Annotated in this window: 50 protein-coding genes (2 of these 50 running past the window's edge); 24 read left to right on the top strand and 26 right to left on the bottom strand. The window is 59.9% G+C overall.

Annotation, left to right across the window (positions count from 1 at the left end):
• A protein-coding gene (locus tag H1B37_RS11675) for a CAP domain-containing protein (RefSeq protein WP_182866833.1) crosses the window boundary here: on the top strand, window positions 1–410 show its 3' portion. Its footprint begins 142 nt before the window's first position; only the last 410 of its 552 coding nucleotides appear in the window; its start codon lies off the left edge, out of view; it ends in the stop codon at window positions 408–410.
• 143 nt (window positions 411–553) lie between these two features.
• Window positions 554–802 carry a hypothetical protein gene (locus H1B37_RS11680; RefSeq protein WP_182866834.1) on the top strand — a complete coding sequence of 83 codons (249 nt, stop codon included), beginning with the start codon at window positions 554–556 and terminating at the stop codon, window positions 800–802.
• Window positions 803–864: 62 nt separating this feature from the next.
• Here the strand turns inward: H1B37_RS11680 and H1B37_RS11685 are convergent, their stop codons facing one another.
• From H1B37_RS11685 to H1B37_RS11695, 3 genes are all read right to left on the bottom strand, one after another.
• Window positions 865–2,130 carry a DUF11 domain-containing protein gene (locus tag H1B37_RS11685; RefSeq protein ID WP_286177645.1) on the bottom strand — a complete coding sequence of 422 codons (1,266 nt, stop codon included), beginning with the start codon at window positions 2,128–2,130 and terminating at the stop codon, window positions 865–867.
• A 119-nt stretch (window positions 2,131–2,249) separates the two neighbouring features.
• On the bottom strand, window positions 2,250–3,041 hold the full coding sequence (locus H1B37_RS11690; protein WP_286177647.1) for a hypothetical protein: 792 nt from the start codon (window positions 3,039–3,041) through the stop codon (window positions 2,250–2,252).
• A gap of 106 nt (window positions 3,042–3,147) precedes the next feature.
• A complete protein-coding gene (locus H1B37_RS11695) occupies window positions 3,148–4,458 on the bottom strand; it encodes a hypothetical protein (RefSeq protein WP_182866836.1) in 1,311 nt (436 codons plus the stop codon).
• Window positions 4,459–4,679: 221 nt separating this feature from the next.
• On the opposite strand from H1B37_RS11695, the gene H1B37_RS11700 reads away from it, so the two are divergent.
• From H1B37_RS11700 to H1B37_RS11740, 9 genes are all read left to right on the top strand, one after another.
• Window positions 4,680–5,771, top strand: a complete 1,092-nt coding sequence (locus H1B37_RS11700; RefSeq protein ID WP_182866837.1) for a hypothetical protein — start codon at window positions 4,680–4,682, stop codon at window positions 5,769–5,771.
• A gap of 121 nt (window positions 5,772–5,892) precedes the next feature.
• Entirely contained in the window at window positions 5,893–6,321 is a 429-nt protein-coding gene (locus H1B37_RS11705; RefSeq protein ID WP_182866838.1) for a hypothetical protein, read from the top strand.
• 197 nt (window positions 6,322–6,518) lie between these two features.
• Window positions 6,519–7,763 (top strand): DUF1559 domain-containing protein, encoded by a 1,245-nt coding sequence (locus tag H1B37_RS11710; RefSeq protein WP_182866839.1) that lies wholly within the window; start codon window positions 6,519–6,521, stop codon window positions 7,761–7,763.
• A 103-nt stretch (window positions 7,764–7,866) separates the two neighbouring features.
• Window positions 7,867–8,568 (top strand): GntR family transcriptional regulator, encoded by a 702-nt coding sequence (locus tag H1B37_RS11715; RefSeq protein WP_182866840.1) that lies wholly within the window; start codon window positions 7,867–7,869, stop codon window positions 8,566–8,568.
• Window positions 8,553–9,518, top strand: a complete 966-nt coding sequence (locus H1B37_RS11720; protein ID WP_182866841.1) for a dihydrodipicolinate synthase family protein — start codon at window positions 8,553–8,555, stop codon at window positions 9,516–9,518. Before H1B37_RS11715 ends, H1B37_RS11720 begins: the two co-directional genes overlap by 16 nt.
• 195 nt (window positions 9,519–9,713) lie before the next feature.
• Complete coding sequence (locus H1B37_RS11725; RefSeq protein ID WP_182866842.1) at window positions 9,714–11,144, top strand: sulfatase; 1,431 nt, start codon at window positions 9,714–9,716, stop codon at window positions 11,142–11,144.
• Complete coding sequence (locus tag H1B37_RS11730) at window positions 11,144–12,739, top strand: sodium:solute symporter family protein (protein WP_182866843.1); 1,596 nt, start codon at window positions 11,144–11,146, stop codon at window positions 12,737–12,739. Before H1B37_RS11725 ends, H1B37_RS11730 begins: the two co-directional genes overlap by 1 nt.
• 11 nt (window positions 12,740–12,750) lie before the next feature.
• Window positions 12,751–14,199 (top strand): sulfatase, encoded by a 1,449-nt coding sequence (locus H1B37_RS11735; protein ID WP_182866844.1) that lies wholly within the window; start codon window positions 12,751–12,753, stop codon window positions 14,197–14,199.
• Between the two features lie 196 nt (window positions 14,200–14,395).
• Complete coding sequence (locus H1B37_RS11740) at window positions 14,396–17,377, top strand: exo-alpha-sialidase (protein ID WP_182866845.1); 2,982 nt, start codon at window positions 14,396–14,398, stop codon at window positions 17,375–17,377.
• A gap of 233 nt (window positions 17,378–17,610) precedes the next feature.
• Here the strand turns inward: H1B37_RS11740 and H1B37_RS11745 are convergent, their stop codons facing one another.
• From H1B37_RS11745 to H1B37_RS11755, 3 genes are all read right to left on the bottom strand, one after another.
• Window positions 17,611–19,452, bottom strand: coding sequence for an arylsulfatase (locus H1B37_RS11745; RefSeq protein ID WP_182866846.1), 1,842 nt, complete (start codon window positions 19,450–19,452; stop codon window positions 17,611–17,613).
• A gap of 167 nt (window positions 19,453–19,619) precedes the next feature.
• A complete protein-coding gene (locus H1B37_RS11750; protein ID WP_182866847.1) occupies window positions 19,620–19,823 on the bottom strand; it encodes a hypothetical protein in 204 nt (67 codons plus the stop codon).
• A 128-nt stretch (window positions 19,824–19,951) separates the two neighbouring features.
• Entirely contained in the window at window positions 19,952–21,199 is a 1,248-nt protein-coding gene (locus H1B37_RS11755) for a DUF1559 domain-containing protein (protein WP_182866848.1), read from the bottom strand.
• A 442-nt stretch (window positions 21,200–21,641) separates the two neighbouring features.
• Here H1B37_RS11755 and H1B37_RS11760 point away from each other — a divergent pair, with 442 nt between their 5' ends.
• Window positions 21,642–22,157, top strand: coding sequence for a carboxymuconolactone decarboxylase family protein (locus H1B37_RS11760; protein WP_182866849.1), 516 nt, complete (start codon window positions 21,642–21,644; stop codon window positions 22,155–22,157).
• Here H1B37_RS11760 and H1B37_RS11765 read toward each other — a convergent pair.
• From H1B37_RS11765 to coxB, 6 genes are all read right to left on the bottom strand, one after another.
• Entirely contained in the window at window positions 22,130–22,411 is a 282-nt protein-coding gene (locus tag H1B37_RS11765) for a calcium:cation antiporter family protein (protein ID WP_182866850.1), read from the bottom strand. The genes H1B37_RS11760 and H1B37_RS11765 overlap by 28 nt on opposite strands.
• A gap of 245 nt (window positions 22,412–22,656) precedes the next feature.
• A complete protein-coding gene (locus tag H1B37_RS11770) occupies window positions 22,657–23,727 on the bottom strand; it encodes a c-type cytochrome (protein ID WP_182866851.1) in 1,071 nt (356 codons plus the stop codon).
• Window positions 23,724–24,398: a cytochrome c oxidase assembly protein gene (locus H1B37_RS11775; RefSeq protein WP_182866852.1), complete on the bottom strand. Its 675-nt coding sequence runs from the start codon at window positions 24,396–24,398 to the stop codon at window positions 23,724–23,726. The genes H1B37_RS11770 and H1B37_RS11775 overlap by 4 nt, the downstream gene beginning before the upstream one ends.
• Window positions 24,398–24,784 (bottom strand): hypothetical protein, encoded by a 387-nt coding sequence (locus H1B37_RS11780; protein ID WP_182866853.1) that lies wholly within the window; start codon window positions 24,782–24,784, stop codon window positions 24,398–24,400. The genes H1B37_RS11775 and H1B37_RS11780 overlap by 1 nt, the downstream gene beginning before the upstream one ends.
• Window positions 24,785–24,789: 5 nt before the next feature.
• Entirely contained in the window at window positions 24,790–27,306 is a 2,517-nt protein-coding gene (gene ctaD, locus H1B37_RS11785; protein WP_182866854.1) for a cytochrome c oxidase subunit I, read from the bottom strand.
• A complete protein-coding gene (coxB, locus tag H1B37_RS11790) occupies window positions 27,303–28,250 on the bottom strand; it encodes a cytochrome c oxidase subunit II (protein ID WP_182866855.1) in 948 nt (315 codons plus the stop codon). Before coxB ends, ctaD begins: the two co-directional genes overlap by 4 nt.
• 173 nt (window positions 28,251–28,423) lie before the next feature.
• Here coxB and H1B37_RS11795 point away from each other — a divergent pair, with 173 nt between their 5' ends.
• On the top strand, window positions 28,424–29,479 hold the full coding sequence (locus H1B37_RS11795; RefSeq protein WP_182866856.1) for a sodium:calcium antiporter: 1,056 nt from the start codon (window positions 28,424–28,426) through the stop codon (window positions 29,477–29,479).
• 44 nt (window positions 29,480–29,523) lie between these two features.
• On the opposite strand, the gene H1B37_RS11800 is transcribed toward H1B37_RS11795, so the two are convergent.
• Window positions 29,524–30,093, bottom strand: a complete 570-nt coding sequence (locus H1B37_RS11800; protein ID WP_286177649.1) for a c-type heme family protein — start codon at window positions 30,091–30,093, stop codon at window positions 29,524–29,526.
• Window positions 30,094–30,462: 369 nt separating this feature from the next.
• Between H1B37_RS11800 and H1B37_RS11805 the strand changes: the two genes are divergently transcribed.
• Window positions 30,463–30,882 (top strand): RrF2 family transcriptional regulator, encoded by a 420-nt coding sequence (locus H1B37_RS11805; RefSeq protein ID WP_182866857.1) that lies wholly within the window; start codon window positions 30,463–30,465, stop codon window positions 30,880–30,882.
• A gap of 60 nt (window positions 30,883–30,942) precedes the next feature.
• Here H1B37_RS11805 and H1B37_RS11810 read toward each other — a convergent pair whose 3' ends face one another.
• From H1B37_RS11810 to H1B37_RS11820, 3 genes are all read right to left on the bottom strand, one after another.
• Window positions 30,943–31,497 (bottom strand): c-type heme family protein, encoded by a 555-nt coding sequence (locus H1B37_RS11810; protein ID WP_182866858.1) that lies wholly within the window; start codon window positions 31,495–31,497, stop codon window positions 30,943–30,945.
• Between the two features lie 91 nt (window positions 31,498–31,588).
• On the bottom strand, window positions 31,589–32,038 hold the full coding sequence (locus H1B37_RS11815; RefSeq protein ID WP_182866859.1) for a GyrI-like domain-containing protein: 450 nt from the start codon (window positions 32,036–32,038) through the stop codon (window positions 31,589–31,591).
• Window positions 32,039–32,097: 59 nt separating this feature from the next.
• Window positions 32,098–33,879, bottom strand: a complete 1,782-nt coding sequence (locus tag H1B37_RS11820) for an NADPH-dependent assimilatory sulfite reductase hemoprotein subunit (RefSeq protein ID WP_182866860.1) — start codon at window positions 33,877–33,879, stop codon at window positions 32,098–32,100.
• Window positions 33,880–34,188: 309 nt separating this feature from the next.
• On the opposite strand from H1B37_RS11820, the gene hmpA reads away from it, so the two are divergent.
• Window positions 34,189–35,424, top strand: coding sequence for an NO-inducible flavohemoprotein (gene hmpA / locus H1B37_RS11825; RefSeq protein ID WP_182866861.1), 1,236 nt, complete (start codon window positions 34,189–34,191; stop codon window positions 35,422–35,424).
• 118 nt (window positions 35,425–35,542) lie between these two features.
• On the opposite strand, the gene H1B37_RS11830 is transcribed toward hmpA, so the two are convergent.
• The 3 genes from H1B37_RS11830 to H1B37_RS11840 are packed head-to-tail and all read right to left on the bottom strand — an operon-like array spanning window position 35,543 to window position 39,222.
• On the bottom strand, window positions 35,543–37,474 hold the full coding sequence (locus H1B37_RS11830) for an aconitate hydratase (RefSeq protein WP_182866862.1): 1,932 nt from the start codon (window positions 37,472–37,474) through the stop codon (window positions 35,543–35,545).
• A 28-nt stretch (window positions 37,475–37,502) separates the two neighbouring features.
• On the bottom strand, window positions 37,503–39,029 hold the full coding sequence (locus tag H1B37_RS11835; RefSeq protein WP_182866863.1) for a bifunctional aminoglycoside phosphotransferase/ATP-binding protein: 1,527 nt from the start codon (window positions 39,027–39,029) through the stop codon (window positions 37,503–37,505).
• Window positions 39,019–39,222: a hypothetical protein gene (locus H1B37_RS11840; protein WP_182866864.1), complete on the bottom strand. Its 204-nt coding sequence runs from the start codon at window positions 39,220–39,222 to the stop codon at window positions 39,019–39,021. The genes H1B37_RS11835 and H1B37_RS11840 overlap by 11 nt, the downstream gene beginning before the upstream one ends.
• A 512-nt stretch (window positions 39,223–39,734) precedes the next feature.
• On the opposite strand from H1B37_RS11840, the gene H1B37_RS11845 reads away from it, so the two are divergent.
• The 5 genes from H1B37_RS11845 to H1B37_RS11865 all read left to right on the top strand — a co-directional run bounded on the left by H1B37_RS11845 (window position 39,735) and on the right by H1B37_RS11865 (window position 44,432).
• Complete coding sequence (locus H1B37_RS11845; protein ID WP_286177651.1) at window positions 39,735–40,799, top strand: DUF1593 domain-containing protein; 1,065 nt, start codon at window positions 39,735–39,737, stop codon at window positions 40,797–40,799.
• A 564-nt stretch (window positions 40,800–41,363) separates the two neighbouring features.
• A complete protein-coding gene (locus tag H1B37_RS11850; protein ID WP_436298271.1) occupies window positions 41,364–42,422 on the top strand; it encodes a DUF1559 family PulG-like putative transporter in 1,059 nt (352 codons plus the stop codon).
• Window positions 42,419–43,063, top strand: coding sequence for a PepSY-associated TM helix domain-containing protein (locus H1B37_RS11855; RefSeq protein WP_182866867.1), 645 nt, complete (start codon window positions 42,419–42,421; stop codon window positions 43,061–43,063). Before H1B37_RS11850 ends, H1B37_RS11855 begins: the two co-directional genes overlap by 4 nt.
• Before the next feature lie 8 nt (window positions 43,064–43,071).
• Window positions 43,072–43,596: a DUF2271 domain-containing protein gene (locus H1B37_RS11860; RefSeq protein WP_182866868.1), complete on the top strand. Its 525-nt coding sequence runs from the start codon at window positions 43,072–43,074 to the stop codon at window positions 43,594–43,596.
• 32 nt (window positions 43,597–43,628) lie between these two features.
• Complete coding sequence (locus H1B37_RS11865) at window positions 43,629–44,432, top strand: DUF4198 domain-containing protein (protein ID WP_182866869.1); 804 nt, start codon at window positions 43,629–43,631, stop codon at window positions 44,430–44,432.
• A 20-nt stretch (window positions 44,433–44,452) separates the two neighbouring features.
• On the opposite strand, the gene H1B37_RS11870 is transcribed toward H1B37_RS11865, so the two are convergent.
• Together H1B37_RS11870 and H1B37_RS11875 are read right to left on the bottom strand one after the other, a co-directional pair.
• A complete protein-coding gene (locus H1B37_RS11870; RefSeq protein WP_182866870.1) occupies window positions 44,453–45,721 on the bottom strand; it encodes a PQQ-binding-like beta-propeller repeat protein in 1,269 nt (422 codons plus the stop codon).
• A gap of 78 nt (window positions 45,722–45,799) precedes the next feature.
• A complete protein-coding gene (locus H1B37_RS11875; RefSeq protein WP_182866871.1) occupies window positions 45,800–46,471 on the bottom strand; it encodes an RNA polymerase sigma factor in 672 nt (223 codons plus the stop codon).
• Window positions 46,472–46,875: 404 nt separating this feature from the next.
• On the opposite strand from H1B37_RS11875, the gene H1B37_RS11880 reads away from it, so the two are divergent.
• Window positions 46,876–50,547: a 3-keto-alpha-glucoside-1,2-lyase-like domain-containing protein gene (locus tag H1B37_RS11880; protein WP_353620822.1), complete on the top strand. Its 3,672-nt coding sequence runs from the start codon at window positions 46,876–46,878 to the stop codon at window positions 50,545–50,547.
• Window positions 50,548–50,599: 52 nt separating this feature from the next.
• Window positions 50,600–51,223: a Uma2 family endonuclease gene (locus H1B37_RS11885; RefSeq protein ID WP_182866873.1), complete on the top strand. Its 624-nt coding sequence runs from the start codon at window positions 50,600–50,602 to the stop codon at window positions 51,221–51,223.
• On the opposite strand, the gene H1B37_RS11890 is transcribed toward H1B37_RS11885, so the two are convergent.
• The 5 genes from H1B37_RS11890 to H1B37_RS11910 form a co-directional block, all read right to left on the bottom strand.
• On the bottom strand, window positions 51,183–51,485 hold the full coding sequence (locus H1B37_RS11890; RefSeq protein WP_182866874.1) for a hypothetical protein: 303 nt from the start codon (window positions 51,483–51,485) through the stop codon (window positions 51,183–51,185). The two genes, H1B37_RS11885 and H1B37_RS11890, sit on opposite strands and share 41 nt — an antisense overlap.
• Window positions 51,482–52,210 carry a 4Fe-4S dicluster domain-containing protein gene (locus H1B37_RS11895; protein ID WP_182866875.1) on the bottom strand — a complete coding sequence of 243 codons (729 nt, stop codon included), beginning with the start codon at window positions 52,208–52,210 and terminating at the stop codon, window positions 51,482–51,484. Before H1B37_RS11895 ends, H1B37_RS11890 begins: the two co-directional genes overlap by 4 nt.
• Before the next feature lie 202 nt (window positions 52,211–52,412).
• A complete protein-coding gene (locus tag H1B37_RS11900) occupies window positions 52,413–53,234 on the bottom strand; it encodes a diheme cytochrome c precursor (RefSeq protein ID WP_182866876.1) in 822 nt (273 codons plus the stop codon).
• Complete coding sequence (locus tag H1B37_RS11905; protein WP_182866877.1) at window positions 53,231–55,648, bottom strand: molybdopterin-dependent oxidoreductase; 2,418 nt, start codon at window positions 55,646–55,648, stop codon at window positions 53,231–53,233. Before H1B37_RS11905 ends, H1B37_RS11900 begins: the two co-directional genes overlap by 4 nt.
• A 23-nt stretch (window positions 55,649–55,671) precedes the next feature.
• On the bottom strand, window positions 55,672–55,944 hold the full coding sequence (locus tag H1B37_RS11910; RefSeq protein ID WP_220498165.1) for a chaperone NapD: 273 nt from the start codon (window positions 55,942–55,944) through the stop codon (window positions 55,672–55,674).
• A gap of 94 nt (window positions 55,945–56,038) precedes the next feature.
• On the opposite strand from H1B37_RS11910, the gene H1B37_RS11915 reads away from it, so the two are divergent.
• Together H1B37_RS11915 and H1B37_RS11920 are read left to right on the top strand one after the other, a co-directional pair.
• Entirely contained in the window at window positions 56,039–56,737 is a 699-nt protein-coding gene (locus H1B37_RS11915; RefSeq protein WP_182866879.1) for a hypothetical protein, read from the top strand.
• Window positions 56,721–57,671, top strand: partial view of a 4Fe-4S dicluster domain-containing protein gene (locus tag H1B37_RS11920; RefSeq protein ID WP_182866880.1) — the 5' portion only. It continues 30 nt past the right edge of the window; the window shows 951 of its 981 coding nt (coding positions 1–951); its start codon is at window positions 56,721–56,723; its stop codon lies beyond the right edge, outside the window. Before H1B37_RS11915 ends, H1B37_RS11920 begins: the two co-directional genes overlap by 17 nt.

A 57,671-nucleotide genomic window follows, 5' to 3' on the forward strand; every position in this document is an offset into this window, starting at 1 on the left:
TCGCGCAGCGAAAGGCGGAGTACCGAGCCGCCCGCGGGTTGAAGAACGGGCACCAAGGGCCTTCGGTACCGGGCGGTTGGACCGAGGGTTGCGGCGAAGCGACGGCAACCTGGGGATGGTTGACCTGTGCGACGGAGTGTGATTTCCGATACGCCGGTGCGGGGATCGCAACCGGGGCTGATGGAGAGCGGTACATGGTGTTCGTCGGTCGCGGCGGCAGCGGACGGGCGTTGATCAATCCCAACAGTTACCCGATCATCAAGACCGCGCACCTGACGCCCAAACCGATCCGTGGGTTGGTGAAGGCCGCTGCGTCGGCAAAGAATGTCGTCTCAACGAAAGCCACCGCCTCGGCAAAGGTCAGCGCCGCGGCTGCCCAGCGCTGTCCCAAGTGCGGCCGAATTCACTAACCGCAGCGTAGCAGCGGCTCAAGCCTGAACACCAGCGCCGTTGGTGTCTAGCCTTTGGGCGACTCCTCTCCCTGCGAAGCAGCGACCGTTGGCGGCTAAAGCCTGGGCACCAACATTGATGCCCAAGCCACTTGGGGAGGAAGATGAATTGGGGAGCTATTTCCCGGATTATTTTCTTCGCCGCGCAGGATCGGTGCCGGACCGGGTTAGTTGTTGCGGCGGACTGGATTTCAGCCGCCAAACGCTACTCGATCCCGGTACGGGTGCAGAACGATGTTCCATTCGAAACGGAGGCGCTACTGCCGCCGAAAACGTTAACTCACGCTCGAATCACTCCAGGCACGTCAGTTGATGGCGGATCCGGGGCTGACGAAATCATCGACCTGCGGTGACGCATTCCTCTATCCGGTCGGAGGTCAATTGGATTTCCCCCAGGTCGCAACCTCGCGTTGCCCTACCGCACCCGGCACTTGAACTCGATCTTGGCGGTCTCGCCGACGGCCAGCGGCTCGGCGAGTGTCCACTTCATCCTTACCGAACCGGCGGCGTTTCCGGTGGTGGTGAATTCAGCCGTGCGATCGCATTGCTGCGAGTCTTCGAGATACTCCAGTCGCCCGTTCAGGCTGTCGGCGATTTCGATGTTGCTGACCGGCGAGTCGCCGACGTTTTGCACGTGAATCGCGAACGACACTTCGTCACCCTGTTGGGCATGTTGCTTGTCGGCGACCTTGATGATTTGCAATCGTCCGGCATCGGGGAAATCGTATTCGACGAACCCTTCGACTTTGGCGTCACGCGTCAGCACCGGCGGTGTCAGGCTCTCGATCATGACTTCGACCGCATCGCGGACCATCCAGGATTGGGCGGCCACGGCGCCTTGCTGCAAGATGGCGATTTGGGATTCGTCCAAACGATTGGGCGAAATCGCGTCCAGCGTCGCCAGGATTTCCAACGCGTCTTCGGCCAGCAGCGGTTGCACGATGCCTTCGACCGGCACGCCGCGGTTGCGATCACGCATCGCGTCGACGCGTCGAGCGACGTCCGCACGGGCCAGTTCCAGACTTTCGCCGACGACCAGGCTGGGCTGCGTCAACCCAATGCCGGTCGGGCCGACGGGCTGCGAAGTGCCGCGAAGTCCGATCGCCTTCTCTCCGGCCACCGCACCGCTGACTTGACGTACGGCGCCAAAGCGAGGCGAATACAGACAGACGGTGTTGCTTTGCTGGACCTCGATCTTGCCGGCTTCGGTGGTGTAGTGAACCACGGCATCTTGGGGCTCCAGCCCGCCGATCCGGTCGTCCACCATCACGCGTGCTTGCGGGGGAACGTCGCCGCCGTTGCACAAGAATTCTTGCGGATCCAGCGGCTGTCCCATCGCAAACGGCGACGTGGCAGGGGCACATGCTTGGCACGCGGCCCCCTCGGTGCTTTGAATGCACCCCTGGCAGGTTCCGGAGGGTTGGCCCGCCTGATCGCTCAAACGACCGAAATAGCCGACTTGGGCGACTTCACTTGTTGCAGCGGCCGGTTGCCCCGCGGACTGGACCGATGACGTGTCGGCGACGCCGGGGACCGCCGGTGTTTTCCCACCGGGAGTCAACTCGGGTGTCGGGGCCTGGTGGATGCCCGGCAGATGGGGTGTCCCCGGCAACCGCAATCCCTTGGTCGCCCCCGGTGACTGGCACCCGGCCAAGACCATCATCGATGCCAGCAATGGCATTGCGGCGTACGTGCCCCGACAGAAAAAGCCGCGAGATGCAAAGCAGTGGATCATGGTCGGATGATGTGAAAGGTGAGTCGGGAGCAAAGGGTGTGTTCAACCGGCGACGATTGAATCGATCACGGTTGCTGCGGCGCGGGATCGGGTTTGTAAATCGGTGCCCAGGCGGGAAAGCCGAAATAAAACTGTGATTCCAGTGCCGGATTGCGCGGCGGTGACTTGGAACCGAGACGCACGATGGCGATCGGTCGACCGAGTGAATCGGCGGTGGCAAGCGCGTCCTGGTCCAAGGGGATATCGATCGGCCGCGACTCGGTTCGTTGTTGGGCCAGCGGGATCGCCGTTTGGGGATCTTCCAGGTAGATCACCCGCGTGACCAAGTTGCCGTCGAGGGCCTCTTCCAAATCCGTCTCGCTCAGGTTGATCGGGATCGGATAAAGCGTTTCCAGTCCGGGTGGCGGATAGGTGCGGCCGATCAATTCGACGGTCGGATACAGTTCGGCGCCGATCGCCCCGGGGATGCCGGTGATTCGAAAACGGTACACCGCACCGACCATCAATCCGGCCATCAGGTTCGGCTCGCTTTCGGCGTGGCTGCCCGCTAGCGGCAGTGAGAACTCGGTTCCCTCGGGTCCCGAGAACGCGACCGGTTGAAACGCGCCTTGGTGCATGGTCACCGCCGCGGGGCTTTGCCAAATCGCTCCCGGAGGCAGTGCTTTGTGATACAGCGGATGTCGGCCACCGGTGGGCAGTGGTTCGGCTGCGCCGGCGACGCTGCTGAACAGCCCGGCGACGCTGCTGGACAGGATGATCAGTAGCAGAAAGGCGAACATGCAAACCATTGCACCAGCACGGTGACTCGATTCGGGCATGTCGATCGCGATGGCGATGGTTTTCGGCCTGGTTTGCATAGTGGTTCACTCAAACGTGGGCGTCGGTCATCCGAGAATCAGATGCCGACGCCGCGTGCTTTCAACAGTTACCTCGATCAGCCCTCCGAATTGCTACGCCCTGGGATCAGGGTTGGCAATTCGGATCGACTGACTGGCTGCCCTCAAAGAGGGGGCGTCCGGCAGGAGCACCCGGATGGATGTTCTGCTCGGTGATCCGCACCCGGCTGACCGGGTTGGGATAGCTGTACCCGGGCTGGTGTCGCACGGTCGTTTTCATGGTCCCGACCGGTCGTGGCAGATTCATCGGCGTGCGATTTTTCATCACGTGCTTTTTCAATCCGGCGGGCGATCCCAACGGGATGTGCGGCGGTCCGGGCAACCCGATCGGAGTGCCGCTGATCGGCATGCCGTATTGGGGTGCATTGACGCCGGCGATCATGCCGGGCAATTGCGGCGGAGCGGTTGCACAGACGCCACCTTCGGGGCAGCAGCCTTCGGTCGACGCCGGGGCGAACGGAGCCGGCAGTCCGGCGATCGGCGGAGCCATTCCCAGACCCATGCCGCCCGAGCCGGGCATTTCGATGTCCTTGTCACCCAATCGGATGATTGCCAGGATCGAACCACGACGGTCGGCTTCGACGATCGGGTCCACCCCCGGATCCAGCCGGGTGCTGACCAGGGTATCAATCCCTGCCAGGGCCGGGCCTTGGAAATCGGGATCGGGCAAGTACAGCACCTTGGTGACAAAGTTACCGGTGACGACCTGATCGAAATCCTCTTCGTCAAACTGAAGCGGGATCGAATTGTGGGCCAGGTAGGCGCCGGTACGCGGATTGGCGTAAGCCAACTCGATCGTCGGATACAGTTCCACGCCTTCGCGCCCCGGGATGTTGGTCAGCTTGATGCGGAACAAGCCACCCTGGGGAAAGTTTTGGCGGGCGGGGACGATCAATGGTTCGCTGTCGAACATGCCGCTGCCGCTTTGATCATAGCGGACTTGCATGCCTTCGGGGCGACCGAAGGTGACTTGAACGGCTTGGTTGACCGGTGCGGCGACCATCATGCCGCCCATGCCGGAAACGGTTCCGCTGGAGCCGTTCATGCAGCCGCTGCAGGCGGCACCGCCGCCTTGCATCCGCTGGACGAATCCGACCTGCTGGATCTCGCTTTGGCTCGCCTCTCCGCCGGCGGCGGCAATTTCCGAGGCGACGTCCGAGGGCAGCTCGTTGGCTGCCACCCCGCCGGGGCCGGCCGGAGCCGCCATGGCACCTGCGTACGGCGGCGGTCCCAGAACACCGGGGCCGGGGCCTCCGACTCCGGGGCCAGGTTCCATCAGTTGCTGTGCCGGCGGCAAATTGTGGCGAGTCGGTACGCATCCGGTCGCGACCATCGCACCAGCCGCAATCAGCGACAAGTGAGTGACGAATCGTTTCATCTTTTCCCCCATTCCTTGGGTAGCACCGCGCTCGAATGCGGTTTGCGGGTCGGTCCCGCCTGGGCTGAAAAATCAAAGGTAGTTCTTTGTGCTCGATCTGCCTGGACGTGCGACCCGAATCGCATCTACGATTCGCGCCACGCAGCAGACAGAACGGCCACGTGATGTACCCATCGGCACGTTGTGTCCCGATTCTTTGGAAAAATCGCCACAACCCGACCATGAAGATCGATCGACACGACCCCGATCCGCCGAATCGACGCGTGAAACGTTGTTTCACGGCGAAGGCGTGTCGACGGTTCATCGGAAGTGTGCTGGCAACGCTGCTGACGCTTTCATCTTTGACGACACCATTCAGCTTTGGCCAGCCGCCGCCGAGGGCGACCGAAGCACCGCCATCGCTGCACACCGACCACGGACCGCCCGGCGAAAACGCCGGCCCCGACCATCGATCCGAACAGCAACGCGTCAATGACCAACAACGCGCCGCCGCCTTGATCGATCAAGTCATCGACCGGCTGGCCAACGGTGCCGCGTTCGACTGCAAAGTCCGACAGCGCGTGCGGACGGCCGGACGTGAAGTGCTGGGCGTGGGAACCTACCTTCAAGTCGGCGGCGGCAGCGGACAGTTTTCCTTCCAAGTCGAAATGCACGACGGCGATGGAAAACATCGGCTGCAACAGATCAGCGACGGGCGTTTGACTTGGACCCGCACCCAGATCGCCGGCGTCGTGTCACTCAGCCGCGTCGACGTGGGCTGGTTGGATGAAGGCGCCCGGACCCTGCGTCGCAACGACCGCATCAAACCGAGCATGTTGGTGGGGGGCCCGAGTGAAATGCTCGACAGCATTCGGCGAGACTACGACTTGAAACTCGGCAAAAGCTCGCTGTCCGGACGACCGCTGTTGGTCGTCATCGGGACTTTGAAACAGACTCGCCGTGACCAGGTCGCGGCGTTCTCGCACGGCGGCGTCCTGCCGCCGCTGTTCCCCACGCGAGTCAACGTCGCGATCGCCCAAGACGACGATCCCGAAATCAAGTTTGGCAAAGGGTTGCCGGTGCGAATCGAGCACTTCAGCGATCCGATTGCCGAACCCGAGGACGCTCAACCAGAGGCCGCCGAGGTGCCCCTACAACGGCAGATGATCTCGCTGTTGGAATTCTATTCGATCCGCCCGGTTGCCCCGCCGCCGATCCAACGCTTTCGATTCGAGAATCAAGACACCGAAATCGACTTCGTCAACGAAACCGGCCGCTACGAAAATCGCTTCAACATCCGAGTCAGCGCCAAAGAACGCCAGCGGTATCGCTGAGTCGGGAACAGGAGGAATAGGCAAATACGGGGATTTCAACTTGACGAACCGGGCCCTTCACTGGAACGTATAGGCAGGCAACTCCTCCGATTGCGTTGATCAAGTCACTCCGAATACCTACATGAACTCGCTGGCCGGCAAGACGATTTCCGTGCTGCTGTGTGGTTTGGTCCTGCTGGGCCAATCTGCGGCGTGGGTGCACGTCGCCGCTTGCGAGGGGGTGTGGGCGACAACTCAGACGCGAGTGGAACGCACTGATCTGCGTTTCACCGAAAGCGATCACGGGCATTCCGGCTGTGGGCATCATCATGATCACCGGCTCCCATCGACTGCCCCGGACAATCACGAACCGCCATCGCCGGAACCCTCACACGACAGCGACCACTGTGCGGTCTGTCAGGCTTTGGCCTGGACCGGCGGTTCGGTTTTCAACGAGTCGCTTGCCGTATTCGGTGATGCGATTGTCGAACGTCAATCGGTAGTTGATACGCCGTTTGTCGAGTGCTTCGTCGTCTCCTGGCCGCGTCTCCGCGGCCCGCCGATCGCCTGAATGAAACCCTGGGGCTGTCTCTGGTCTGTCCAGCGGGCTTGTCGCTTCCCCATTCGCATATCGACCGCGATTCCGGCGGTGCAGCGCTGACAAATTGCTTTGCGATCGCCGAGCTTCTATCAGGTCGCCGCAACTGAATGTCGCAGAATCCATGCAAACGTTCGCTCGATCATTCTTCATTTAGCAATCACATGTCCATGCCTCACTCAAGTCGTGCGCGCCACCCGCGCCCGCAGCGAGCGTTCACGCTTGTCGAATTATTAGTCGTCATCGCCATCATCGGGATCCTTGTCGGCCTGTTGTTGCCGGCCGTTCAAGCGGCACGCGAAGCGGCACGGCGGATGAGTTGCAGCAACAACTTGAAACAACTCGGACTTTCGCTGCACAACTACCACGGAGCCTACAAACAGCTGCCCACTTACAAAGGCGGCACGTGGGTCAACGGCCTGGACGGATCGACCGACCAGGACAACCGCATGGATCTATCGATCTGGGTCGGGCTGATGCCCTACATGGAGCAGCAGGCGCTGTGGGGCCAGATCAGCAACCCCAATTCCGACCTGGCCAATTCGGACAATCGCCGCACGCCGCCCTGGCCGGCGATGGGACCGCGAACCTCGCAAGCCAACTACCCGCCATGGATGGTCGAGGTTCCGACGCTGCGTTGCCCCAGCGATCCGGGGACGGGATTGCCGGCGATGGGGCGTACGAACTACGCCGCGTGCCTGGGGGATTCTGTCGTGCTGATGGACCAAGGCCCGTGGCACCAAGTCAACAACGTCGTCACGTCACCGCCGATCGCGATCGCGGTCGAAGCGAACACATCGTGCCGCGGCGCGTTTGTCGCCCGCAAACAAATGCGTTTCCGCGACGTCTTGGACGGCTTGTCCAACACGATCTTTGCCGGCGAAATCACAACGGATCTGGGCGATCGCGACAAACGAACGATCGCCTCGATCCAGGGCGAAGACGATGAGATTCGTGACGAGCCGGATCACTGCGAGCACGAGGGCTACATCAGTCCCGAGCGCCCGCGGTTTTGGTCCGATGGGACCGACGGCGGCACCGCACCGACGCTGGCCGCCAGCAATCAAGGACGCGGCTTTCGCTGGGCCGCCGGTGGAACCGTCTACACGGCGATGAACACCATCCTGCCGCCCAACAAGGACCTGTGCCTGGGTGGCGATGCCGCCGGCGACGAAAACTCGATGGGGATCGCCCCGCCCAGCAGCCGTCACCAAGGCGGCGTTCACGTCTTGATGGGCGACGGCGCCGTGGTCTTCCTGACCGATTCGATCGAAGCCGGTGACGTGCACCACACCAACGTCTGGAGCGGTGGCACCGGCGCGTCGGTGCCCGGCGCGCAAAGCCCCTACGGATTGTGGGGAGCCCTGGGAACGCGCGCCTCTCGCGAAACCGTGCAAGAACAGCTCAATCAGTGAGCTGACTGACGCGCCGCTCGCTGACGCTTCCCGCTGGCAGGGTCTTGCACGCCGCTTGCGACCTGCTAAAGTCTATAGACCTCTATGAACTTGAGCGTCTTCCGTGACTTCCACCCACGCCCAATTGGCCTACCAACATCTCCGATCGCGGTTGATCGCCGGCGAGTTCCAGCCGGGGAGCCGGATTCGCTACGGCCCGATCGGCCAGCAGCTTGGCATCAGCGCCACGCCGGTCCGCGAGGCGATGGGCCTGCTGGCCAACGAAGGGTTCGTCGAACTGGTCCCCCAGCTCGGCGCGGTCGTGCGCACGATCGGACGCGACGAACTGGTCGAACTGTACGAGATGCGCGAAGCGATCGAGCCCTACGCGGCGGCCAAGGCGGCCGAGCGGGCCAGCCCCGCGCAACTCGATGCGATCCAGCGTGCCCTGGGACGGATGCGGTCGATCGCCGCCAAGGTCGCCAAGACAAAGAGCCGGACGGCGGGAAAATGCGACACCGCTGAGTTTGAAAAGGCGGACCTCGGGTTCCACATGCTGATCATCGATGCGACCGGCAATCAAACGATGGTCCGTTCCAGCGAAAGTTCCAATGCGCTGGTACGCGTGTTTTCGGCCGATCGACATGCCTACGACGCGACCATCATGGAAGCGACCTGTGACGATCATGCCTCGATCCTTGACGCAATCCGATCCGGGGACGCCGCGCGGGCGCGCGATGCGATGCAGCGTCACATCGCCTCGGGACTGCAACTGACGCTGCAAGAAATTGAATCCAGGGAAACCAATCGATGGGAAGTGCCGTGACGGACAATGCCGGTGGACAATCAGAAACACAATCAACCACGCTTTCGTTGCAAGGCATCGTGCCTCCGTTGGTGACGCCGTTGTCGGCCCGCGACCAATTGGACCATGACGGGCTGCAACGGTTGCTGGACCATGTCATCGGCGGCGGTGTTGCCGCCGTGTTTATCCTGGGGACCACCGGCGAAGCGCCCAGTTTGAGCTACCGTTTGCGTCGCGAGATGATCGAGCAATCGGTGCGGATCGTGGCCGGGCGTGTGCCGGTGTTGGTCGGGGTCACCGACACCGCGTTTGTCGAATCGGTGGCGCTGGCCGAGTACGCCGCCCAGTGCGGCGCGGATGCGGCCGTGCTGACAACGCCGTATTACTTTCCCGCCGGCCAAACCGAACTGACTCGCTACGTGCAAAGTATCGCGCCGAAGATCCCCTTGCCGCTGATGCTGTACAACATGCCGGGGCTGACCAAGGTCTGGTTCGAAATCGAAACGCTGATGCGGCTTGCCGAGATCCCCTCGATCATCGGCGTCAAGGACAGCAGCGGAGACCTGGAGTACTTCGGGAAAGTTTGCCAACTGAAATCGCAACGTCGTGATTGGCAGGTCTTGATCGGCCCCGAAGCGTTGTTGCCCCAGGCACTCGAACTCGGCGGCGATGGGGGCGTCAATGGAGGTGCCAACGTGATGCCGCGAGTCTTTGTCGATTGCTACCGGGCAATCAAAGCCGGCAACACCGAAGCGGCCGATGCCGCCTTGGCGACGATTTTGAAGTTCCAGGAAATCTACGAAATCGGAAAGTATGCCTCGCGGCACATCAAGGCGACCAAGTCGGCACTCTCCCTGATCGGAATTTGTGAAGACCTGCCCGCCGATCCCTTCAACCGGTTTTTAGAGCCGCAACGCGAACAGGTCGCCGAGGTGTTGCGCGAGATCGGGGTGTTGGGGAGAGCAGACTGAGGGAAGGCAGGATGATGCGGGGCAAAACGATGGGGGCAAAACGATGGGGGCAAAACGATGGGTGGCAGAATGATACGGGGCAGAATGATACGGGGCAGAATGATGAGGTACGAAACGATGGGGCGATGCGAGTCTCTGAGCAGTCGAACCTGAAACCTGAAACCTGAAACCTGAAACTCATTCCAGGCGGACTCAATGATGCGAATCCTTGTCACCCTTGCGTTGGCATTGGTAATCACGTCGCACGTGATGGCCAGCGATCGGCTGAACGTGTTGTTCATCGCGGCGGATGATTTACGTTGCGACTTGGGGTGTTATGGGCACGCGTTGGCCAAGACGCCGCATCTGGATCGATTGGCACAGCGCGGGATTACTTTCGATCGGGCCTACTGCGCCCAGGCGCTTTGCAATCCTGCCCGCAGCAGTCTTTTGACCGGTCGCCGACCGAACACGTTGACGCAGTACAATTTGACGAAGCATTTCCGCGACGCGATTCCCGACGTCGTGACGCTGCCGCAGCACTTCAAACAGAACGGTTACTTTTCCCAGAACGTCGGCAAGATCTTTCACAACTGGGCAACGGAGGTGAAAGGCGATCCGGCTTCCTGGAGCGTGCCGGCGGTGATGCATTTTGGGTCGCATCGGCACGACGATGCGAAAGTCGAAGGAGAGCTTCCGCCGAATCTTGCCACGGCGATTCGGTGTGAATGTCGTGACGTTCCCGACGACGCCTATTACGACGGGCGGATCACAAACCTCGCGGTCGATGCCTTGCGAGAGCGCGCTCAATCGGACCAGCCGTTTTTTTTGGCGGTCGGTTTTTGGAAACCCCATTTGCCCTTCAACGCGCCCAAGCGATATTGGGACTTGTACGATCGCGACGAAATCCCATTGCCACCGTGTCCGCAGTGGCCCGACGGAACACCCCGCATCGCCTGGCATAACAGTCAGGAGTTGTTGGGAAAGGCCAAGCCGGCGACGTTGTCGCCCGACGACGAACAGGAACTGCGTCACGGTTATCTGGCCGGCATCAGTTACATGGATGCACAAGTCGGGCGGCTGCTCGCTGAACTGGAGCGATTGAATCTGACCGAGCAGACGTTGATTGTGTTCTGGTCCGATCACGGTTTCCAGCTCGGCGACCACACACTGTGGTGCAAGACGTCTAACTTTGAGCTGGACGCCCGCGTTCCACTGATCATTGCACCGCCCGGTGGTGTCGCGGTCAAGCGGAGCGACGCCATCGTGGAGTTGCTGGACCTCTATCCGACGCTGGCGGATTTGTGTGGGTTGGAACGTCCCGATGGACTGGAGGGCGTCAGTTTAAAGCCGTTGATCGACGGCGTGGCGGACAAGGTCAAGGATGCCGCTCTGACACAGCACCCGCGACCGTCTTACTATCGGCATCCGATGGACGCGATGGGGCACAGCGTCCGCACGGATCGGTTTCGCTACACCGAGTGGCGTTCCCACGATGACGGCGCGTTGATCGGAGCGGAGTTGTATGACCACAACGTCGACCCGGCCGAGTCGGTCAATCGGGTCGATGAAGACGCCTACCAAGTTCACCTTGCCGGATTGCGCCGGGTTTTGAAGTCGTTGTCGGGAGAAAACAATCAACCGTGATGATCGCAGCGACATTTTTTACGGGCATCGACTGGTCGGTGCTGGTGGTCTACTTCGTCGGCATTCTGGCCATCGGGGTGGTGTTTTGGCGGCGCAACAAATCCGCCGACGACTTCACCGCCGGCGGTCGTTCGTTGCCGGGGTGGTTGTGCGGCATGTCGATCTTTGCGACCTACTTGAGCAGCATCAGCTACCTGGCGCTGCCGGGAAAAGCGTTCGTCGACAACTGGAACGCGTTTGCGTTTTCTCTCGCCCTGCCACCGGCCGCCTGGATCGCGGTTCGATTCTTCTTGCCGATGTACCGGGCGTCGGGTGAAGTCAGCGCGTATTCTTTGTTGGAGCATCGGTTCGGGTTGTGGGCGCGGCTGTTCGCCAGTTCGTTCTACCTGCTGTTTCAAGTCGCCCGCATCGGCGTGGTGATGTACTTGATGGCGTTGCCGATGGCGATTCTGTTCGGCTGGGACATCCGCACGTTGATCCTGGTGACCGGCGTGATCGTCACGGCGTATTCGTTCATCGGCGGCATCACGGCGGTCATTTGGGCCGATGCCATTCAAGCCTTCGTGCTGTTGGGCGGCGCCTTGTTGGCGCTGGTGATTTTGCTGATGGGCATGCCCGAAGGTCCGGCGCAGGTGTTTTCTGTCGCATCGGCCGAGGGGAAATTCTCGCTGGGCAGCCGATCGTTGACCGAGGTCGCCACGCCGACGCTGTGGATCGTGTTGGCCTATGGGCTGTTTGAAAACCTGAAAAACTTTGGGATCGATCAAAGCTACGTCCAACGCTACATCGCCTCGAGCAGCGATCGGGAAGCCCGCAAAAGCATCTGGCTGGGGGCGTTGTTGTACGTTCCCGTCAGTGCGTTGTTTCTGTTCATCGGGACGGCGCTCTACGCCTTCTATCAGAATCATCCCGAGGACATGGACGCGGTGCGGAACATTGTGGCAAGTCAAAAGTTGATGCAAGCGGGCGTGGATCCCGACGCGGCCGACTACGACGCCCAGCTGCAGATGACTGCGTCCGGGCTATCTGAAACTGACTTGGGTGACCGAGTCTTCCCGCACTTCATCGCCGCGCACTTGCCGGTCGGCGCTCGAGGACTATTGATCGCGGCGGTGTTTGCGGCGGCGATGAGTACGGTTTCGACGGGATTGAATTCATCGGCGACTTTGGTGATGAGCGATTTTTACAAGCGACTGCTGCGGCCCGATTCCAGTGACCAGGCCAGCGTGCTGGTGTTGCGCGCCGCGACGTTGGTCTGGGGAACACTCGGCACGATCGTGGCGTTGATCCTGGTGCGATTGACCCACAGCGTGCTGGACATCTGGTGGACGCTTTCCGGTGTGCTCGGTGCGGCCATCATCGGGTTGTTCCTCTTGGGAACGACATCGCCCAGACTACGAGAGCGGCCGGCGATTTTGATTCTGGCCGCGGGAGTCGCGTTGATCGCTTGGATGACGTTTTCAAAGACCGCTTACTGGCCGACGTCGCTGGAGTCGATCGCCAGTCCGTTCCATCCTTTCCTGGTGATCGTGTTCGGGCCGGCGGTGATGGTGATTTTGGGGTTGGTCGTTTCGCGTGGAAGGGCAGTGCAATGAAGCAAGGGCGAATGAGATTTCCGGCAACGTGCTGGTGGTTGTTGGCGATACTGATCGGCATGACCGCTGCCGCCAACCGTGGTGCCGTCCGGGCATCGGATCCGCCGAACATCCTGTTCATCCTGGCCGATGATCTGGCCTGGTCGGACCTGGCGTGCGACGGACATCCATGGCACCAGACCCCCAACATCGATCGCTTGGCCGCCGACGGCATGCGATTCAGTCACGCGTACGCTTCGGCGCCGATCTGCAGCGCCTCGCGGGCCAGCCTGATGACGGGTAAAACGACGGCTCGGCTGGGGTTCGAATTTGTCACCAAGGACAAGCCGGGGTTCCAGAAGATCGAGGGGACGACGTTGCTGCAGGCGCCGCCGTTGACATTGAATTTGCCGTTGGCGGAGTCAACCGTCGCCGAGCATTTGAGTGGACTGGGGTACCAGACGGCGTTCTTCGGCAAGTGGCATTTGAATCAACATCACGGCGGCTATCTGGGCTGGAGTCCGACGCACGGGCCGGCGGCGCAGGGTTTCGAAACCGCCGTCGAGGACTTCGGCGCACACCCGTATTCATGGAAACGCAATCCCGTGAAGACCATCGAACGTGCCGGAGAGTACGCGGCCGATTCGATGGTCGACCAGGTCTGTCAGTACCTGGGCAAAAAGCACCAGCGACCGTTCTTTGCGATGGCGTCGTCGTTCTATGTCCACACGCCGGTGAAGACTCCCTGCCAATGGCTGGTCGATCGATTCGACCAGGTCATTCCCCAAGACATCGCCAATCGAAAGCAACGTGTCGCCTATGCCGCGTTCTTGCAGACGTTGGACCATCATGTCGGCCGAATGCTGGATGCCCTGGACGCATCGGGACAAGCCGACAACACGCTGGTCGTGTTCATGTCCGACAACGGCGGGCACCCGGAATACGTTTCCAACGCGCCGCTGCGCGGTTCGAAATGGAACCTGTACGAAGGCGGAATTCGCGTGCCAATGATCGCCCGCTGGCCGGGCGAAATCGATGCCGCGAGTGAGTCCGATATGCCGGTGGTCGGCTATGACTTGTTGCCGACCTTTGTCGACGTCGCTGGCGGTGCGGTCGAGAACGTCGACGGTGTCTCGATCCGAGGTGTGTTGCACGGCGAATCCGTCGCCTCGGATCGCAGCCTGCTCTGGCACTTTCCCTACTACCATCCCGAACGCGGGTACAAGGACGCCAAGCGGACGATCGGGATCGACGATTTTCGCGTCAGCCAAACCCGTCCCCAGTCGGCCCTTCGTCGCGGCCGATACAAGTTGATTTGGTTCGCCGAAGACGACCGCGTCGAGCTATATGATTTAGAATCCGACCCTGGTGAACAGCACGACTTGTCGGCGACGTCCGCGGAGATCGCAGACACGTTGCGCCGGGAATTGCGATTAAAGTTGAAGTCGATGAATGCCCGGATGGCGACGCCCGTCGAATGAAAAGAGGCAGAATGATACGGGGCAGAATGATGTTTGTTACCGCTGAGCCTACGACCTGTCCTCCTCCAGCCTCCCCATCATTCTGCCTTCCCGCCCTATCGCCCGATCCTTGCGCCTTTCCATCGTTTTGCCCCCATCGTTTTGCCCCTGAATCATTCCGCTCCCTCTCCTTCCTGTCCCCTCCTACGACAAAACTATGAATCGCCCCACCCGCCACCTCCTGCTACTTTGCCTTGCCGTCGCGGCCGGTTTTTCGCACGCGGCCGATCCCGATTGGAAGCTGCAACCACTCCAGTACAACAACCCGGGCCTCGAAGTCGATCTCGGCGTCGGGCTTTGGGCCTGGCCGATGCCGATGGATTACGACGGCGATGGCGACTTGGATTTGCTGGTCGCTTGCCCCGACAAACCATCCGGCGGCGTCTATTACTTTGAAAACCCAACGCAGGACCCGAGCATCAAAATGCCCGTGTTCAAACCTGGCATTCGGCTCGGCAAGGCAGGTCACAATCTGCAGGTCAGCTATGTCGATGGGCAGCCGAGGATTCTGCAACCGGGGAGTGAATTTCCGCGTGACGCGTCAACGGGCAGGTTTAATTTTGACAAGCCCCAAAAGATCTATCCCAAGTCCAACGTTCACGCCAACAAGGTCCGCGGCAACATGTGGCGCTACGTCGACTTTGACGGCGACGGTGACCAGGACTTGGCGGTCGGAACGGGTGACTGGACCGATTATGGTTGGGACCATGCCTACGACGCCGCGGGGCGATGGCGGAACGGGCCGCTGCACGGAAACGTCTACATCATCCGCAACGAGGGAACCGACCAGCAACCGGAATACTCCGCGACGCCCGCGCGTTTAACCGCGGCCGGCGGCGACATTGATGTCTACGGTTGGCCCTCACCCAATTTCGCGGACTTCGACGGTGACGGAGATTTGGATCTACTGTGCGGCGAGTTCTTGGACGGATTCACCTACTTTGAAAACATCGGATCACGCACGGCGCCGGTCTACGCAGCCGGCATCAAGCTCAATGACAACTTGGGCGCCCCGTTGGTGATGCATCTGCAAATGATCACGCCGACCGCGATGGACTGGGACGGCGACGGCGACATCGATTTGATCGTCGGTGACGAAGATGGCCGGGTCGCGTTGATCGAGAACACCGGGCAACTGCGGGACCGCCAACCGGTTTTCTTGCCGCCGCAATACTTTCGCCAACAAGCCGACACGCTCAAGTTCGGTGCGCTGGCGACACCGTTTGCCTATGACTGGGACGGCGACGGCGACGAAGATATTCTTTGCGGCAACACCGCCGGGAACATCGCCTACTTTGAAAACCTGGGCGACGGCGGCAACGGGTTGCCCAAGTGGTCGGCACCTTCGCTGGTCGAAGTGCAATCGGCCGATGGGCGGACCAGTGCACCGTTTCGTGTGATGGCCGGACCGAGCGGTTCGATCCAGGGACCGTGCGAAGCGAAATGGGGCTACACGACGCTGTCGGTTGCCGATGTCGACCGCGACGGTGACCCGGACATCGTCTACAACTCCATCTTGTCCCGTGTCCAGTGGTTGCGAAACGACGGCGGCGTGCTGGTTCAGGCCGAGACCGCCGGGACGCCCACGGAGGAACCGCCGGCGTGGTATTGGTGGCGGACCAAGAGCCAATCGGCACTGACTCAGTGGCGGACCACACCGTTGGTGATCGATTTCGACGCCGACGAAAAACTGGATCTGGTGATGCTGGACCAACAAGGCTATCTGACGCTGCGAAAAGATGCCGGTGAAGCACAGCGTGTGTTCGTCGATGAGCAGTTGAACCCGATCCGTTTGAACTCGAAATCCTGTGGCGGATCCGGACGCTACAAACTGGCCGTCGTGGATTGGGACGGCGACGGGCGACTGGACGTGCTGGTCAATTCCGAGAATGCGATCTGGTATCGCAATTGTGATACCATCGAGGGCAAGATCGTGCTGAAGCGTGTCGGCAACCTTGCCCGCCGCAACGTTGCCGGGCACACGTCCAGCCCCTCGGCCTGTGACCTGGATCGCGACGGCAAACCGGATTTGATGGTCGGGGCGGAGAACGGACGGATCTACTACATCGCCCACGACGACTGCGTTCAGTTTTCTGAAGAGCAAACCACGGCCAAGGTCGACGGTAAAACGAAGCAGCCGAGGATGCCCGGTCTGGTCAGCGAAGAGTTCATTTCCAACAAGATGCCGACCAAAGAATGTCACGCGTCGACGATTTGTCAAACCAGCCGCGGCTTGGTCGCGGCCTGGTTCGGCGGGACGAAAGAAAAGCACAAGGATGTCGGGATCTGGACCAGCTATCACGACGGCAACCGTTGGTCATCGCCGTCGCAAGTCGCCACGGGAGTGCAACACGATGGATTGCGTTATCCGTGTTGGAATCCGGTGTTGTTTCAACCGCCGGGAGACGCCCCCACGTTGCTGTTTTTCAAAGTCGGCCCCGACCCGCAAAGCTGGTGGGGTGAGATGATGGTCAGCTATGACCGCGGACGAACCTTCCGCGACCGAGTCCGTTTGCCCGAAGGGATCGACGGCCCGGTGCGTTGCAAGCCGATTTTGACCGACGATGGGCGTTTATTGAGTGGTTCGTCGACCGAATACGACGGTTGGCGCGTGCATTTCGAGAAAGTCGATCTGGTCGGCGGTCAGCCCGCGGGAACGTGGACGCGGATCGGGCCGATCAATGACGCCTCAAAATTCAATGCGATCCAGCCGACGATTCTGCGGCACGGCGACGGCAGTTTGCAGGCCTTGTGCCGCAGCAAGGAGGGCGTGATCGTCAGCACCCGCTCGGCAGACGGCGGGAACACCTGGTCGGAACTGAAAGCGTTGGACCTGCCGAACCCCAATTCGGGGATCGAAGTCGTTTCACTGGCCGATGGGCGTCACTTGTTGATTTACAACCATCTGGGCAGCGGTCGCACAGGTTGGGGACGTCGGGGATTGTTGAACCTGGCTATCTCCGAAGACGGTGATCATTGGACACGTGTGGGAACGTTGGAGCAAGAACAACGCGCCGAGTTCAGTTATCCCGCGATCATCCAGACCGATGATGGCATGGTCCATGCCACGTACACCTGGAAACGGCAGAAGGTCAAGCACGTCGTGATCGACCCGGCGAAGCTGGTCCCGGAGGAGTGATTGCCGCTGCGGGCAACGTTGTTTTGGCGTTGCCGCCACGTAGCCACCTAGGGCATGCTGTGCATGCCAACGGGCCGTCAGGCACAGCCTGACCTACGCCTCCAGGTCCCGGGATCCGCCCGGGAGTGAGGGGAAAACGTAGCTACCTTCGCCAGAAGGTGGATCCCCGACGTATTCCACGCTCTGGCGAGCGTAGCTACGTCGAGGTGCCGCTGTCCACATAGGAACGAGGGTCACTCCACCCGTTCCAGCGTGATCCGATTCAAACGCATCAATTCGCGTCCCGGGCACGTCTCGACTTCGGCGACGAGTTCCACGCGGCCTTGTTCCAGGTGCAGCGTGCCGGCGACGTGACTTCCAAATTGGTCGGCGGTCGCGCTGGCCAAGATCTCGTGCGTGATCGCGTCATCGCCACTGCGGAGGGTTAGCGTGCCGCCGGCGTCGATGGGGCGGCATCCGTAGGTCAATCGAACGCGGTACCGTCCGGCTGCGGCGACGTCCAGTTTCCAACTCGCCCGCTCACCGGGATCACGCCAACCCTGGATCGTGTCCCAGTCGTAGCCGTCGAAGACATATTCGATATTGTCGCCCGTCCAGGTCGACCAGCTCGGTTCGATGTCGACGGGGGCTTCACCGACCGGCACCGGAACCGGCGTGTAGGATTGGCCCGCGGTGACATCGGCGAACCAGCGGACGAATTCGCGTCGCAATCGATCGACCTGCTGAGGATGTTTTGACGCAAGATTGGTCTTTTCGCCGGGATCTGCCTTCAGGTCGAACAATCGCCAATTGGATCGCGAAGGCGTGGCGGTGCGGCCGACCTGGCACAGCAATTTCCAGCGTTCGTCGCTGATCGACCAACGTTTATCGGCGTTGGGTTGGTAGCGATCCCAGGTGTGGTAAACAAACTCGTGATGTGATTGATCGGTCTCGGTGGTCAGCAACTTGACCAGGCTGACGCCATCGATGGCGCGATCCTGCGGGACTCGGGCGCCGGCCAGTTCACAGAACGTCGGCAACCAGTCGACGTGTGAGGTTTGTGCGTTGACAATTTGTCCCGGCTTGATTTGTTTCGGCCAGCGGACGAAGCACGGCGCCCGGACTCCGCCTTCGTAGACACTCGCCTTGTTGCCGTTCATCCCGCCTTTGAAATACTTGCTGACGCCGCCGTTGTCACTGGTGAACACGACCAGCGTGTCGTCGGCGATTCCGACCCGCTGGAGCGCGTCCAGCAATCGTCCGATATTCTGGTCGACGCGTTCGACCAGACCGTAAATCCGCGCTTCACGCATCGGCAGCCCGCGATCGAGATACTTTTTCAGCGTCTTGTCGCCTTCGGGTTGGGCATAGTGCGAGGTGTCCAACAGGAAGGGGGAGTGCGGCGCGTTGAACATCATCGCACAAAAGAACGGCCCGTCGTGAATCTGGACGGCGTGTTCGATGAAGTCGATTGACGCGTCGGTAAACACATCGCTGACGTAACCCCGCGCATCGACGGGGCGTCCGTTGTGGTAGACCTGGTCGGGAAACTGGTAGCGTTCAATGTGGCCGTGGTAGTGGCCGAAAAACTCATCAAACCCACGTTCTTGTGGCTGATAACCCGGGTATTTACCCAGGTGCCATTTGCCAAATAATCCGGTCCGGTAACCTGCCTTCTTCAATAATTGGGTGACGGTGATTTCGTCCAGACCCATCGAATCGCCGCCGAACCGCGTGTTGTACAACCCGGTCCGCAGGTAATAGCGACCGGTCATCAATCCGGCTCGCGTCGGTGCACAGACCGGCGCGGCATAATAGCGGTCCAGTTGGATCCCCTGCGCGGCGATCGCGTTCATGTTCGGCGTATCGATGTGCGGATTCCCGGTCACGCCGGTGTCCCAGTACCCTTGGTCATCGGTCATGATGAACACGATGTTCGGGCGTGGCGGTGCTTGAGCCTCTACCAAGGGTAAGCACCAGAGATGCGTCAACGCCATGACCGCGACGATCGCCGCAGGTGCAATCAATCGGTGTCGCCGATGATTGGAAAAGACCTGGCGGCAATCCGGCAGCGTCCAAGCAATGAAGTGAAACATGTCGTGATCCATTGTTTGACAGGCGGGCGAAGACTGCGGTTCTCGACAATCGCTTTCCTCTGTCTTCACCGTCTCGTCGGATGCAAGCCTCACCGGTCGTGGGGCGATCGCCGAAATTGCAACCTGATCGATTGTGAAGTCCCGCCCACCGAAACCATCAAAACCGACTAGTTACCGGTTTCCTCGGATTCTTCATCTGCGGCCATCAACTTGGCTTCCTCTTCCATGTCGACCGCCATTTCCGGGTTGTCAGCCAGGAATTGTTCGATGTCGTCGGTGTCGGAAACGGGCTCCGCCTGGTTGCCGCCACATCCTAGAGTCAATGGTAGGGAGAGGAAGCATGAAAGAAACAGGTAGTGAAGGGTTCGCATCGGGCAACTCCCCTGAATGAACTGGAAAGGAAGAAACGTTGAGAGCATGAAAGGTTCGATGGGTTAGAAGAAAACCCCACGGGCAGAACCGCGGGGTTTTCTTGTCAAATTGGGTCACAACGGAAACGCTACTGGTTGAGTTGTTCTTCGATGGTTTCGCTGCTGGCGCGAGTGCCAAGGGAGCCCCACAGTCCGAACGGGCTGGGGGATCCCGCCGGGGTGCAGCAGTTACCGATACGTGCCTGGGCAGCTTCTTGGTCACCCGATTCAACGGAATCGGTCATGAAGATGACGGCGCCGTCGGCCATCAAGATATGGCATCCCCCTTGATGCCGGCTACTGGGCGGGAACACCCCTTGTCCCATGATCCAGTTGGTCTGGTGCAGGCATTGCGTGCTATTGGGCGGCGTGATCGTCGTTATCCCGGTGTAGTAGGGAACGCCAAATGCCCAACAGTAACCGCGTCCGCGCTGGCCACCGCTGGCGGTGTTGGTGCCCGGCGCGTAGAACCGAGGCCGGTCGGGGTCACGAAAATCTTCACACGTATTCGAGTTTCCAGCCAACCAAATGACGACCTCCGAGCGGGCCGACGTCGTCGTCACGTTGCGATCCCCGAGGTCGGTGTTAATCTCGCCCATCGCAATCGAATTGGACAAGCCATCGAGGATGTCGCGGAACTTGTTGTCCGTGCGAGGAACAAAGACGCCACGCTGGGCGGCGCGGACCGCGCGTGCCCTCCAGTTAGCCATATTGCCACTGGAATTGACCATGGTGCCCCAGTCGAACAATTGCCCCCGATGTCCCATGTGGCTTGCATCGCCCAAAGAGACCGCATAGTTGGTGCGTCCTTGGGCTGGCAGCCCGAACCCCGGGTCGCTCGGGCACCGCAGTGTCGGAATTTCCGTCAACCATGGTTCGTAACGTGATGCACTATGGCCAAGGCTACCGCCCAGCGGCTTTTGTGGACTCGGTCCCATCGCCTGGTAAATGTCCCCGTTCTGATCCCGCAGCGGCTGGGAGATTTTGTCCCAGATCGCCTGCTGTTCCAAGAATGGGGTCAATGGCACAAGTGCGCTCAAAAACATCTGGTTGTTCGCCGTCGGCGGCATGAACCGCTCCGCCCCACCGTTGGGCATTCCGAACGGCCGCGTCGTTCCGCCATTGTGCATCGGCAATTGTTTGTATGCCGCATGGTAGTTGTGAAGCGCGATACCGATCTGTTTGAAGTTGTTACTGCAACTCATCCGCCGCGCGGCCTCGCGAGCAGCCTGAACCGCCGGCAATAGCAAACCGACAAGAATGCCGATGATGGCAATGACCACCAAAAGCTCTACCAGTGTAAATCCGTGTCGCCGATTCCCTCTCGTTGTACTCATACCGAAAGACTCCCAAAAAGATGAAAAGATGCGGTCCCCCCTTTTGGTGAAGGAACTCCGCACGGCTGAACCTAACACAAAAGGGATGCAGCTTCAAATTTTATTCCTGCCGCAGAAGGCCCCGAACGCCATCCGCATCGCCGATCTGGGGCAGCAATCGTGCAATGCGACCAAAGAGGACGCATACGACTTAAAGGTCCCATTCGATCTATTGGTCCTATCAACCCCCACGTCCTAGGCGGCGTCGTCTGGACCATCCACGGGGTGCAAGATATCCATCAAATTGGTGACGCCCCGTTCCACCCAATTCCGGGCGGAAACCGGTTTCGCATTCCTGCGGCACTGATTTTGCACCGTCCCGGCGAATCACGGTTTCACACACCGCTGACGTTTGATCGGCCGCGCTGGCCCTACTCATTCCCCACCTTTGCGAAAGAAAAACATGCCGCACGTTCAACCGCTGAAACAATCTGAGGCACCTGCCAAGTCACAACCCATCTTGAAGGCGATCGAAGAACAGTTTGGTCAGTCATTGAACATCTTCAGTACGCTCGCCCACCAGCCTGATGTGCTAGGGGGCACCACGCAGATCAACGACGGCATCCGCGAGGATTTACCTGCGAAGTTTCGTGAACTGGCCTATTTCAAGTCATCCCAGATCAACGGTTGCGAGTATTGTTCACGCTACCATCGCCAGGCCGCCAAAAAAGCCGGCGCCACAGACGAGCAGATCGAGGCGATCGATCGCTATGCACAAAGCGACGCCTTTGACGACCAAGAAAAAGCGGTGTTGTCCTATGCCGAGCAATTGACCAAGACTGCGGCGGTTGAACCGAACACGGTCGCCAAGGTCAAGGAATTCTTGAGTGACAAGCAACTGGTCACTCTTGCAGCGACCGTCGCGTTGGCAAACTTCACCAATCGCATCAATCACGGTTTGGACATCGAACTGCCATGAGCACCACTCATTTCGACCGGATCGTCATCGGCACTGGTGCCCGCCCAAGACCGCTGGACACTTCCGGTGCGGAGCAGGTGATCCACCGTGATCAGTTCGGGCAAAGACGTCGCCGCCGCCATGAACAGCCCCCCAACCATGGACTCGGAGACTCCCGTTTCGGTCACCAAGTCGCCGGCAGTCTCCGCGACCAACATGCCACAGCCGAGCATGAGGGTGCCGATGAACAGCAATCCGCCGACCAGCTTGCCCAAGTTTTCGTTCTCGGCGCCCTGTTCCGGTTCATCTTCAACCGTTTCGTCGGTCCGCCAGCCCCACCATCTTTGTGCCGGCCAACCCGATCACGACCGCCGCGAGCAGAAAGACCGCGACGTTGGCTCCGACAGAAAGTGATAGATTCAGCATGAGGAGTCTTCTCCGGCCCGGACGGTGCTGTCGCGTGCGATTGGGAGATCAATGGTACGCTTCAGATGACCGATTAAATGCTCGTCGCACGATGTCACTCATCAGTCGGTTGCCGATCGCGTGGGAGCGATTCGAAATAGCTTGCAAGCTGTTGCGATTGTCGTTCGTTGATCGCGTCGGCGATCTTGTGCATCAGGTTGGCATTATCGGATCCTCCCCGCGACCGCTGGCGAAACAGAATCAGTTGGCGATACAGATACTCCGCCGGCTGGCCGGTTAGAATCGGATACGTGGGATCGTTCGATTCACCATGACATTCCGAACAGTCAGGGATTTTTAGCGTCTCGTCTTGCTGTGACAGGAGCTTTCGGCCCTCTCGGATTTCGTCTTCATCACGATCGGGCTTCTCGTCTGTCGGCGGCAACTGCACGGCGTACCATTTGGCCGTGTCCTCGATTTCCCGCTCGTCCAGCCGGGCGGCGATCGGCTCCATCACGCCGCTGTGCCGGTCGCCCGTGGCGTAAGCGTGCAGCGACTGACGCAGGTACGCTTCGTTTTGACCGGCCAGGATCGGAACGCGGGCACTGCCACGGCCGGCTCCGTCGACGGCATGACAAACGGCGCAGTGATCGACGACAACTTCCGGCGCATCGGCGATATCGTCCACAGCGAGCAGGTCCTGGTACTGCTGGCGGTTCATGTTGCCGACCTCTTGCAAGAATGCGACCAGCGGCCAGATTTCTTCGTCGCGATGCCCGCTCGGCCAAGCGGGCATGCCGGTGAATTTGATTCCATGCTTGATGATATAAAACAGTTCTTCCGTTTCCCACTCGTCCACGACACCGGGCAAAAAGGGCGGTGCAGGCGTCATTCGGGAAACCGCGCGCGGCTGACTCGATCCCGGCCGGCCGTGACACCACCGGCAATTGGATTGGTAGATGCCTGCCCCCAAGGTCAGCATGCCGGGTTCATTCAGCGACGGGACTTCGATGCCGACGCTGTGGGTTGCAATCGATCGGTCGCTGGCGAAATCTAGAATCCAATGGGTGATCGGCCAGTGACCACTGCTGGCTTTGACCGGCACGATACCGGTGACCAATGCGAGGATCCCGAGCACCGCCACGACCAGGCCGAGCAGTGCCAGATTCTTTAAAAAGTCCTTCATGATGATCTCTCCGCTGTCGCAGGTTGAACGACCGAATGGCCGGCTCGGGATGTCGGCTGCGCCAAGCGGTTTCGCAACAGGTCCCCCGTCAAGACAAGCCCGCCGGCCAGGTAGACGATCCCGCCGACGACCAACATGATGGCACCACCGAGATGCTGATCTTCCAGGGGACTCAGGCCGCTTAAGCCGTGCGGGTGTTGGAACAACAATCGCGGTGACAGGGCAAGCAACGCACCGAGCAAGGTCATGTGCATCGACGTCAGTAACAGTCCGACAACGCCGGCGGCACTCCGCCCACGTGATCGCGGCCGCTCGCCTCCAAACGCCGACAACCAAACCCACACACCGGCCGCCAGAAACGTGGATTGCTCCACGACGAAACCCAACAGGTCGTGTCGGGCCCAATGATGCAGACCCGGTCCATGCCAGGCCCAAACGATGACAAGTTCGCCGACCGACGCCGGGATCGGAGAAAACAGTGCAGGAACCTTCTTGACCGGGTCGTAACGCAACCCCGCGGCAGCAATCGACAACAGCGGTGCGGCAATCGCCACGATCAACATGTGCAACGTCATGTGTGCCGCAAACGAACTGCGTGCGAGACCGGGCAACGGGCCCAGCCAAGCGGCCGCCAACACCATCCATCCCAGATTCCAAAGGAACAATCGCATCAGTGACAGGTCCCCACGAAAACAAGCACCAATGCGGTGAAGAGCGTCGCGACCGCACTTAAACACGCCAATAAAAAGGTTGCAAACCCGATCATTCGTCGCTGAGCGTCACGGCCGGAATCATCATGCGACGTGGAATGACGACCGTGATGGTGGCGACGAAAACCTGATGCACCGATCGCGGCGATCAACAGCAATGCGATCACGGTGTAGGACATCACGGCAAGCTGCACTTCGCCCGCCGAGCCATCCGAGTCCGCGAGCTTTGCACAGAAGATCGCCGCGGTCAGATAGCTGGCCAGAAAATGCACCGCCCAAACGGCCGGCGCGCTGACGATCGCCCACAACGGCGAAACTCGATTGTCGCGCGAAATTGATTTCGACATCTTCATCACCTCGCCACCATCGGAAATCCGGCGATCACCAAGCAGGTGATCAGCGTGGTCAGAAAGATGAAGTGCCAATACAGCGTGACGTTGACGATGTCGGCATCGTAGCGCGCCGTCATCTTGCCCGCCATGCGTCGCGCGGCGCAGTACAGCTGCATCACGATCCCGACCACGACGTGCAATGTCGTCCAGATGACCAGCACCCAGACGATCGCCGGATAGACGTGCGAGGTCGGATCCATCGCATGAGTCGCAGGCCCCATCAGCAACGCCCAGCCGCCGGTCAGGCTGAGCGCGATGCCGCAAACCAATGCCCCATAGAACATCGAGCCGCGGTTCTGGCGATTGAATTGACGCGCGGCCATCACCGCCGACCAGACCAACGTGATCGCCAGCAGTGCCGCGATGGGCCAAATCCAACCCGGCCCGGTCGAGTCTTGCGGCGGAAAATCCTCCTGGATCGTCCAGTAAAAGAAGTAACCAAATACAAGTGAAATGAAGGCGGTCATGTCGCCCAGCATCGTGATGAACATTGCCCACCAGCCGACGGCGCGGGAACCGGAGACATAAATCGGGAGCGTTACACCGCGACCGACGTCTTTCTCGTGCTTTTCCGGAATCCAGGCCGTCCCCGTCCACAACCAGACCAGGATCGTTGCCACCGCAAGAACGCCGCTGATCCCCGCGGCAACGTACCAGTGGAACGTGGACAAGATAAACACGCCGCCGGTGAACACCGCCGCAAAATGCGTCAGAAACGTCGGCCCGGGAACCCGCAGACATTGAATCGGTTCCGCATCGACGACCGAGGTCACCAGCGTTTCGCGTTTACCTTCATCTGCCCCCGGAAGAAAAAAACGCCCCTCGTCGACGTCTTGGACAAATTGTTCCTGATCCCACAGCGGGTAACGAGTTTCGACAATCGGGATGCTGCGGACACCCCAGGGTTTATCCGGTACTTCGGCCAACCATTCCAACGTTCCCGCATTCCAAACGTTGCGCGGCGCGAGTGGCTGTTTCGACTTGGGCCGGAGCACGTCCCACAGGAAAACCAGGAAACCCGCTGCCAACACGAATGCGCCGATCGTCGAAATCAGATTCAATGTTCCGACTTCCAACTCCGGCTGATACGTGTAAACCCGCCGCGGCATCCCCAGCAAACCGCTGAAGTGCATCGGGAAAAAGCTGACGTTAAAGCCGATCAACATCATCCAAAACGCGTAGCGTCCCAATCGTTCGGAAAGCTGTTTTCCGGTCACCGCCGGATAGTAGTAGTAGACGCCGGCCACAATCGGAAAGATGGTTCCGCCGATCAGCACGTAGTGCAGGTGCCCGACGATGAAGTACGTGTCGTGTGCCTGGTAGTCGAACGGAGCGACAGCGACCATCACGCCGGTCAGGCCACCGACGATAAACGTCGCCAGTCCGCCCAGAGTGAACAACAAGCAAACCGACTTGGTGACGCGGCCGACCAACAACGTGGCGATGAAACAGAACAGCTGAATCCCGGTCGGGATCGCGACGGCTTGTGATGCGGCCGAAAAGATACCGATGGAGATCGCCGGCAACCCCGTTGTGAACATGTGGTGGACCCACAAGCCGAAACTCAAAAATCCGGTTCCCACGGCCGCCAGCACGATCCATCCATAACCCACCATCGGCGCGCGGGCAAACGTCGGGACGATCATCGCGAGCAGCGCGACCGACGGCAGAAAGACGATGTAGACCTCGGGGTGGCCGAAAATCCAAAACAGATGCTGCCACAGCATCGGGTCGCCGCCGCGGGAGGCGTCAAAGAAAGGCCAATCGAGTGACCGCTCGAGTTCCATCAACAAGTCGCCGGCGATCAACGGCGGAAATGCAAACAAAATCATCACGGCGACGACCAGGATGTACCACGCGTACAGCGGAATCAGGTTCAATCGCATTCCCGGTGGGCGGCACTTCAGGACACCCACGATCAATTCAACCGCCGCCGCGATCGACGCCACTTCGATAAACGACAATCCCAACAGCCAAATGTCCACACCGACGCCGGTTTGGTACTCCGTCGTCATCGGCGGGTACATGAACCATCCCCCCTCGGGAGCCACGCCGAAGAAGATCGAGCCACAGACGAAGATGCCGCCGATCAAAAAACACCAAAACCCATACGCCGACAGCCGGGGGAACGGCAAGTCTCGTGCACCGAGCATCTCGGGCAGCAACAGGATCGAGATCGCTTCCAGGATCGGCACGGCAAACAGGAACATCATCACACTGCCGTGCATCGTGAACACTTGATGGTACTGATCCGCCGTCAAAAAGTCGTTTTCAGGAACCGCCAACTGAATCCGCATCAACAGCGCCAGGATTCCGCCGAACAAAAAGAACGTGAACGACGCGACCACGTACCACAGTCCGACTTCGGAGTTGTTGACGGCCGTCCAATACCGCCATCCGGTCGGAGTCCGCCATGCGTCCAGCAACCGCGCGGCGGCGGGATCCCGTTCATCGGTGGTGGTCGCTTCGGCAGTCAATGCAGTTGCTCCAGGTAAGCGACAATTGCATCCACCTCGCGTTCGTCGAGTGCTTGAAACGCCGGCATCGTCACACCGGGTTTGACGTGGTGCGTGTGGGTGATCCAGTGGCGAAGGTTCTCGGTATTGTTCGGCTTGGTTGCGGCGCCCAGGCTGCTGCGACTGGCCAGATGTGTCAGATCAGGGCCGACCCTGCCCCGTGCGTCGGTTCCTCGGATCGTATGGCAAGCACCGCACCCTTTGCGTCGAAACAACTCGCCGCCTCGGATCGCCGATTGCTGTGACGGTTCTCGCGCGTCACTACTTTGGTTGCTTAGCCAACGGTTGAATTCTGGTCGCGGCATCACGGTCACATCGAACCTCATCTGCGCGTGCGCCGTCCCGCAGTACTCGGCACACACGCCGCGAAACTTTCCAACTCGGGTCGGGTACAACTTCAAACGAGTTTCTCGGCCGGGAATCATGTCGACCTTGCCGCCCAGTGAGGGGATCCAGAACGAATGAATCACATCTTCGCTGGTCAATTTGAACTCGACCGCTTCGTCGACCGGCAATCGAATCTCGTTCGCCGTTTCGATGGTTCGGCCATCGTCGGTTTGATACTGGACGCGCCACCACCAACGCACGCCGTTGACCTTGACCGTCGGGCTGTCGCTTGGCGGGGGGCGATGAAGTTCCGGCAGCATCGCAAGTGCGTAACACAGTAAAGATGACAGCACCACCGTCGGAACCACGGCGCCTCCGCCGATCACCAGCGTCTTGGTCAGGCGAGGGCGGTGTCCTCCGGGAACAACGATCGAATAGACCGACAATCCGACGACGATCAACCAGATCACCACCCCGCCGCCGACCATCCAGTGGAACAGATCGACGATTTGCGTGGCACCGACTCCCGCCGGGTCAAGTGCTGATTGCGAAACATCGTCGATCAATTCAGGACGCATGTTGGCTGGATCGGATTTGACCAAGTTGCACGAATTCGGACCATCGCAACGGAGTCCTCCAAGGACTGGCTGCGGTTTTGTCGGCGGCGTGGAAGCGGTCATCCAGGCGACGCAAATGTCATGCCCACCAGACGGCCGCGTTCGGTATGCGTGTTGCTGTGTTAGGACTGGTGATGAACTTCGAAGACCATTCCGTCGGCGTCAATCTTTCCGTGTTCGCTGTCGGTGCGCTGTTGGTGTGGGGGGCGGGAACGAAGCTCAGCAAGTACGTTGACTTGATCGCGGACCGGACGGGGCTGGGCAAAGCGTTCGCCGGTGCGTTGTTGCTGGGAGGGGCGACGAGTCTGCCGGAATTGGCGACGACGCTCACCGCGTCCTATTCCGGTGCCGCCGAACTGGCCGGGACAAACCTGTTGGGCGGCGTTGTGATGCAAATTGCCGTGCTCGGTCTGATCGACGCGCTGGTGTTGCGTGGCCAGCCGTTGACACTGTTTTCGCCCCGATCGTCGTTGCTGATGGCGGGTATCATGCTGATCGGGTTGGTCGCGATGGCATCTGCAGCGGTCACCAGCGGCGAACTGTATTCATGGCAGGGTGTCGGGGTTTGGCCGATCGTGCTGTTCGCCGCCTACCTGCTTTCGATGGGTGTGATCTATCGCTATGAAGGCAATCCGCGCTGGGAGCCGCGCGGCCAGATCGCTCAACCACCCGAATCGGCCCGCGACCTCAAAGATGCGCACCGCGACGCCTTTCAAGATGTCTCGATGGCGCGGTTGGTGGCCTCGTTCCTGATGGCGTCGTTGGTGGTGCTGGTCGGTGGGTTTCTGGTCGCCCGGACCGGTGAAACGATTTCGCAGCAAACCGGGATCGGACAGAGCATCATCGGCGCGACGCTGGTCGCCCTGGCGACCAGTTTGCCAGAGGTCAGCACGACGTATTCCGCCGCGCGATTCGGAGCCTACAGCATGGCCGCGGCAAATATTTTGGGAACCAACAGCCTGGAAATCGCATTGTTCTTGCCAGCGGAACTCGCCTATCGAGAAGGCGCCATTTTTGATGCCATGCAACCACCGGTCTCTTTTCTCGGCACGCTCGGGATTCTGGTGACTTGCTTGTACCTGTGGGGAATCCTCGAACGACGCGACCGGACGATCCTGGGGATGGGCGCCGACTCGTTTGCCGTGCTGATCGTGTACGTCTGCGGTATGGCGATCTACTGGATACTGTAGAGGTTGAACTGCCGGTGTACCAAGTTATCAATACGACTGGAGGTTCAGCGATCGAGCCTTAGCGGCATCGAAATCAATAATCCGGCGGTTCGGTCTTCGGTGCTCTTGCGGTGCTTGACGTGACATTTCAAGCACTGGGACGCCAACCGGATTGGTCCGGCGAACCGATAGCGGGATGGCTCAACCGCTTCGTGCCGGGGCTTCCCCGCCTTGAGCGCCGCGACGGCCGCCTTTTCGAATTCATCGTCGGCCTGATGGTCGACGTTGACGATGTCGGTTTCGACGATCAGCCATTTCAAGTCGACGGAGTACTGGTCGGCCAACGCGTCAAAGACGTCTTCCAGCGACGCGGACGGGATCGCGTGGGCGTCGTCCTCGTCGAACAGGTCTCGGTGCATCACTTGCAACGCGCCCCGGATTGATTCGTACAACAGAATTGCTCTCGCCCGGGCTTCGGGAACACTGCTCGGCGGCGCGACTTCTGGCGCGGTCGATTGCGGTTGTGACACCGCGGCGGGTTCCTTGGCGCCCGCTGCCCAATCGCTGGCCACCAGCACCAGGAACGACATCGAGAGGGTGCATGCGAAAAGCGTCATGTTCGATGGTCGTTTCATTTTTTGTTCCCGATTGAGTTCAGGTGCTGGTTGACGATTTTGGATCGGCGAGGTTGATGCTACAATCGCGGCATCGATCGTGATTCGGGTTCCAACTTCCTGGGCGGGGGTTGTTGATGCCCTGCGATCGATGCCTGCAATCAGGGTCGGTGTCTTTTGGGGGCTGTCGCGGGGCTCGGTGTCGGTCGGTCGTGTGGGGAGCGCTGGGCCGCTCGCTTACGGTTCGTGCCGGTATGGGGGCTGTTTGCTGGGGTGGGGGGGCGAAAAAAACGCGGTTGTGCGGGGCTTTCGATGTGGCCTGAAATAAAACTCTTGGACGGAACTACGCCCCTCTCGTCTGTTTCGTCCGACCCGAATGTTGCCAATTCCATGAAGCTGACCACCCAGACCGATTACGCATTGCGGACGTTGATGTTTTTGGCGACGCGATCGTCTCGCGCGAACGTACGCGACATCGCAACCCTGTTCGGAATCTCGGTCAACCACGTGGCGAAGGTCGTCAATTTGCTTGCCCGCGAAGGCTACATTCTCAGCACCCGGGGTGTCGGCGGAGGGATCGAATTGGCCAAGCCGCCGGCGGAGATTTTCATCGGGCAGGTCGTCGCTGCCATGGAAACCGACATGCATCTGCTTTCCTGTGTCGGCAGCGATGACTCCTGTGCCATTCATTCGTTCTGTAAACTCAAGGGTGTGTTGGCCGAAGCCGAGCGAGTGCAACGCGAATACCTGGACGGCGTGACGCTCGCAGATGTCGTCCCGACGCGTCGACAACTTAATCGTGTGCAATAACGCATCGATTTAAAGCTGCGGATCGACGCGTCCGAAACAGGGCTCGGCCGCTTTCATGGATTACTCGATCGCAACGGTGTAACTGATCGCCCCGATCGGTTCTCCCTTTTTGGCGTCGGCATAATGTGAGTGGCACATCACGCACTTCTGCATTACGACGGGAACGGGCGTCAGCGAACGCAGGAACGGCTTGCCGTCGATGGTGACAACCTGCTCATGTCCCTCGGCACCGGCCTTGAGTTTCTTGATCCCGGCTTTTTCAAAGTCATCTTTGGCGACGTTTTCGATTTCGTACGGGTCCCCGGTCGCGTCGATCAATCGCACCTTGTTGTCCCCCGACTCGGAGATGTTCTTGAACAACAGCACGGCGGCGCTGCCCGCCGCGAAATCGCTCTCGTCATGCACGTATTTGTCGGTCACCATCACGATCGTTTGCTTGAAAATATTGTCCAGCATCTTGACCGTTCCGCGGGCCCGTTGGACCGCCTTTTTCTTGGGGGCGGCGCTCGGTTCGGATTCCTGTGCCGAAGCGACGGCAGGGGCGATGCTTGCGGCGAAGACTGCGGCGCAAAGGCAGGCAAGACCGAGATGGCGGACGTCAACATGACGATTCATCGGGAAGACTCCTCAGGAGGCGGGGGAGGGGAAAAACGTGCACCTGGAGGTGTACGTTGTGCCTCCTTTTTAGCTCGACGCACCCGCGGCGTCAATCTTTTCCCCGATCGGCGATCCCGACATAGATGGCGACCGAACTCGGATCAGCCGGATCATGGACTTCGAAGTCGGCCAGATAGTTGCGAGACAAGTTGCTCGACCGGATCCGTTGCCAGGTTTCGGCCACGCTGTCCGGTTGGTCACCATGGGCATGAAAAACGGCGTAGGTTCCGGCGGGGATCTCACGGATGGCAAACCCTTCCTCGGGACAGCAGGCGTCGAACACTTCGCAGCCCAGGAAATAGGTGCAGGGCCCGGATCGATCATCTTCGTATTGCACGTAGGCCGCGATCAGAGCGTCATCGACACGTTCGGGCATGTCGTCGATCAAGCCATCGGCTCGGAATCGATCCCACAGCGCGTTAATCTGGTCATCGCCCACGCCGCAGACGCGCGTTTCAATTCCGTACAGCAATCGGACGGGGTGTGTTTCGATCTTCACGGATGGCGCGACTCCTGACGGTTGAACTTCCGGACTTCGACTCATGGGGACAGGCTTGGTCACTCGGCGACTTCGCAGGGGCGAGACAAAGCTTCGACGCCGATCCGGTCACAGAAATCGCCAAAGCTTTCGCCCGCATTGCGTTCCTGTTTGAATTGAAGGAACACCGGCCGCAACGTCGCGGCGATTTCACTGCGAGGCACTTGGTCTTTGTAGATCGCCGCCATTTGATTGCCGCGAAGATTGCCGCCCAGGAACACGGTGTAGCGACCTTCGCCGGTTTTGCCGTCCATGCTACGTCCGACCAATCCGACGTCCGCGTTGTAGGGGCGGGCACAGCCGTTGGGGCATCCCGTCATGCGAATCGAAAACTGCTCGGCGGACAGGCCCAACTCGTTGAGTTCCGCTTCCAGATCGTCGATCACGCTCGGCAACACGCGCTCACTTTCGGTGACCGCTAAGCCACAGGTCGGCAGTGCCGGGCAAGCGAACGAGAATCGGCGCGCGTTGCTGATCTGATCGACCGTCACAACACCGTGATCGGCCAGGATGTTTTCGATGGTCGATCGCTGCTGGGGCGCGATGTCGCACAACAAGATGTTTTGCTGGGCGGTCAAGCGGCAATTGGAAACATGGTGGCGGAACAGTTCACGCAGCGCGGTCTTGAGTTGCAAATCACCTTCGTCCTTGACGCGTCCACTTTCGATCGGCAGCCCCAGAAACCACTTTCCGTCCCCTTGCTCGTGCCAGCCCAGGTGGTCGTCGTGGCCGGTCACGTCATCGGGGTGTGGATCGGGCAACGGGCGTGGGACCGTTCCCGCGGGAATGCCACAGATCGATTCGGCTTGGTCCAGGTACTGTTCGACTTTGGCCTTGAACGCCGGCAGTCCCATGTTGGCGATCGTGTACTTCAGACGCGCCTGGCTGCGATCGGCGCGGTTGCCGAAGTCACGTTGCACCATGATGACCGCCGTGATGACGGCCCGCAGGTGTTCGATTTGAACAAACGCCATCCGCTTTGCCAGTGCCGGAAAACACTGCTTCTTGCTGGGAGTCGTTCCCATTCCGCCACCGACCAGGACGTTGAACCCGATCAGCGTGTCGCCTTCGGTCACGCCCAATAGTCCCAAATCGTTGTCGTAAACGTCGATGCAGTTGTCGCTGCACAGCGCCAACGCGATCTTAAATTTCCGCGGCAGATAGGCGTCGCCGTAAATCGGGTCGTGCTCCGAGTCGTCCGGTGCACCGACGACTTGCTCACGCCTGCCGGTCTCGGGGTCTTTGATCCAGATCTCGTGATAGGCGCCGGTTTTGGGGCGAACGTGGTCGGCGATTGCGTCCGCCAGTTGCTGCAGCTGGTCTCGCAAGCCGTTGTGTCGCAACGGAGCGGGACAACAGCAAACGTTACGTGTCACGTCGCCACAGGCGGATTGCGTGGACAGCTTCATCGCGTTGATGCGATGAATCACATCCCACAAATTATTCTTGACCACGCCGTGCAACTGAATGCTCTGCCGCGTCGTGATTCGGATCGTGCCGTTGCCAAGCTCGTCGGCGATGTCCAGCTCGCCGAGGAATTGCGCGGCGGTCATCTTTCCGCCGGGAATGCGATTGCGAACCATGAAGGAATACGCTTTTCCGAGCCCTTCCTTTCGTCGCGACTTGCGCAGATCGCGATCGTCTTGCTGGTAGGTTCCGTGAAATTTCAGCAGTTTCGTCGTGGCGTCCTGAACATGGTCGGTGGAACGATCCGCAAGCTCGTCCGCGATGCTGCCACGAAGCCCGTCGCTGGCTTCCTTGATCAATTCAACTTTCGACTTTTTGCGTTCTTCTGTGGGCATCAATGTTTTTCTCTGGACGCGAAGTGAGCACCAGCTTTGCAAACCTGTATCGGGGGTGCATGTTTTAGTCGCGACGAAGCCCGAGTGTCAACGGCAAGCGATGGCGACGGCAAGCAAGCCGCGTCGACTGCCAACATTCAATGCACCTGTCGGGTAAACGCCTCGGCGGTGAAACCGCGAGCGGAGATCGGCAATTTCGATACACCAGGTTGACGTCCATGTTTCAAACTATACACTGAGGTGCAGGTTTGGCGTTTCCAGCCATCCTTTCCCGCCATTTTTCCCCGCCAAAACGAGCTGCCGAACAAGATGCTGAGCGAAAAAACGATTCGAATCGTCAAAGAGATCACCCCCCTGGTCGCCGCCAATGCCGAAACGATCACGCGGCGATTTTATGAGCGGATGTTCCAGGCCAACCCTGAGGTGAAGGCGTTTTTTAATCAATCGCACCAACACACCGGCGGCCAACAGAAGGCCCTGGCCGGGGCGATCTGCGCCTATTTCACGCACATCGACAATCCCGCGGTGCTGATGCCGGCGGTCGAGTTGATCGCACAGAAACACTGTTCGCTGGGCATCAAGGCCGAACACTATCCGATCGTCGGCAGCAATCTGCTCGCGGCGATCAAGGACGTGATGGGCGACGCGGCGACCGAGGAGATCATCGATGCGGTCGCCGAGGCGTACGGTTTTTTGGCCGACATCTTCATCGGCCGCGAATCAGCGATCTACCAGGAGCAGGAGGGGGTCCCGGGCGGTTGGAATGGCACGCGAACCTTTGTCGTCACCAAGAAGGTCCCCGAGAGCGACGTGGTCACTTCGTTCTACCTAAAACCCGAGGACGAGGGGCCGCTGCCGCCGTTCAAACCCGGCCAGTACATCACGGTTCACATCGATCATCCACACACACCAACGTCCCCACGCAACTACAGCTTGTCCGATCGACCGGGGCAATCGCACTATCGCATTAGCGTCAAACGCGAAGAACGACCGACCGCCGACGCGCCGGACGGATTGATCTCCAGCCACTTGCACGACGCGATCGACGAAGGCCACCACATCAAACTCGGTCCGCCTTGCGGTGAGTTCACGGTGGACCCTGCGGCGGTTGGCCGGCCGATCGTGTTGCTGGCCGGTGGGATCGGAGTGACGCCGCTTTTATCGATGGCGAAATCAATCGTCCACGCGAATCCCGACGCGTCGATCTACTTCCTGCAAGCGGCACGCAACAGCAGCGTTCACGCGTTTGCCGACGAACTTGGCAATCTGGCCGAAGCCGCGCCGAACGTGCGGACGCATGTCATCTATGACCAACCACTGCCGGGGGACGTCGAAGGCGGCAAGTGCGATTCGGTCGGTGTCGTGACGACGGCGTTTCTGCGTGACTGGGTGCCGTTGACGGACGCCGAGTTTTACTTCTGCGGGCCCAAACCGTTCATGCAAAGCATCCACGCGAGCCTGCAAGAACTCGGTGTCGATGAACATCGCGTGCGTTACGAGTTTTTTGGGCCGAAGCAAGAATTGGACGCCGCGGTCCCCGTGTAACATCGCCGCGAGTGACTGGCCAACTCGATCGCTAACGGGGGATGCGGCCTGTTGATCGGCTCACGATTGATTCGGTTGCGATTAAATCGACAGGCCGCATGCACCTCGACGCCGCATGCTAGATCCTCGATCGCATCCAAGGGATCAGCCCGCCGGCGATCAACACGTCTTGTTGACGCTGCGAGAGAGCATGATGGGCAGTCAGTCGCGTTGATCGAGTTTGATTGACGATGGTGACATCGATACCGTCGCGAAGTTGTCGAGCCGGCTGGTCGATCGATAGCACGTCATCGGATTGGAGGTGCTCCCGTGCGGATTCGACCGTGAGCGGCAGGATGCCAAAATTGATCAGGTTCTGCCAGTGAATCCGCGCAAAACTCTCGGCGATCACCAGTCGCAATCCGAGAAAGTGCGGAGCGATCGCTGCATGTTCTCGGCTGGAACCCTGGCCGTAGTTGACTCCGCCGACGATCGCGTGCACGCCGTCGTGTGCTTTGGCTCGGTCGACGTAGGTTGGGTCGACGTCGATGTAGGTGAAATCAGCGATGCGGGCAATGTTGCTGCGGAACGGCAACACGCGGGCTCCGGCCGGCATGATTTCATCGGTGGACACGTCGTCGCCGACCGATAGTAAGACCTTCACCTGGAGCGAATCGGCGAGCGGTTGAAACTCGGGCAGCGACTTGATGTTCGGGCCTTTGACCAAGTCGGTCTGTTCTCCTGCAGAAGAGTTCGGCGGAGGAGTGAACTGATCCGTGTTGATGATGGGGGATGTCGGCTCGTTAATGTTTGGGTAGGGCCGGTCGCTGTCGCGTGGGTCGGTGATCTTGCCGGTCAGCGCGGATGCGGCGGCGGTTTCGGGACTGCACAAGTGCACGGCGTCTTCGCGGGTTCCGCTGCGACCGGGGAAGTTGCGGGGGACGGTTCGCAAGCTGATGCGGTTGGTCGCCGGTGCTTGGCCCATCCCGATGCATCCGTTGCACCCGGCTTGGTGAAGCCGTGCACCGGCCTGCAGCAAGGCAAGCACGTACCCATCGCGGGCCAGGTTTTGCAGGATCTGTCGCGAGGTCGGATTGACGTCCAGCGAAACCCCATCGGCGACGCGGCGTCCGGCGACCATTTCCGCAACGACCGCAAAATCGCGGTAGCCGGGATTGGCACTCGAGCCGATGTAGGCTTGATAGATCGGCTTGCCGGCGACTTCGCGAACCGAGACCACGTTTCCGGGGCTGGTGGGCAGCGCGATCAACGGTTCGAGCGTGGACAGGTTGATGACCTCTTCGCGATCGTAGCTCGCACCCGCTTCGGCACGCATTTCGATCCAATCCTGCTCCCGCCCCTGGGACTTCAAAAAACATCGCGTTTGTTCGTCCGATGGAAACACGCTGGCGGTCGCGCCAAGTTCCGCGCCCATGTTGGCGATCACGTGCCGGTCCATCGCCGATAGTCCGCTCAGCCCCTCGCCGCTGTACTCCAGGACCCATCCCACTCCGCCTTTGACGTCGTGTCGTCGCAGCATCTCCAAGATGATGTCTTTGGCGCTGACCCAATCTGGCAACCCGCCTTCCAATCGCACGTTCCAAACACGCGGCATTTTGACATACATCGGCTCACCCGCGATCGCCATCGCGACTTCCAGTCCGCCCGCTCCAATCGCCAACATGCCCAGCGCGCCGGCGGCGCAGGTGTGCGAGTCAGAGCCGAGTAGCGTCGCACCAGGCTTGCCGAATCGCTCCTGGTGAAGCGGGTGGCTGACGCCGTTGCCAGGGCGGCTGAACCACAGCCCGAATCGCTTTGCAGCGCTTTCCAAAAAGAGGTGGTCGTCGGGGTTCTTGTGGTCTTCTTGCAGCAGGTTGTGATCGACATACTGAACCGACACGTCCGTCTTTGCACGGTCCAGTCCCATCGCTTCGAGTTCCAGCATCACCAGCGTTCCGGTCGCGTCCTGCGTCAATGTCTGATCGATTCGCAGTCCGATTTCACTGTCCGGATCCAATGAACCGGAAACCAAGTGGCTTTCAATCAGTTGATGGGTGATGCTGGAAGCCATGACCCTGCATCCTTAGATTTTCGCATCCTTAGATTTTCGCCGAGAGCATCTCGATATTTTCTTCGACGCGGTTTGTGGTGTCGAGCACTATCCCGCGGAGATTTGTCGGGAATTCGGCAGATTCGCTGCGCTGCTTACGATAGACGGTCTCGTCGGCGTCCGAAAACGAATCCCCTTGTCGCTCGCGTCGGCGAATCCGATCGACGGCGACATCGTCGGGGCAAGCACACGTCACCGTTACCACGTTGCCGCCCGCGTCGTGAAGTCGGTCGATCGCTTCGCGCAGCAGTTCGGGGGCCAGAAAGGTGCCGTCCAGAACGACTGGGCATCGCGTTTGGAGTTGCTGTTCACCTTGCCGGAACATTTTCTGATAAACCAAGCGGCGAGATTCAGCATCGTAATTCGCGTTGTCGCCATCGAAACAATCGTGACGAATCTGATCTGTCGCCAAGTGAGCTGCACCGATCGAATCGGCGATCCGCTCGGCCAGCGTCGTTTTCCCGGTGCCGCTGAGTCCACGAACGATCAATGCGAGTGGATCGTCGAGGCGACGGGCGTATTGATCGGCGAGTTCTAGCAATTCGATCGCGCGGTGATGCGCGTTATGCTCTGCGTTTCCCGTCGTCTGGTCGGTCCGCAGCGCGGCCACCTTTGCTCTCACGCAGGCGCGATAGGTTCGGTAGAAGTCAAGTAGTCGTTCATCCGGTGAATCATCCAAGTGTTCGCAGACGCGTTTTAACACGCGTTCGCCAAGGTCATGGGCGTTCAAGTGATCGCACGTGGTCGCAAAGAAACACAATTCATCCGCCGTGTCGACCAATCTTAGTTCGCGGCTAAATTCGATCCCGTCGATCACCACGGGCGGATCGGTCGTATAAACGTGCTCGGCACGCAAATCACCATGGCCTTCGACGATGTGTCCGTCGGTGACTCGCTTCTTTAGGATCTTGTCACCATGTTGAAACAGAAACTGAAGTTGTGCCGCTTGAACACGGTGGATCAATTCATCGGGCAACTGGTGTCGCCGCGCTACCAGTTCGTCACCATTGTCAACGACGTGTTGGCGGTAGCGGTCCACGTAATTCGGCATTTCCACCGCAGGCAAGCCGCGGTAGAAGGCAGCGAGCATGGACGCGATGTCTTCGGCATGCCGTTTGTCGGACTGGCCAGCAAGGACGAGTTGTTTCAGGCATCGCTCTTCTGGCAACCGCCGCATTTTCACCAGCCAATCTTCGGCCGGTGCGTCGCCGTCGATCATCCAGCGACCGGAGCGGTTTCGGCCGACCGACACGACGTCCAAGTAGACATCGGGCGCCAGTCGCCGGTTAAGTTTGACTTCCGCACGGCAGGCCCGTTCCCGATTCTCCAGCGTCGAATAATCCAGAAAGCCGAGGTCCACCGGTTTCTTCAACTTGTAGACATGCGAATCCGTCAAGAAAACATAGGAGATGTGCGTCTCGATCAACTCCGGCGTCTCGGTCGCTTCGGCGTACGTCTTCGCACGGCGCAGTGCGTCGACCGGCTGTTGAATCATTGCAGGCGAATCAGACAGCATGTTGATCCCCGTTGTCGTCCCAGAAGTATTTTGGCCATAGTAGAGATTGCACCGCGCCGGACAGGAATGCGAGCCCGAGTGAGCCGAGCACCGACAGCAGAACGATCGCGAGTGTCAATGTTGATTGAACGATCGTCGCTAAGCTGAGAGCTGCGTCGACAATGACAAATCCGAATGCGGTCAGTCGTGACATCGGAGTCTCCGAAAATAAGACGGTTGCGATTCTTGCCCTTGGAACCAGTCGGGCTACGTCAATGAACGAGCACACTGGCTGGTTTTGTGTCAGCTTGGTTTGTCGCCGAGCTCTTTTTTTGTTCACTACCGCCGGGAGGTTTTTTGACGCACCGCTTGCGACGCCGAAGTCGACGACACGCACGATCGCTAGCCCTTGCGGTTTCCTCCGCTGTGGAAGGATGAAATAGGCGGTCGAGCAGTCTCCTTTTTGAAACCATCAAACGCGTTGAAATGATGTGTGAATTCAAATCAGACGAAAGCGTCCACCGATGCAAACGATGCGCCGAAGAATTGATTTCGACCTGCACGATCTTTGGATTGCACCCGGAGCAGAGGCGCAATCGCTATCATTGTCGATCAAAGGCCCATGAAGTTTGCGTGGGGCGACGAGTGGCTTGTTGCGTTGCAAGGGGATGACAGATGTATCCGGCACGGTGGGAAGGATTGTTGAAAGGATCTTTGATGATGTGCATGACACGACGCGGTGTTCTGATTGTGTTCGGGTTGCTTGTTCTCTCATTTGACGCGGCCGGTGCCGATGAGCGTCCACGGCTGGCAGTTTTAACGGACATCGGTGGCGATCCCGACGATACCCAATCACTGGTTCGGTTGATGGTCTATGCCAATGAATTTGAGATCGAAGCGTTGATCGCCAGCGCATCGGGAACACCGGGCGAATTGAAACAATCGGTCACACGAACCGATTTGATTCTGGAGGTCATTGATGCCTATCAGACCGTGCGTCCGAATCTTGCGCGTCACGCCGAACGATGGCCCGAGGCGGAGCAACTGCGGCGTGTTGTTCGTTCAGGAAATCGCTTTCGTGGGCGTGAGCATATCGGCCAAGGGCATGACACCGACGGCTCCGCGTGGTTGATCAAACGCGTCGACGATGGCAGGCCCGATCGGCCGCTGAACGTCGCCATCTGGGGCGGGCAAACGGACCTCGCCCAAGCTCTTTGGCGAGTCAAACAAGATCGCGGCGCGGATGGGTTGGCAGTGTTTGTCGCCAAGTTGCGGGTCTATGACATTGCCGACCAGGACGGAATTGCGTCGTGGATGCGCGAGTCGTTTCCGGGCATGCACTACATCCTGAACCGCGCGCCCGAGGGACAAGACAAACGCAAGGCGATCTTTCGCGGCATGTACCTGACCGGTGACGAGTCACTGACCAGCCGCAGTTGGATCGACGAGAACGTTCGATCACGCGGCCCGCTCGGTGCACTGTATCCGACAAAGACGTGGACGGCGCCCAATCCACACAGCTGCATGAAGGAAGGTGACACGCCGTCGTGGTTTTTCTTTTTGCCGTCCGGTGGCAATGATCCGGCCGATCCGACCAAGCCGGGATGGGGCGGCCGTTTTCAACAACAACCCGATGGCTGGTATCGCGATCTGCCGGCTACCGATGGGTTCGACCCACGGTCCACCGTCAGCCGCCATCGACCAGCCTTCCAGGCGGATTTTGCCAAACGGATGCGTTGGTGCCAGGCCGATTCGGCCACCGAAGGCGTGCAGGCCGACGGTGGCCGATGAGCGGCGGAGATCGAGGGGCCGGCGAGTTTCGATGCCGAAAGCCTTGTCGCCGAATCGATTCATGGCGATACGGTGGCGTTCCATCGGCCAGCTCAGCTGGTCGTCGCGTGACCATCCTGGATTGCCGGAGAGTGACACGGGGGCGAGTTTGATGCAGCCCAACTCTTTCTCCGCGGGCCTCTTGCAGACAAATCATTCGCGGCTATGATTCTTGCGATTGATTCGCAATAGCATCTAGATTGCGGATTCACAGCCAGCGACGCGCTCTCTTCTGGACCGCTAGCCAGCCACGCTCGCCCCGCTCGGGAAACCGTTTTCCGAGTCGGATCCCATTGCGGGATCCCCACGCTGTGCCTCACCCAGATTCGGAGCCCTGCTATGCCCTGCTTCCCCGCTCTCGCATTGGTTTCCCGCCAACAGGACGTATTCGCCCGTTTGGAGGGGTGGGTCGATTGGTGGTGGTTGAGTGTTTCCGAGCCACAGCGAACCCTCCCCGCGTCGTCGTATGCTCCTCCGCGACCCTCCCCGAGGGAGGGTGGCATCAATTGCTTGACACTCGAAGCCTTGGATCCCGAAGGGCGACCGGGGACGACGCGGGGAGGGAAGTCCCAGCGACGGCGGGGCGCGTTCACGCTGGTCGAATTGCTGGTCGTGATCGCCATCATCGGGATTTTGGTCGGGTTGCTGTTGCCGGCCGTCCAGGCGGCCCGCGAGGCGGCGCGGCGGATGTCGTGCAGCAACAACATGAAACAGATCGGACTGGGGCTGCAGAATTATGCCTCGACCTACAAGGGGCACTTCCCGAACGCCGGATACAACGGGATTCGCTACCTGAATGACTACTCGCCCCAGGCCAAATTGTTGCCGTTTTTGGAGCAACAGAATTTGATCAACCTGATCGACTTTGACATCCAGATGGGCCATCCGGGCCGCGATGATCTGCCGCAAGAACTGCACGAAGCGGCCCGCACGGTCGTCCCGACGTTCCTGTGCCCGAGTGACCCCGAAGCGCCGACGCATAGGTTGACGATGCCTTCGGGGGCGGAGATTCCGATCGCCGGAACCAATTACGGCATGAATCACGGCAGCGGCATGGATGGCAGCTTCCACCCTGTCTATGAAGGCGACGGGCTTTGCTGGGCCAATGCCGAAATCCGTTTCGCATCGATCTTGGACGGCACCAGCAACACGCTCGTATTCGCAGAGACGATCCGTGGCCCCGGCGGCAGCGCGCCGGTCTTACCGAACAACCGGATCACCTCCCAGAGCTATCGGACTGCGATGAATCCGAGCAGCTACTTGGACGAAATCGACTCCGACGACTTTGACACGATCTTCAACGCGACAACCGATTGGGACGGTGGCCGGCACGAGTACTGGCTGCGTGGCACGGTGCCCAACGGGCCGTTGGTGATCGGCCGCATGCCGCCGAACTCGCGTGTTCCGGACTTCACGTATCGTTCCGCCAAGATCAACTCCGCTCGCAGCCACCACACCGGCGGCGTGATGGCGGTCTTTGCCGACGGCAGCGTGCATTTCATCACCGACTCGGTCGACCGAGACGTGTGGCACGCGACTTGGACTCGCCACGGGAACGAAGTGACGACGGTCGCGACACAATGAGCGATTCGGTGACATCGGCTGGCAAGCGAAAACGTCGTCGTCGATCGATCTGGTTGCGGTTCCTGATCCATTCCCACTGGATGAGCTCTGCGATCAGCCTGGTCGGGATGGTGCTGTTTGCCGTCACCGGCATCACGCTCAACCATGCCGGTCAAATCGAAGCGGAGCCGGCGATCGAGAACCACACGGCGGCATTGCCTTTGCGTTTGCAGAAAGTCCTTGGCGATCAAAGTCACGAGGAAACGGCTCCGCTGCCGGCGGAGCTATCGGCTTGGCTGAAGCATCGATTCACCGTTTCCACCTCCGGCCGCGACGCGGAATGGTCCGAGGACGAGGTCTATCTGTCGATGCAAGGCCCCGGAACCGATGCCTGGATCGCGATCGATCGCACCAGCGGAGACGTGGAGTATGAATCCACCAGTCGTGGCTGGGTCGCCTACTTCAATGATTTGCACAAGGCGCGTCATACGCCAACGGCATGGATCTGGTTTCTGGATGTGTTCGCCGTCGCGACGCTGGTGTTCTGCTTGACCGGATTGCTGTTGCTGTATGAACGCGCCGACAAACGTCGATCGACCTGGCCCCTGGTCGGTCTTGGACTGATCGCTCCCTGGATTTTGATCCTGATTTACATTCACTGAGAGTCCCAATGAAACAACTCTTTCTACTCGCGCTGATGTCCGTGGCGGTTTCCTCGGTCTCGGCCGAAGATCCAACGCCCCGGATCGAAGTGTCCGTCACCATCCCACGGCTGAACGTCTCGGAGTATCACCGGCCCTACGTCGCGGTTTGGATTCAGGACAAAAACCGAAAGGTCGTCGCCAACCTGGCGGTCTGGTACCAGCTGACAGGCCGCAACAAGGACGAGGGGACGAAATGGTTGCCCGATCTTCGGCAGTGGTGGCGACGCAGCGGCCGCAGTCTGGAGCATCCCGTCGATGGCGTTTCCGGAGCCACGCGTCCGGCCGGTGAGCACACGTTGCGGTTCACCGGGGATGAAAAACGATTCGCCGGCATGAAACGCGGCGACTATGAACTGGTTGTCGAAGCCGCCCGCGAAGTCGGCGGACGTGAAATGGTGCAGATCCCGTTCTCTTGGCCGGCGACGAAAACGTCCACTCAAACTCAATCCGGCGAAACCGAACTCGGTGACGTCTCGCTCACGATTCGTTGAACCTTCCACCAATCTTCTTCTGGAGAAACTTGATGACTCGATTCCTTCTTTCCACGCTCGCCATCGCCGTCATCGGCACCACCGCGTTTGCGCACAAGGTTTGGTTGCGTCCCTCGCAAACTCAATTGTCCGGTGCCGAACCTTGGGTGACCGTCGACGCCGCGGTGTCGAACGATCTGTTTTACTTCAATCACTTTCCGTTGCGACTCGATGGCTTGGTCATCACCGCTCCCGACGGAAATCAAGTCCAAGGCGAAAACCAATCGGTCGGCAAGTACCGCAGCGTGTTCGATGTGCCGCTGCATCAGCAGGGCACCTACCGGATCGCGATCGTCAACGGGGGCGTCTTCGCCAGCTATGAACAGGGTGGCCAGAGACGACGATTCCGAGGCTCCATCGAATCGCTCGAAAAAGAAATTCCCGCCGACGCGACGAACCTGCGGGTGACCGAGCGACTCTCACGGATCGAAACGTTTGTCACCAACGGCGCGCCGACCGACGAGGCGCTCAAACCCACCGGCAAGGGCGTCGAACTCGTTCCCGTCTCTCATCCCAACGATCTTTACGCGGGTGAAGAATCGACGTTTCGCTTGTTGGTCAACGGCAAACCGGCCGAGGGATTGGAGATCGAACTGATCCGCGGCGGAACCCGCTATCGCAACGCGCAAGATGAAGTGCATCTGACGACCGATGCCAACGGTGAGTTCAGCGTGACTTGGTCCGAACCCGGCATGTACTGGCTGGAAACCAGCACGGAGGACAAGGAAACGTCGGTTCCCCAAGCGACATCACGTTACCTGAGCTACGCGGCGACATTTGAGGTCCTGCCGCAGTAGCTCGCGCGCCGCCACCGCCCTTACTTGCGGACGTCGTAGCAGAACACCTTGTCGCCTTCGCGGAGGTACAGTTTTCCACCGACGACGACGGGGTGTGCCCAGCTGGGGCGTTCGCCGCTGTCGGGGACCTTGAAACTGCCTTGCTCGTCGTAGCCTTCGGGCGAGGCGGGCACCAGGACCACGGTGCCGTCGCTGTAGCGGATGAACAATTTTCCGTCGGCGGCGGTGATGCTGGCCGACTTCCTGCCCGAACCGCGGGATTTCCACTCGGTTTCGCCGGTCATCAGCTCGGCACAGAAGGGCACGCCTTGGTCATCCGAGTCGCCGTACAGGTAGTCGCCCACTAGCACGATGCCGCCGTGTTTGTTGCCCAGCTTGGGGTTGGGCGGATAGATCTCGTCGACCGTCACACCATCCCCTTTCGCGACTTGGCGGAGCAGTGCGCCGCCGGTGCCGTAGCCGGCGGAAAAGAACACCAAGTCGTCTTTGACGATCGGGGTGGGGATCACGGCGGTGGTGCGTTGGATTTCGTAGGACCACAACAGTTCGCCATCGTCGGCACGCACGCCCAGGGCGCCGCTGCCGGTTGTTTGGACATAGACCTTGGTGCCGCCGATGTTGGAGATGACGACCGAAGCGTGGCCGGCACCGCGATCCTCTTCGCGGACAGTCGTCCACACGGTTTCGCCGGTCGCTTTGTCCAGCGCCGCCATCGTGCACTCGGGGCCGCCGGGGGTGCAGATCAGCTTGTCGCCGTCGATCAAGACGGATTCACTGTAGCCCCAGCCGTCAGCTTTCTTGCCGCCAAGGTCGTCTTTCAGGTGCCGCCGCCACTGCTGCTGACCGGCGGTGCTGAAGCAGATCAATTCGCCAAACGCGGTGACGACATAAACGTGGTCTCCGTCGACAGTCGGCGTGCTGCGCGAGCTCTGCCAAGATTCTTTGCCGCTGTTCCAAGGGGCGCCTGTTTTGCTTTTCCAGAGTTGCCGTCCGGTCTTTTGGTCGAAGCACACCAAATACTCGTCGTCGTCATCCGCGGTGGACAGGCCATCGCCCAGTGTGAACAGTTTCCCGCCGGCGATCGCGACGCTCGCGTAACCCCGCCCGGCCCCCTCGGTGGTCCAAACTAACTTGGGGCCATCCTCGGGCCATTGGTCCAGCAATCCGGTGTCGCCGGAAACGCCGGTTCGATCGGCACCACGAAACGTCGGCCAGCTGTCTTCGGCCGATGAGATTGACGGGGTTGCCAGCAGGGTGAAGATCGCAATGCAAGTCAGGTAACGCATCATATTGGTGGGGTTCGAATGATGTTCAGGTCGGAACAACCGCGCAGCAACAAATTCTCAGTTGGGTGGATCGCACCACGATCACGATCGTTTCAGCGCGAAGGTGCTTCTGCGAGAGGGAATACAAGTCCTCAGCATATCGTCTATCTCTTCCCCATGTTCCTTTTGGAGCGCTTTTTTCAAGCCCGCTCGTGCCCGCTGAACGAGCGACTTGAGTGCCATCTCCGAGAGCATTAATTCCTGTGCCGCGGCCAAGTAGCTATAGCCATGAAAGTGCACCAATCGCAGCGCCGCTTGCTGTCGCTGTCCGAGTCGGCTGATCGCTTGCTGGACCGCCACTCGGCACTCGCGGCGCATTAGATCGACGGCTGGGTCCGAATTGACCGAGACCTCCAGCGAGCACTGTGGGTCGGAAAACGCCTCGGGAATTCGTTGCAGTGGCACCTCGCGACGTCGGGCCAGTTGTCGATTGGTGTTGGAGACGACGTTGCGGGTGATGGTGTACAACCAGCTCGAAAATTTGGCGGTCGGCTGGTAGGTGTGTCGCGACCTGTAAACCCTTAAAAAGACCTGCTGCGTCAGATCCTCTGGATCGACAATCTCGGGCGTCTGGAAATGTCGAATGAAACGCAGGACCGTGGGCCGGTTGCGTCGTACCAGCCGCTCAAACACGTTGCAGTCGCCGTTTCGGAGCCGCAACATCAGTTTGGCATCGAGATCATCCGGGTTGTGAAAGTGGCTGGGGGCAATCATGGAATCGAAAGGCAAGGCGGGCAACGGCTCGTGAGCTGGATAATCGTTCAAACGGCATCCGCTCCGCCACTTACACACGGTTTGCGGAATTTAATTTGGCGTCAGCCCCCCCACACACCTCATCATTCTGCCCCGCATCATTCTGCCTTCGTTTGCCTGTCCCCCCGATTCAACGGGCTGACGCTTGCCGCGGGACTAGCCGGAGACCGGATTGCCTGACTTTCCGCGCCCGATGGTCGCATTCGCTCTCCGGCAACGATCCGAACCGGTTAAAATTCATCCGATCTGATTCACCACCGACCAATTGACCGAAACGGGATCCGATGGGACTGCTGCGATTCATACTGTTAGGCCTCTTTACCTCAGCCGCGATCATCGGGAGCTGCGAAAGCCCGCAATACCAAGTGCTTTTCAACGGCAAGGATCTGTCGCAGTGGAAGGGACTGCCCCGCTTTTGGTCGGTCCGCGATGGGGCGATCGTCGGGCAAACGACCCAAGACAACCCGGTGAAGTCCAATACGTTCCTGATCTGGCAAGGCGGCACGGTCGGCGATTTCGAGTTTCGTTGTCTGGTTCGATTCGAAGGCAACAATTCGGGGGTGCAATATCGCAGCGAGATGGCCGACGAAAACTGGCTGGCACTGCGAGGCTATCAAGCCGACTTGCATCCGCGGCCGGACTACATGGGGATGATGTACGGCGAGAAAACAGGGCGGGGGATCATCGCCACCGGCGGCCAGCGCGTGGTGATCAACGCGGACGGCAAGTCCGACGCGACCGATGCATTTACCCCGCTCGGCGACATCGCGACCGACCGCTGGAATGAATTGGTGATCGTTGCGGTCGGAAATCGTATGATCCATCAAATCAACGGCGTCACCACCGTCGACGTGACCGACGATCATCCCGACGCGCGGCGAAGCGGTCTGCTGGGGCTGCAACTGCATCAAGGTCCCGCGATGAAAGCGGAATACCGAAATCTGCTGTTGCGCCACCTCGACGGTGACCAGGCGCAACGTGTGCTGCAAGCAGCAATCGATTCTTCATCGACGGCCGACGCTGCGGAAACCGATGCGGACACTCAAACGCCCGTCACCAAACCGAACGCCGAAACTTGGTTGCAACAATCGCCCAAGCCCCGGTGGATCTGGGCCGACAAATCCGCGACGAATCAAAAGGTCTGGTTCCGCAAGTCATTTCAAATCACCGCGGCGGCCAAGAACGCGCGCTTGTACGCGACGTGCGACAACCGCATGACACTGTTCATCAACGGAAAACAAGCGGCCAAGAGCGATGCGTGGCAGTCGCCGATCGATCAAGATGTATCGCAGCTGATTCAGCCCGGGCGGAACGTGATCGCCATCGCAGGTCAAAACGAAGGCGGCGTCGCGGCGCTGGTCGCCAAGTTGACGGTCACCGATTCGGCCGGAAACGAAACGTCGATCGTGACCGACAACTCCTGGAAGCGATCCGAATCATCGGCGAAAGGTTGGAACGCCACTGATTTTGACGAATCCGATTGGACGGCGGCGAAAATCATCGACCAGATCGGTGCCGGGCCGTGGGGAATTCCGGGACAAGAATCCGGGAGTGCCGGTGGGGCGACCGTGATTCGTCCCCAGGAGATTGTTGCACCGCCCGGGTTTGTGGTCGAACAAGTCTATTCGGTGCCGAAGCAGCAAGGCAGTTGGGTTTCGCTGGCGACCGACCCCCAAGGCCGTTTGTATGCCAGCGACCAAGGTGGCGCCGGATTGTACCGGCTGACGTTGCGGTCGGGCGATTCCCCCTTGGTCGAAAAGGTCTCTGTCGGGTCGATGGCCGATGTTTCCGGTGCTCAAGGGTTGCACTGGGCCTTTGACAGTCTGTGGTTTCATCGTAACGGCGGACATCTGATCCGGTTGACCGATTCCGATGGCGACGATCACTTGGACACGGCGGAAACCTATCCAGGGACGACCGGTGGCGGAGAGCACGGTAATCATGCAGTGTTGCCGATCCCCGGCCGCGAGGGACTGTTTCTCGACGGCGGCAATGCGGCGCCGCTGGCAAGCCACGTCCGCAGTCGCGTACCGACTTGGTACGAAGGCCATCTCTTGCCGCGGATGTGGGATTCCAACGGACACGCCCGCGGTCGCCTGGCGCCGGGCGGCTGGGTCACCGAACTGGACGTCGATTCGAAACAGCAAGTCGTTCGCACGATCGGGTTTCGCAATCAGTACGACGTCGCACTGAATCGTCACGACGACTTGTTCGCCTATGACGCGGACATGGAATGGGATCTGGGTCTGCCTTGGTATCGGCCGACCCGAATCTGCTTGGCCGCCAGCGGAGCGGACTATGGTTGGCGGAGCGGATCGGGGAAATGGCCCAGCTACTACGAAGATTCGTTGCCGCCGGTCGTCGAGATCGGTCCGGGATCGCCGACGGGTCTGGTCGCCGGATCCGAAGCCGATTTCCCGACCCGTTATCGCGATGCGCTGTTCGCCTGTGATTGGACCTTCGGAACGATGTACGCGATTCACCTTGAACCGGCCGGTGCGGGCTATCGCGGCGTTGCCGAGCCATTCGTGTACGGTTCGCCGCTGCCGTTGACCGATGCCGTGATCGGTGCCGACGGCGCGCTGTACTTTGCCATCGGCGGTCGAGGGACAGGTTCGGGGTTGTATCGTGTGCGTTATCTTGGTGACCAGTCACGGGCGGAACCGACTCACACCGATCCCGCCGCGGCCGAGGCCTGCAAGCTGCGGAGATCCTTGGAAGCGTTTCACGGTGTCCAGTCGCCCGACGCGATCGCAGCGGCGTGGCCGATCCTATCGAGCGACGACCGGTTCCTGCGTCATGCGGCTCGCATCGCGGTCGAAAGTCAGCCGCTGGAATCATGGGCCGAGCGCGCCGTGCTGGAACCCGATCCACAGGCCCGGATCACGGCCATCGTCGCGTTGGCGCGGATGGGCAATGAATACCATCGTGCCGGTGCCATGGTCGGCTTGATGGAACTGCGTCCCGATTCGCTTGGCAAGAGCCAATTGTTGGGCATGCTCCGCGGCTATGCCCTGATCTTTGATCGGCTGGGCAAACCGACCGAACGCGAAACGGTGCAAGTGATTGCGCAGCTCGATCCGCTGCTGCCGAGTGAGGACGTCGAAGTGAACACCGAACTGATTCGTGTGCTGACGTACCTGCGAAGCGAGTCGGTGATCGGCAAGACGATCAAGCTGATCGAAAACCGCCCGCCGACCGAACCGCCGGCTTGGTCCGAGCTGGCCAGTCGCAACAAGGGCTACGGCAGGGCCATCGACAACTTGATCCAGTCAACGCCGCCGTCCCGTGAGATCATGTACGCGTTTCTTTTGCGGAACTTGAAAGACGGCTGGACACTCGACCAGCGTCGCAGCTATTTCGCCTTTCTGAACGAAGCCGCCAAAGCATCCGGAGGGGCCAGCTATGCGGGTTACCTGACGCGGATCCGTGACGAAGCGTTGGCCAATTGTTCCAATGAAGAACGTGTCGCACTGCAAGACATCACCGGCGAAGATTTTAATCCCCAACCCGATTTTCCGATTGTCGAACCCCAGGGTCCCGGCCAAAAGTGGACCGTCGAGGAAGCTTTGGCGGCCAGCCGCGGTCCGAAGAATTTCGAGCGAGGTCGTTCTTTGTATTTCAGCGCCAAATGCGCCGCCTGCCATCGTTTGGCCGGATTGGGTGGCGCGATCGGTCCCGACCTGACCAGTATCCCCAACAAGTTTGACGAGCGGTATCTGGTCGAAGCGATCGTGCATCCCAGTAAAAACATCTCCGACCAATACGGATCCTCGCGCGTGTTGACCGAGGATGGCCAAATCCTGATCGGATTGGTGGTGGAAAAAGACAACGGCGACTTGACCGTTTATCCGATCGACGAAAATGCCAAGGCGGTGGAAGTCGATGCGGACAGCGTCGAATTGATCGAAGCGTCCAAGGTGTCGCAAATGCCCGAAGGTTTGTTGAATCGACTCAGCCGCGACGAAGTCCGCGATCTGCTGACGTATCTGATGAGCGCCGGGAATCCGAACGACAAACGCTGGGGACGGAATTAATACGAGCACGATCAAACGTTACAATGGAGTGACGCCATCCCGGGAATAAGTCATGTCGATCGGTTCATCTTCTGAAACACGCACGGTGCTGGACCAAATCAGCTGGGATACCTATCAGCGTCTCGCTGATGAACGACGAGGCAGTGTGCCACGAATCGTCTACGACCGGGGGAGGATGGAGCTGATGAGTCCGGGGCGGCAGCACGAAAAACTGGCCAGTTTGATCGGTCGTCTGATCGAAGCGTACAGCGAGCAAGCCGGTATCGAAATTGACAGCGCCGCTTCGACGACCTTCCGACGCATCGATTTGGAACGGGGATTTGAGGCGGATCGGGCGTATTACATTCAGCATGCCCCGTTGATGCGACCGAAAATGGAGGTCGATCTCTCGGTCGACCCTCCGCCGGATCTGGTGGTTGAAGTCGAAATCACCTCGTCGACGATTCGGAAAATGGAACTGTTCGCTTCGATGGGTGTTCCCGAGGTCTGGCGATGCGACGGCAGCCAACTCGTCGTCTCTCATCTTCAGGGCGATGACTACGTCGAAAGTTCTTCCAGTCAAACGTTTCCCGGCTTGGCTTTGGACATGGTCGAGAGCATCCTGACGCAACGATTCGATATCGGCGAGAACGCGCTTATCGCGACGTTCCGTGATCGGGTAAGCGGCTGCGAATGATCTTGGTCGTCGGATCACCCGGCAGGATCGTGTCACTCCACAGTTCGTCTTCGAAACGGTAGCGGACTTGGATCGCGCGGGCTGTGCCTTGGACGAACGCGGCCTCGGCATCGGCCAACGTCACCGCGGCATCGTCGCTGTCGGTGCGCAATTGCACGTGCTGGATTTCCGTCCCGGCATCCAGGTCGGCGAACAGCGCCATGATCTGGTCGCTGGCCCATTCGGCTTGCAGGATCTCTGGCAGTGGCTCTTCGGGCGTCATCGCGGCAGGCTCGGACGGTTGAACAGTGGCATCAATAGGATCGCGTTTTCGGGAGCCGGGCAGACGTAACGGCAGACGCCACAGCCGGTGCATTGGTCTTCGTTGATCGTCGGTTTTCCATCGGTCACTTCGATCACGCCTTGGGTCGGACAACGTTCGCTGCAAACGGTGCAGGTCGTGGAGTGATGTGCCAGGCACAGGTGCTCGGTGATCGTCGCGGTGCCGATCGTTTTGGGCAGCGAGTGATTCAGCACGCCGGGTTTGCAAGCGGTGATGCAGGGAAGGCCGTCGCACATCAGACACGCGTTGGTATCGGCGTCGATGGTTGGAGTTCCGGCGACCTGGCCCAAGCGTTCGGGGGCTTGGACGATCGCGTCATGCGGGCAAGCGTCGGAGCAATCACGGCAGCGGGTGCACCCGGCCAGGAACTGCGATTCTTCGACGGCACCGGGCGGGCGAAAGATGGGAAAAGATTTTGCCGGCGGGCTTTCATCGAAAAGCGTCGGTCGGACCGGTTCGATCGCGATGCCGCCGATGCTGCGCGGCGGGGCGGTCTTTGATTCAGATGCCGAGTTATCGACATCATCACGCGTCTTGGGATAACGCATCACCGGTGACGGACGGTCCGGCAATCGCACCAGTTTCCACAGTCTGCCGTGCAGCAGATCGCGGCGGTTGAGCGTCGGTTTTCGGCGCCGATGGTTGTCGTCAGCCGGTGGCGGCATGGGATTGATTGGTCAAGTCAGGAATTCACCCTCCCTCTGGGAGGGTCGCGGAGGAGTGAGCGACGACGCGGGGAGGGTTGCCTGTGGCTCGGATGCACTCGCACACCGCCGATCGACCCTCCCCTCGCTGCGCTCGACCCTCCCTTCCAGGGAGGGTGAAGTCCTTCACTTGAAGCGATCGGGTCATCGCCGGTTGCCAAAATCACTTCACCGCCACGTCCAGCGGCGGCAGCATCGGGATTGTTTTAGCCGGGATCGCTTGATCCAGCACGGCCGAGGGTGCGTGGCATTGGGTGCAATTGGTCCGCCATGGGTGTGTCGATTCCATGCCCGCCCAACCGTTGGGCCCGCCATGACAGGCGCTGCAGCTTTCCCGCATCCATTGCGAATGCGGGATCGTCGGCGGAGCGCCCGGGTAGGCGCGCTTGCCGGCTTGGGGCGCGGCTAGGCCGACGAAGCGGTTGTCCACTTCGTGGGGGACGTCTTGAAAGGGCGCCGGCGGTGGCGGCGCGTGGCACTGGGTGCAGTTGGCCAGGTAGTCGTGTGACATCACGCTGGCTTTCATGCCGGCCATTTGAATCCCGCCGCCGTGGCAGGCGTAGCAGGCCGCGTCGGACGTGTTTTCGACCGCGTGGGGAATGATCGGCGGGGCGCCGTTGTAGGCTCGGCGGGAAGATCGGATCCGACTCGATTCGGCCTTGTCCGCTTCCCTCGGTTCGATCTTCGTGAACAAATCGTACTCGGGCGGTTGCGGCAACGCGGCCGGTTTGGATTGGAATGCGGCGGTCGGGCCCATCGCCGTGGCCGGGATCTCGGCATAGTTGACCGCCGCGACGATTTTGCCAGACGTGTCGTGATCGGAAGCTTCGGCGACGGAGGCGATCGCACCTCCGGGGATGCCGTCCGGTTTCGGCACGCCGTCGGAAAGTCCGACCAGGTAACCGATCGCGGAGACGACGATCACCACGAACAAGAAGATCGATGTCAGGCGTCCCCGCCGCGTGGTGGCTGGTTGATCGCTCATGAAGATGCCTCGTTCAGCTTGCGGACGCGGACGGCGCACTTCTTGTAATCGGGCTGTTTGGAAAACGGGTCGTGTTCATCCAAGGTGCAGTTGTTGATCAGCTTGGTCTCGTCAAAGAACGGGACAAACACCGTTCCCCGCGGCGGTCGTCCGCGGCCATCGATCCACACCGGCAACTCCGTCGTGCCGCGTCTTGATTCGATCAGCACCGTTTCGCCTTGGCGAATGTTTTGTGCCAGTGCGTCTTGCAGATTCATTTCGACGTAAGCGGTCGGCATCGCACGGTTGAGCTGTGGCAGACGCCGGGTCATCGTTCCGGTGTGCCAATGTTCCAACACACGTCCGGTGCACAGCCACATCGGATACTCTTCGTCGGGAACCTCCGGCGGGGGTTGGTAGTCGTGGAACCAGATTTGGGCGCGTCCGTCGCCGGAGGTGGAATGATAGAAGTCGAACTCCTTGCCTTCGGCGACAAAGGGATCGTCAAAGCCGGCGAAACGGAATTTGGTTTCACGCCACGATCCGTCGTCTTGTTGGACGACCGGCCAACGCAAGCCGCGCGCTTTGACGTACTCGTCGTAGGGCGCCAGGTTCTTGTGTTTCATCGTCGTGAACTGACGATATTCTTCGAACAAGTGTTTGTCGACGTTGGTGTCGTAGTAGTGTTCGAATTCCCAAATCGGAATCTCCTGGCCCTGGTCATCCTTGACGGCGAAGATGAATTCGCCGTCTTTGTCCTTCATCCCTTCGTGACCGAGTTCCAGCAGACGATGCGCGATCGCGATCGTCATCCATGTGTCGTCGCGGGCTTCACCGGGCGGGTCGACCATCTTGAACCATTGCTGGGTGCGACGTTCGCTGTTGCCATAGATCCCGTTCTTTTCGACCCACAAGGCGGCGGGCAAAATCAGATCCGCCAGTTGTGTTGTCGCCGTCGGGTAGACCTCCGACACGATCAAGAATTTGTCCTTCAGTTTTTCCTTGTCGTTGAACAGCTTGTTCAGATTGGGCAGCGTTTGGCCCGGATTGGTGACTTGGACAAACAGCGTGTTGATGTCGCCGCCTTCATCGGTCGGCAACGTGAACTGGTCGAACATCTTGACCGTGTGGTAGCCCGGGGTGGCGTTGATGCGGCCTGCGGGTAGATTCCAAAACCCTTCGCACTGGGCGCGGTGGTCCGGTTTGGCAACCAAGCGGCCACCGGGTAACGCGTGCGCCAACGTGCCGACTTCGCGAACCGTTCCGCAGGCCGACGGCTGGCCGGTCAAGCTGGTCGGCGCATCGCCGGGGCGTCCGAAGTGCCCGCTTAGCAAATGGACGCCGTGGACCAGCGAGTTGATTGCCGTTCCCATGGTGTGCTGGTTCATGCCCATGCACCACAAGCTGGTAATCCGCAGGTCGCGCTGGCCGAATAGTTTGCCCAGCATGCGGATCTGATCCGCCGGAACTCCGGATAATTCCTCGACGCGCTCGGGGGTGTAGGCCGCGATCCGCTTGCGAAATTCGTCTTCGCTGATCGCCTGGCCTTGCAACGTCGGCGATTCCGATTCCGGCGATCGAAACGCGCAGTGTTTTTCGACAAAGTCCTTGTCATAGGAATTTGACTCGATCAGCTGATTCATGATCCCAAGGGCGATCGCGACGTCGCCGTGCGGATCCATCTCCAGATAGTCGTTGGCCGCATCGGTGGTTCGGGTCCGCCGGGTAGAAATGTCGATGATGCGGACCTTTTCACCGCGGGAACGGCGATCGGTGACACGCGAGAATAACACCGGATGCATTTCGGCGGGGTTGTTTCCCCAAGTGATCAGAACATCGCACGCGTCCAGGTCGGCGTAACACCCGGCCGGTTCGTCGACGCCGTAGGTGGCCAGAAATCCGGTCACGGCCGACGCCATGCACAACCGAGCGTTGGGGTCGATGTGGTTGTTGGACAAGCCGCCCTTCATTAATTTCTGCGCCGCGTAACCTTCGGGGATCGTCCACTGGCCACTGCCGTAGAAGGCGAATTTTTCCGGGGCGTCCATGATCCGTTTGGCGATGATGTCGATCGCTTCATCCCACTCGATCGGGACCAGTTTTCCGTCCTTGCGAAGCAGCGGTTTGGTCAAGCGATCTTCACCGTACAGGATGCCGCCGACATGGTAGCCTTTGACGCACAGCAACCCTTTGTTGACATCGGCGGCCTTGTCACCGGCAACCGCCACGACGCGGCCCTCGTGCACGCCGACTTGGACGTGACACCCCGTTCCACAAAATCGGCACGGTGCCTTGTTCCAGGTCAGTGCATCGCCATCGGTCGGCGCGTCGGCGGCGCCCAGCACCGGTAACGAAAACGTTGCATCGCCCAGCACCATCGAACCGGCCGCAGCCATCGCGGCGGACTTCAGAAACCCACGTCGCTTGGAATCCATTTGTGTTTCCTTGGAAAAGTAAATCAGTCCGCCGAATCGGTCGTCGAAGAGGAGCAGGTGGAGTCGTCATCGAACGCGACGAATGCAACTTGAATGCTCGCCACCCCCGGCAAGTCCTGTACCCACTGGTAAATCCTTTTGTCCTCGGCTTTGGAGGACGTGTCAACAACGATCGCGCACTTCTGGTGATCCATCACGCCGACTTCGATCGCAGGTTCGCAGCGCAATTGCGAAATCGTCTCGTCGGGATCGCCGGAGGTCGGATCGAAAGTGATCACTAAGCCGCTGATTGGCACTTCGCTTGCTTCTACTTCTGGGATGGTGTTGAATATGCACCGCAGTGTATACATTGTGTCTCGTCAGTTATACCTCATCACCGATAGAAAATGCATGAAGCGGATCGCCAGTCTTGTTTCGGCCGCAGTCGTTGTGACGGCCGCGCTGATGGTGTTGCTGTGCCTGGATGACACAACGCTGCGTGACCATTCGCACACGGGTCGTGACGCTGTGACTCAGTCGGTGGTTTCGGCCAGTTCCGAGTCGAATCCTGACACGCCGAGCGCGCCCGAGCAGGCTTCGAGTGTGCCCTCGCGTCATGCCGTTTTGATTCGTCGCCCGGAAGGACCGCCGTTGATCGAGCTCGCGGCGGCTGATCCGCAAGGCCGATCGGGGAAAGTGGCTTGTTCGACTTGCCACAGTGTTCGCAAGCCGAACTTCCAGACCCGCAGCGCCGCGGCGTTGGACGAGTTTCATCAGGGTTTAACGTTCAATCACGGCACGTTGACCTGTTACGCCTGTCACAACCCCGATCACAGCGATGCGTTACGGTTGGCCGACGGCAGCAAGGTCGAGTACCGCGATGTGATGACGCTGTGCTCACAGTGTCATGCGGCCCAAGCGACGTCGTTTCAGCATGGTGCCCATGGCGGCATGAACGGCTTTTGGGACTTGTCGCGTGGTCCACAACGCAAGAACAACTGTATCGATTGTCACGATCCCCACGAACCGCGTTTTCCCAAAATGGTCGTCGGCTTCAAGCCACGTGACCGCTTTTCGGAGGCTGGAAAAGAGCATGACGACCACGAATGATTCGTCGCCGACCGGTGACGGCAGCCAGGTTGACGGCAGCCAGGGCGATCGCTCACTGCCGGTGCTGCAGCACTCCAGCCGTCGCACCGCGGTCAAAGGGGCGTTTGCAACGTTGGGCGCCGCCGCGTTCGTCGCTGCTGTTTCGCCGCTGCGTCAAGCCGCCAAACAGACGACGGCGGCGGAGTTCATGCAGACGCACTACAAACGGTTGACCGACGAAGACAAACGCCAGGTCATCGAGCGGTTGGAAGCAGAGGTCAAGCAGGAGCACGGGGTGGACGTCGACATCGCGGACGACCGTCCGATCCCGGGGACCAAGTTCGTCTACGCGATCAACTTGAGCGTCTGTAACGGCAACGGAAAGTGCGTCGAGGCGTGTCATAAAGAAAACAACCACGATCGGGCGACCAACCAGTCGTATATCCGTGTGTTGGAGATGCCCAAGGGCACGATGGACATGGAACACGGCAACACGACCTACAGTGGCGTCGTGCCCAAAGACGACAAGTTTTATTTGCCGGTGCAATGCCAACAGTGTGACGAACCGCCCTGCGTTGACGTTTGCCCGGTTAAAGCGACGTGGAAGGAAGAGGATGGGATCGTTGTGGTGGATTACAACTGGTGCATCGGCTGTCGCTATTGCGAAGCGGCCTGCCCCTACCACGCCCGGCGTTTCAATTGGAAACAGGCGGAAGTCCCGGCGGACGAAATCAATCCCGACCAAAGTTATTTGAGCAATCGGCTGCGCCCGGTCGGGGTGGTGGAAAAGTGCACGTACTGTTTGCATCGCACCCGTCGCGGGAAACTGCCGGCCTGTCTAGAAGCCTGTCCCACCGGGGCCCGCGTGTTCGGAAACATTTTGGATCCCGATTCCAACATCCGTTGGATCCTGGAAAACAAACGGGTTTACATCCTGAAAGAAGAACTGGGGACC

It is taken from the genome of Stieleria mannarensis (assembly GCF_014154935.1).
Lineage (GTDB): Bacteria > Planctomycetota > Planctomycetia > Pirellulales > Pirellulaceae > Stieleria > Stieleria mannarensis.

Bases quoted from the DNA above. Each gene is read 5' to 3' on its own strand.
- H1B37_RS11680 (WP_182866834.1), top strand. From the start codon at position 554: ATGAATTGGGGAGCTATTTCCCGGATTATTTTCTTCGCCGCGCAGGAT.
- H1B37_RS11685 (WP_286177645.1), bottom strand. From the start codon at position 2,130: ATGCCATTGCTGGCATCGATGATGGTCTTGGCCGGGTGCCAGTCACCG.
- H1B37_RS11690 (WP_286177647.1), bottom strand. From the start codon at position 3,041: ATGCAAACCAGGCCGAAAACCATCGCCATCGCGATCGACATGCCCGAA.
- H1B37_RS11695 (WP_182866836.1), bottom strand. From the start codon at position 4,458: ATGAAACGATTCGTCACTCACTTGTCGCTGATTGCGGCTGGTGCGATG.
- H1B37_RS11700 (WP_182866837.1), top strand. From the start codon at position 4,680: ATGAAGATCGATCGACACGACCCCGATCCGCCGAATCGACGCGTGAAA.
- H1B37_RS11705 (WP_182866838.1), top strand. From the start codon at position 5,893: ATGAACTCGCTGGCCGGCAAGACGATTTCCGTGCTGCTGTGTGGTTTG.
- H1B37_RS11710 (WP_182866839.1), top strand. From the start codon at position 6,519: ATGCCTCACTCAAGTCGTGCGCGCCACCCGCGCCCGCAGCGAGCGTTC.
- H1B37_RS11720 (WP_182866841.1), top strand. From the start codon at position 8,553: ATGGGAAGTGCCGTGACGGACAATGCCGGTGGACAATCAGAAACACAA.
- H1B37_RS11725 (WP_182866842.1), top strand. From the start codon at position 9,714: ATGATGCGAATCCTTGTCACCCTTGCGTTGGCATTGGTAATCACGTCG.
- H1B37_RS11730 (WP_182866843.1), top strand. From the start codon at position 11,144: ATGATCGCAGCGACATTTTTTACGGGCATCGACTGGTCGGTGCTGGTG.
- H1B37_RS11735 (WP_182866844.1), top strand. From the start codon at position 12,751: ATGAGATTTCCGGCAACGTGCTGGTGGTTGTTGGCGATACTGATCGGC.
- H1B37_RS11740 (WP_182866845.1), top strand. From the start codon at position 14,396: ATGAATCGCCCCACCCGCCACCTCCTGCTACTTTGCCTTGCCGTCGCG.
- H1B37_RS11745 (WP_182866846.1), bottom strand. From the start codon at position 19,452: ATGTTTCACTTCATTGCTTGGACGCTGCCGGATTGCCGCCAGGTCTTT.
- H1B37_RS11750 (WP_182866847.1), bottom strand. From the start codon at position 19,823: ATGCGAACCCTTCACTACCTGTTTCTTTCATGCTTCCTCTCCCTACCA.
- H1B37_RS11755 (WP_182866848.1), bottom strand. From the start codon at position 21,199: ATGAGTACAACGAGAGGGAATCGGCGACACGGATTTACACTGGTAGAG.
- H1B37_RS11760 (WP_182866849.1), top strand. From the start codon at position 21,642: ATGCCGCACGTTCAACCGCTGAAACAATCTGAGGCACCTGCCAAGTCA.
- H1B37_RS11770 (WP_182866851.1), bottom strand. From the start codon at position 23,727: ATGAAGGACTTTTTAAAGAATCTGGCACTGCTCGGCCTGGTCGTGGCG.
- H1B37_RS11775 (WP_182866852.1), bottom strand. From the start codon at position 24,398: ATGCGATTGTTCCTTTGGAATCTGGGATGGATGGTGTTGGCGGCCGCT.
- H1B37_RS11780 (WP_182866853.1), bottom strand. From the start codon at position 24,784: ATGTCGAAATCAATTTCGCGCGACAATCGAGTTTCGCCGTTGTGGGCG.
- coxB (WP_182866855.1), bottom strand. From the start codon at position 28,250: ATGCGTCCTGAATTGATCGACGATGTTTCGCAATCAGCACTTGACCCG.
- H1B37_RS11795 (WP_182866856.1), top strand. From the start codon at position 28,424: ATGAACTTCGAAGACCATTCCGTCGGCGTCAATCTTTCCGTGTTCGCT.
- H1B37_RS11800 (WP_286177649.1), bottom strand. From the start codon at position 30,093: ATGAAACGACCATCGAACATGACGCTTTTCGCATGCACCCTCTCGATG.
- H1B37_RS11805 (WP_182866857.1), top strand. From the start codon at position 30,463: ATGAAGCTGACCACCCAGACCGATTACGCATTGCGGACGTTGATGTTT.
- H1B37_RS11810 (WP_182866858.1), bottom strand. From the start codon at position 31,497: ATGAATCGTCATGTTGACGTCCGCCATCTCGGTCTTGCCTGCCTTTGC.
- H1B37_RS11820 (WP_182866860.1), bottom strand. From the start codon at position 33,879: ATGCCCACAGAAGAACGCAAAAAGTCGAAAGTTGAATTGATCAAGGAA.
- hmpA (WP_182866861.1), top strand. From the start codon at position 34,189: ATGCTGAGCGAAAAAACGATTCGAATCGTCAAAGAGATCACCCCCCTG.
- H1B37_RS11830 (WP_182866862.1), bottom strand. From the start codon at position 37,474: ATGGCTTCCAGCATCACCCATCAACTGATTGAAAGCCACTTGGTTTCC.
- H1B37_RS11835 (WP_182866863.1), bottom strand. From the start codon at position 39,029: ATGCTGTCTGATTCGCCTGCAATGATTCAACAGCCGGTCGACGCACTG.
- H1B37_RS11840 (WP_182866864.1), bottom strand. From the start codon at position 39,222: ATGTCACGACTGACCGCATTCGGATTTGTCATTGTCGACGCAGCTCTC.
- H1B37_RS11845 (WP_286177651.1), top strand. From the start codon at position 39,735: ATGACACGACGCGGTGTTCTGATTGTGTTCGGGTTGCTTGTTCTCTCA.
- H1B37_RS11855 (WP_182866867.1), top strand. From the start codon at position 42,419: ATGAGCGATTCGGTGACATCGGCTGGCAAGCGAAAACGTCGTCGTCGA.
- H1B37_RS11860 (WP_182866868.1), top strand. From the start codon at position 43,072: ATGAAACAACTCTTTCTACTCGCGCTGATGTCCGTGGCGGTTTCCTCG.
- H1B37_RS11865 (WP_182866869.1), top strand. From the start codon at position 43,629: ATGACTCGATTCCTTCTTTCCACGCTCGCCATCGCCGTCATCGGCACC.
- H1B37_RS11870 (WP_182866870.1), bottom strand. From the start codon at position 45,721: ATGATGCGTTACCTGACTTGCATTGCGATCTTCACCCTGCTGGCAACC.
- H1B37_RS11875 (WP_182866871.1), bottom strand. From the start codon at position 46,471: ATGATTGCCCCCAGCCACTTTCACAACCCGGATGATCTCGATGCCAAA.
- H1B37_RS11885 (WP_182866873.1), top strand. From the start codon at position 50,600: ATGTCGATCGGTTCATCTTCTGAAACACGCACGGTGCTGGACCAAATC.
- H1B37_RS11890 (WP_182866874.1), bottom strand. From the start codon at position 51,485: ATGACGCCCGAAGAGCCACTGCCAGAGATCCTGCAAGCCGAATGGGCC.
- H1B37_RS11895 (WP_182866875.1), bottom strand. From the start codon at position 52,210: ATGCCGCCACCGGCTGACGACAACCATCGGCGCCGAAAACCGACGCTC.
- H1B37_RS11900 (WP_182866876.1), bottom strand. From the start codon at position 53,234: ATGAGCGATCAACCAGCCACCACGCGGCGGGGACGCCTGACATCGATC.
- H1B37_RS11905 (WP_182866877.1), bottom strand. From the start codon at position 55,648: ATGGATTCCAAGCGACGTGGGTTTCTGAAGTCCGCCGCGATGGCTGCG.
- H1B37_RS11915 (WP_182866879.1), top strand. From the start codon at position 56,039: ATGAAGCGGATCGCCAGTCTTGTTTCGGCCGCAGTCGTTGTGACGGCC.